The 57,671-nt window shown below is 66.1% G+C and carries 46 protein-coding genes and 1 tRNA gene (1 of these 47 running past the window's edge); 35 read left to right on the top strand and 12 right to left on the bottom strand.

Annotated elements, in window-relative coordinates; translation table 11 throughout:
* The first annotated feature begins 14 nt into the window (after positions 1–14).
* The 7 genes from IE243_RS02955 to IE243_RS02985 all read left to right on the top strand — a co-directional run bounded on the left by IE243_RS02955 (position 15) and on the right by IE243_RS02985 (position 8,580).
* Complete coding sequence (locus IE243_RS02955) at positions 15–1,250, top strand: ABC transporter substrate-binding protein (RefSeq protein ID WP_191317792.1); 1,236 nt, start codon at positions 15–17, stop codon at positions 1,248–1,250.
* Positions 1,251–1,609: 359 nt separating this feature from the next.
* Positions 1,610–2,824 (top strand): ABC transporter substrate-binding protein, encoded by a 1,215-nt coding sequence (locus IE243_RS02960; protein WP_191317793.1) that lies wholly within the window; start codon positions 1,610–1,612, stop codon positions 2,822–2,824.
* Positions 2,825–3,212: 388 nt separating this feature from the next.
* Positions 3,213–4,754: an acyl-CoA synthetase gene (locus IE243_RS02965; protein WP_191317794.1), complete on the top strand. Its 1,542-nt coding sequence runs from the start codon at positions 3,213–3,215 to the stop codon at positions 4,752–4,754.
* Positions 4,755–4,882: 128 nt separating this feature from the next.
* On the top strand, positions 4,883–5,671 hold the full coding sequence (locus tag IE243_RS02970; protein ID WP_191317795.1) for an enoyl-CoA hydratase-related protein: 789 nt from the start codon (positions 4,883–4,885) through the stop codon (positions 5,669–5,671).
* 2 nt (positions 5,672–5,673) lie between these two features.
* Complete coding sequence (locus IE243_RS02975; RefSeq protein ID WP_191317796.1) at positions 5,674–6,825, top strand: iron-containing alcohol dehydrogenase; 1,152 nt, start codon at positions 5,674–5,676, stop codon at positions 6,823–6,825.
* 36 nt (positions 6,826–6,861) lie between these two features.
* A complete protein-coding gene (locus tag IE243_RS02980) occupies positions 6,862–7,617 on the top strand; it encodes an SDR family NAD(P)-dependent oxidoreductase (protein ID WP_191317797.1) in 756 nt (251 codons plus the stop codon).
* A gap of 105 nt (positions 7,618–7,722) precedes the next feature.
* Complete coding sequence (locus tag IE243_RS02985; protein WP_191317798.1) at positions 7,723–8,580, top strand: MBL fold metallo-hydrolase; 858 nt, start codon at positions 7,723–7,725, stop codon at positions 8,578–8,580.
* Between the two features lie 145 nt (positions 8,581–8,725).
* On the opposite strand, the gene IE243_RS02990 is transcribed toward IE243_RS02985, so the two are convergent.
* On the bottom strand, positions 8,726–8,989 hold the full coding sequence (locus IE243_RS02990; RefSeq protein WP_191317799.1) for a hypothetical protein: 264 nt from the start codon (positions 8,987–8,989) through the stop codon (positions 8,726–8,728).
* 4 nt (positions 8,990–8,993) lie between these two features.
* Between IE243_RS02990 and IE243_RS02995 the strand changes: the two genes are divergently transcribed.
* Both IE243_RS02995 and IE243_RS03000 read left to right on the top strand, forming a co-directional pair.
* On the top strand, positions 8,994–9,698 hold the full coding sequence (locus IE243_RS02995; RefSeq protein ID WP_191317800.1) for a hypothetical protein: 705 nt from the start codon (positions 8,994–8,996) through the stop codon (positions 9,696–9,698).
* A gap of 305 nt (positions 9,699–10,003) precedes the next feature.
* On the top strand, positions 10,004–10,216 hold the full coding sequence (locus IE243_RS03000) for a hypothetical protein (RefSeq protein WP_191317801.1): 213 nt from the start codon (positions 10,004–10,006) through the stop codon (positions 10,214–10,216).
* Positions 10,217–10,542: 326 nt separating this feature from the next.
* Here the strand turns inward: IE243_RS03000 and IE243_RS03005 are convergent.
* A tRNA-Phe gene (locus tag IE243_RS03005) sits at positions 10,543–10,618 on the bottom strand.
* A gap of 670 nt (positions 10,619–11,288) precedes the next feature.
* Here IE243_RS03005 and IE243_RS03010 point away from each other — a divergent pair.
* The 4 genes from IE243_RS03010 (at position 11,289) to IE243_RS03025 (ending at position 16,419) form a co-directional block, all read left to right on the top strand.
* Entirely contained in the window at positions 11,289–12,482 is a 1,194-nt protein-coding gene (locus IE243_RS03010) for an ABC transporter substrate-binding protein (protein WP_191317802.1), read from the top strand.
* Between the two features lie 270 nt (positions 12,483–12,752).
* Positions 12,753–13,793: a branched-chain amino acid ABC transporter permease gene (locus tag IE243_RS03015; RefSeq protein ID WP_191317803.1), complete on the top strand. Its 1,041-nt coding sequence runs from the start codon at positions 12,753–12,755 to the stop codon at positions 13,791–13,793.
* Between the two features lie 92 nt (positions 13,794–13,885).
* Positions 13,886–15,646, top strand: coding sequence for a branched-chain amino acid ABC transporter ATP-binding protein/permease (locus IE243_RS03020; RefSeq protein ID WP_210319789.1), 1,761 nt, complete (start codon positions 13,886–13,888; stop codon positions 15,644–15,646).
* The gene (locus IE243_RS03025; protein WP_191317804.1) at positions 15,643–16,419 is read left to right on the top strand and encodes an ABC transporter ATP-binding protein; all 777 of its coding nucleotides are present in this window, start codon (positions 15,643–15,645) and stop codon (positions 16,417–16,419) included. Before IE243_RS03020 ends, IE243_RS03025 begins: the two co-directional genes overlap by 4 nt.
* A gap of 172 nt (positions 16,420–16,591) precedes the next feature.
* Here the strand turns inward: IE243_RS03025 and IE243_RS03030 are convergent, their stop codons facing one another.
* Entirely contained in the window at positions 16,592–17,221 is a 630-nt protein-coding gene (locus IE243_RS03030; RefSeq protein ID WP_191317805.1) for a TetR/AcrR family transcriptional regulator, read from the bottom strand.
* Between the two features lie 437 nt (positions 17,222–17,658).
* Between IE243_RS03030 and IE243_RS03035 the strand changes: the two genes are divergently transcribed.
* The 8 genes from IE243_RS03035 to IE243_RS03070 all read left to right on the top strand — a co-directional run bounded on the left by IE243_RS03035 (position 17,659) and on the right by IE243_RS03070 (position 31,011).
* Positions 17,659–19,272 carry an acyl-CoA carboxylase subunit beta gene (locus IE243_RS03035; protein ID WP_191317806.1) on the top strand — a complete coding sequence of 538 codons (1,614 nt, stop codon included), beginning with the start codon at positions 17,659–17,661 and terminating at the stop codon, positions 19,270–19,272.
* Positions 19,273–19,419: 147 nt separating this feature from the next.
* Positions 19,420–21,432, top strand: coding sequence for an ATP-binding protein (locus IE243_RS03040; RefSeq protein ID WP_191317807.1), 2,013 nt, complete (start codon positions 19,420–19,422; stop codon positions 21,430–21,432).
* A 90-nt stretch (positions 21,433–21,522) separates the two neighbouring features.
* Entirely contained in the window at positions 21,523–22,704 is a 1,182-nt protein-coding gene (locus IE243_RS03045) for an acyl-CoA dehydrogenase family protein (RefSeq protein ID WP_373301541.1), read from the top strand.
* 61 nt (positions 22,705–22,765) lie between these two features.
* Positions 22,766–23,587, top strand: a complete 822-nt coding sequence (locus tag IE243_RS03050) for an enoyl-CoA hydratase/isomerase family protein (protein ID WP_191317808.1) — start codon at positions 22,766–22,768, stop codon at positions 23,585–23,587.
* Between the two features lie 495 nt (positions 23,588–24,082).
* Positions 24,083–25,903 (top strand): acyclic terpene utilization AtuA family protein, encoded by a 1,821-nt coding sequence (locus IE243_RS03055; RefSeq protein ID WP_191317809.1) that lies wholly within the window; start codon positions 24,083–24,085, stop codon positions 25,901–25,903.
* 113 nt (positions 25,904–26,016) lie between these two features.
* Positions 26,017–26,715: a glutathione S-transferase family protein gene (locus IE243_RS03060; protein WP_191317810.1), complete on the top strand. Its 699-nt coding sequence runs from the start codon at positions 26,017–26,019 to the stop codon at positions 26,713–26,715.
* 476 nt (positions 26,716–27,191) lie between these two features.
* Positions 27,192–28,427 (top strand): acetyl-CoA C-acetyltransferase, encoded by a 1,236-nt coding sequence (locus tag IE243_RS03065; protein WP_191317811.1) that lies wholly within the window; start codon positions 27,192–27,194, stop codon positions 28,425–28,427.
* Between the two features lie 565 nt (positions 28,428–28,992).
* Positions 28,993–31,011 (top strand): BCCT family transporter, encoded by a 2,019-nt coding sequence (locus IE243_RS03070; RefSeq protein ID WP_244642677.1) that lies wholly within the window; start codon positions 28,993–28,995, stop codon positions 31,009–31,011.
* Between the two features lie 88 nt (positions 31,012–31,099).
* On the opposite strand, the gene IE243_RS03075 is transcribed toward IE243_RS03070, so the two are convergent.
* The 5 genes from IE243_RS03075 to IE243_RS03095 all read right to left on the bottom strand — a co-directional run bounded on the left by IE243_RS03075 (position 31,100) and on the right by IE243_RS03095 (position 38,655).
* Positions 31,100–32,593 (bottom strand): amidase, encoded by a 1,494-nt coding sequence (locus IE243_RS03075; protein WP_191317813.1) that lies wholly within the window; start codon positions 32,591–32,593, stop codon positions 31,100–31,102.
* Positions 32,594–32,695: 102 nt separating this feature from the next.
* Positions 32,696–33,922 carry an acyl-CoA dehydrogenase family protein gene (locus tag IE243_RS03080; RefSeq protein ID WP_191317814.1) on the bottom strand — a complete coding sequence of 409 codons (1,227 nt, stop codon included), beginning with the start codon at positions 33,920–33,922 and terminating at the stop codon, positions 32,696–32,698.
* Positions 33,923–34,024: 102 nt separating this feature from the next.
* Positions 34,025–35,653 carry a long-chain fatty acid--CoA ligase gene (locus tag IE243_RS03085; protein ID WP_191317815.1) on the bottom strand — a complete coding sequence of 543 codons (1,629 nt, stop codon included), beginning with the start codon at positions 35,651–35,653 and terminating at the stop codon, positions 34,025–34,027.
* Between the two features lie 313 nt (positions 35,654–35,966).
* Positions 35,967–37,130: an acyl-CoA dehydrogenase family protein gene (locus IE243_RS03090; protein ID WP_191317816.1), complete on the bottom strand. Its 1,164-nt coding sequence runs from the start codon at positions 37,128–37,130 to the stop codon at positions 35,967–35,969.
* A gap of 265 nt (positions 37,131–37,395) precedes the next feature.
* Positions 37,396–38,655 carry an extensin family protein gene (locus IE243_RS03095; RefSeq protein ID WP_191317817.1) on the bottom strand — a complete coding sequence of 420 codons (1,260 nt, stop codon included), beginning with the start codon at positions 38,653–38,655 and terminating at the stop codon, positions 37,396–37,398.
* A 138-nt stretch (positions 38,656–38,793) separates the two neighbouring features.
* On the opposite strand from IE243_RS03095, the gene IE243_RS03100 reads away from it, so the two are divergent.
* The 6 genes from IE243_RS03100 (at position 38,794) to IE243_RS03125 (ending at position 43,618) form a co-directional block, all read left to right on the top strand.
* A complete protein-coding gene (locus IE243_RS03100; RefSeq protein ID WP_191317818.1) occupies positions 38,794–39,405 on the top strand; it encodes a hypothetical protein in 612 nt (203 codons plus the stop codon).
* 172 nt (positions 39,406–39,577) lie between these two features.
* The gene (locus IE243_RS03105) at positions 39,578–40,204 is read left to right on the top strand and encodes a hypothetical protein (protein WP_191317819.1); all 627 of its coding nucleotides are present in this window, start codon (positions 39,578–39,580) and stop codon (positions 40,202–40,204) included.
* A 124-nt stretch (positions 40,205–40,328) separates the two neighbouring features.
* A complete protein-coding gene (locus IE243_RS03110; RefSeq protein WP_191317820.1) occupies positions 40,329–41,333 on the top strand; it encodes an aliphatic sulfonate ABC transporter substrate-binding protein in 1,005 nt (334 codons plus the stop codon).
* 116 nt (positions 41,334–41,449) lie between these two features.
* Positions 41,450–42,283, top strand: a complete 834-nt coding sequence (locus IE243_RS03115; RefSeq protein WP_191317941.1) for an ABC transporter permease — start codon at positions 41,450–41,452, stop codon at positions 42,281–42,283.
* Between the two features lie 4 nt (positions 42,284–42,287).
* Positions 42,288–43,073, top strand: a complete 786-nt coding sequence (locus tag IE243_RS03120) for an ABC transporter ATP-binding protein (protein ID WP_191317821.1) — start codon at positions 42,288–42,290, stop codon at positions 43,071–43,073.
* Between the two features lie 35 nt (positions 43,074–43,108).
* Positions 43,109–43,618 (top strand): OsmC family protein, encoded by a 510-nt coding sequence (locus IE243_RS03125; RefSeq protein WP_191317822.1) that lies wholly within the window; start codon positions 43,109–43,111, stop codon positions 43,616–43,618.
* Positions 43,619–43,715: 97 nt separating this feature from the next.
* On the opposite strand, the gene IE243_RS03130 is transcribed toward IE243_RS03125, so the two are convergent.
* On the bottom strand, positions 43,716–44,705 hold the full coding sequence (locus IE243_RS03130) for a LysR family transcriptional regulator (protein WP_191317823.1): 990 nt from the start codon (positions 44,703–44,705) through the stop codon (positions 43,716–43,718).
* Between the two features lie 172 nt (positions 44,706–44,877).
* On the opposite strand from IE243_RS03130, the gene IE243_RS03135 reads away from it, so the two are divergent.
* From IE243_RS03135 to IE243_RS03145, 3 genes are all read left to right on the top strand, one after another.
* Complete coding sequence (locus IE243_RS03135; RefSeq protein ID WP_191317824.1) at positions 44,878–46,173, top strand: acyl-CoA dehydrogenase family protein; 1,296 nt, start codon at positions 44,878–44,880, stop codon at positions 46,171–46,173.
* 181 nt (positions 46,174–46,354) lie between these two features.
* Entirely contained in the window at positions 46,355–47,581 is a 1,227-nt protein-coding gene (locus IE243_RS03140) for an ABC transporter substrate-binding protein (protein WP_244642682.1), read from the top strand.
* 371 nt (positions 47,582–47,952) lie between these two features.
* The gene (locus IE243_RS03145; protein WP_191317825.1) at positions 47,953–48,768 is read left to right on the top strand and encodes an SDR family NAD(P)-dependent oxidoreductase; all 816 of its coding nucleotides are present in this window, start codon (positions 47,953–47,955) and stop codon (positions 48,766–48,768) included.
* 704 nt (positions 48,769–49,472) lie between these two features.
* On the opposite strand, the gene IE243_RS03150 is transcribed toward IE243_RS03145, so the two are convergent.
* Positions 49,473–49,646, bottom strand: coding sequence for a hypothetical protein (locus tag IE243_RS03150; protein WP_191317826.1), 174 nt, complete (start codon positions 49,644–49,646; stop codon positions 49,473–49,475).
* A 463-nt stretch (positions 49,647–50,109) separates the two neighbouring features.
* On the opposite strand from IE243_RS03150, the gene IE243_RS03155 reads away from it, so the two are divergent.
* The gene (locus tag IE243_RS03155; RefSeq protein ID WP_191317827.1) at positions 50,110–51,657 is read left to right on the top strand and encodes a flavin-containing monooxygenase; all 1,548 of its coding nucleotides are present in this window, start codon (positions 50,110–50,112) and stop codon (positions 51,655–51,657) included.
* A gap of 8 nt (positions 51,658–51,665) precedes the next feature.
* Here the strand turns inward: IE243_RS03155 and IE243_RS03160 are convergent, their stop codons facing one another.
* Positions 51,666–52,349 (bottom strand): TetR/AcrR family transcriptional regulator, encoded by a 684-nt coding sequence (locus IE243_RS03160; RefSeq protein ID WP_191317828.1) that lies wholly within the window; start codon positions 52,347–52,349, stop codon positions 51,666–51,668.
* A gap of 563 nt (positions 52,350–52,912) precedes the next feature.
* Here IE243_RS03160 and IE243_RS03165 point away from each other — a divergent pair.
* The 3 genes from IE243_RS03165 to budC all read left to right on the top strand — a co-directional run bounded on the left by IE243_RS03165 (position 52,913) and on the right by budC (position 56,771).
* Positions 52,913–54,661 carry a thiamine pyrophosphate-binding protein gene (locus IE243_RS03165; RefSeq protein ID WP_191317829.1) on the top strand — a complete coding sequence of 583 codons (1,749 nt, stop codon included), beginning with the start codon at positions 52,913–52,915 and terminating at the stop codon, positions 54,659–54,661.
* A gap of 212 nt (positions 54,662–54,873) precedes the next feature.
* The gene (locus IE243_RS03170) at positions 54,874–55,953 is read left to right on the top strand and encodes a zinc-binding dehydrogenase (RefSeq protein WP_191317830.1); all 1,080 of its coding nucleotides are present in this window, start codon (positions 54,874–54,876) and stop codon (positions 55,951–55,953) included.
* A gap of 35 nt (positions 55,954–55,988) precedes the next feature.
* Positions 55,989–56,771 (top strand): meso-2,3-butanediol dehydrogenase, encoded by a 783-nt coding sequence (gene budC, locus IE243_RS03175; RefSeq protein WP_191317831.1) that lies wholly within the window; start codon positions 55,989–55,991, stop codon positions 56,769–56,771.
* Positions 56,772–56,787: 16 nt separating this feature from the next.
* On the opposite strand, the gene IE243_RS03180 is transcribed toward budC, so the two are convergent.
* Positions 56,788–56,925 carry a hypothetical protein gene (locus IE243_RS03180; RefSeq protein ID WP_191317832.1) on the bottom strand — a complete coding sequence of 46 codons (138 nt, stop codon included), beginning with the start codon at positions 56,923–56,925 and terminating at the stop codon, positions 56,788–56,790.
* Between IE243_RS03180 and IE243_RS03185 the strand changes: the two genes are divergently transcribed.
* Positions 56,915–57,671, top strand: partial view of an ABC transporter substrate-binding protein gene (locus IE243_RS03185; RefSeq protein WP_191317833.1) — the 5' portion only. It continues 461 nt past the right edge of the window; the window shows 757 of its 1,218 coding nt (coding positions 1–757); its start codon is at positions 56,915–56,917; its stop codon lies off the right edge, out of view. The two genes, IE243_RS03180 and IE243_RS03185, sit on opposite strands and share 11 nt — an antisense overlap.

Raw genomic sequence — 57,671 nt, forward strand, 5'->3', positions numbered from 1 at the left:
AGGGAAGGAACGGGATGAAGCGCATAGCCCTGCTCGCGGCGCTGGCCGCCGCAGCCATGACAGCGTCGCCGCTGCTCGCAGCTGAAAAGCACCCTCAAAAGCAATCGGAAAAACAATACGACCAGGGCGCCACCGACACCGAGATCAAGATCGGACAGACCCTGCCATGGAGTGGCCCGGCTTCCGCCTACAGCGTGGAAGGCATGGTCCAGCGCGCCTATTTCGACAGGGCGAACCGGCAGGGCGGCGTGAATGGCCGCAAGATCAACTTCATTTCGCTGGACGACGCCTACAGTCCGCCGAAAACCGTTGAACAAACGCGCAAGCTGGTGGAGCAGGAGGGGGTGCTCGCCATGTTCGCGGCGATCGGCACCGCCCCCAATATCGCGGTGCACAAGTATCTCAACAGCAAGAAGGTGCCGCAGATCCTGATTCTGACCGGCGCCTCGCGCTGGAATGATCCGAAGAACTTCCCGTGGACAATGGCTTTCTATCCGCTCTACGACATGGAGGGGATGATCTTCGCGCGTCATGCGCTGCAGGCGTGGCCGAACGGCAAGATCGCCATTCTGTCCCAGAACGACGACGCGGGGCGCGACTACGTGCGCGGCTTCAAGGAAGGGCTGGGCGACAAGCTCAAATCCATGGTGGTGGCGGAGGCGACCTATGAGGTCACCGATCCCACCGTCGACTCGCAGATCGTGAAGCTGAAAAACTCCGGAGCCGACGTCTTCTTCCTGATGGCGACGCCGAAATTTGGCGCTCAGGCGTTGAAAAAAGCCCATGAGGTGGCGTGGAAGCCGAAGACCCTGCTGGTTTCCGTCGCCTCGTCCATCGGCGGCGTGCTCAAGCCGGCCGGGCTTGAAGCCTCCCAGGGAGTCATCACCACGGCCACCTTCAAGACGGCGCTTGACCCGGCCTGGGACAATGCGCCGGACATGAAGGAATACATCGCCTTCATGAAGGCCTCCGGCCTGGAGAAATACATCACCGATCGCTCCGCCTCGCTGGGATATGTTTCGGCGGCCCTGATGGAGCGCATTCTGCAACGTTGCGGCGACAACCTGACCCGCGCCAACATCATGAAGCAGGTCAGCAATCTGCATGACAGCGACTTGCCGCTGCTGTTGCCCGGCGTCACGGTGAAAACCACCCCGGACAACCTCAGCCCCTTCGGCGCCATGCGCCTGCAACGTTTTGAGGGCGAAGGCTGGGTGCTGTTCGGCGACGCCATCTCGGCGCAGCACTGACGACAGTCTGTGCGGGGCATGATGCATCATGGATGAGCCATGCCCATGCCGCGCCCGGTTTTGGGGGATGCAGCAACATCGTCGCATCCCGGGCGCCGCTTTTTCCGGAAAGACGATGTGGGCGCGCAAAATATGCCCGGCGCGCAGACGCCAGGGCGCTTTCCGACCAGACGGAATCGTCTGGTCGATCAGAATTCGCTCAAAACAAGGGAAACTGGAGCAATTCCCGATCCATGTGGATCGGGAATTGCTCCAGTCGTTGGGAAGCCCACGACCAGAGCGCGCGCACAAACGCCATGCCGGACGGCGCTCACGCCGGGCAGGGCGGACAGCCAACAAATATGGGAGGATATCCGGGCATGTGGAAACGATCAGCGTTGTTGGCGGGGTTGCTGGCGGCTGGCGTCGCCAGTCAGGCTGGCGCGACCGGCGCCGCGGACAAGAAGTACGGGCCGGGGGCGTCAGACACGGAGGTCATTATCGGCCAGACCATGCCCTACAGCGGTCCTGCTTCCGCCTATGGCGTGCAGGGGATGGTGCAGCAGGCCTATTTCCGCAAGGTCAATGAACAGGGTGGGATCAACGGCCGCAAGATCAGGCTGATTTCCCTCGATGACCATTACAGCCCGCCGAAGACCGTTGAGCAGACGCGCAAGCTGGTGGAAAGCGAGCATGTGCTCTTCGTGTACGGAAATGTCGGAACGCCCAGCAATACCGCCGTTCACAAATATCTGAATAGTAAAAAGGTGCCGCAGATCCTGATCTCCACCGGCGCGCGCAAGTGGAATGACCTGAAGAATTTTCCATGGACCATGGCGTTCTACCCGTCATACGACATGGAGGCGCACATCTTCGCCCGTCATATCCTGCAGACGAAGCCAGACGCGAAGATCGCCATTCTCTACCAGAACGACGATTTCGGCCGCGACTATCTCGCGGGCTTCCGCGACGGGCTTGGCGACCGGCTGAAGGACATGGTCGTCGCCGAGGCCAGCTATGAGATCGCAGACGCCACCGTCGACTCGCAGATCGTCAAGCTGAAAGCCTCCGGGGCCGATACGCTGTTCACCATCACCACGCCGAAGTTCGGCGCGCAGACGATCCGCAAGGTGCATGAACTGGACTGGAAGCCGATGCACGTCATCGTCTCGGTCTCGGCGTCGATTGGCGGGGTGCTGCGCCATGCCGGGCTCGACAAGTCAAAGGGTCTGATCACGGCGATCTCCTACAAGACCCCGCATGATCCCTTGTGGGACAACGCCGCTGACATGAAGGAATTCGTGGCGTTCATGGAAGGCGCGGGCCTGCGCGAGCGCATTATCGAGGGCAGCGCCATCATCGGCTATATTTCCGCCGTGCAGTTGCATCGCCTGCTTGAGCGGGCAGGGAACGATCTCACGCGTGAGAACATCATGAAGATGGCGACCAGCATCGATGAACCATCGCTGCCGATGTTGCTGCCCGGCGTTTCGGTCAAGACGACCCCGGAGGACGTCAATGCCTTCCGCTCCCTGCGATTGCAGACGTTCAACGGCGAAAGCTGGGTGTTGCAGGACGATCTTGTCGGTCGCTGAGCTGGCCGCCAGAGCCGGTTGATCAACAGGCCGCCCGTTTTTACGGGCGGCTTTCCTGTCGCGTCAGTGACGGATTGCGCGTCGCGGCTGCACGGAACGCCCCGCTCCTGGGCCGGTCCCGGACAGAGGGCGCGGGGCGGGCGGTTCGCTTGCCCGCCATTGCCCCCGGCGCTGCATGCCGGGGAATGGACGCAGGCTTCCCGTGAGGGGCTATCCCCAGGCCCGCGCATGGCTGTGTCTGTTGCCAGTTGATCTGATCACCGCTTTGCTGTCCCTTGTCATGAACTAAAGACCAGGCCGCTCCGGGTTCCCCGATGGATGAACAGGCGCGCCGGCAGCAAGGTGACGACAGCGGCCAAGCCCCGCCGTGCGCCACGGGAGGAACAGGATGGGTCAGATCATCAGCGGCGATCGCCGCATCACGACCGAAGCGCTCATGGAGCGGGCGGCGCGGGCGGCGACCGGCTTCCGCGAACTGGGCGTCGGTCGCGGCGATACAGTCGCGGTCTATCTGCGCAATGACTTCGCTTTCTACGAGGCCAGCTTTGGCGCCGGCATGGTCGGGGCCTATTCGGTGCCGGTCAACTGGCACTACACGGAGAGTGAAGCCCGCTACCTGTTTGAGAACAGCGAGGCCCGGGCCATCGTCATTCACGCCGATCTGGTGGAAGGCGTCCGTGGGGCGTTTCCGCAGGGCGTGCCGGTGTTCGTGGTCGAGACGCCGCCGGAAATTCGCGCCGCCTACGGCGTTTCCGGGGAACAGGGCCGCATTCCCGACGGCATGACCGGCTGGTCGTCCTGGCTGGAAAGCCACGCGCCGCTGGCCGACCCGCCGCAGGACGCGCCGGGCTCGATGATCTATACCTCGGGCACCACCGGCAATCCCAAGGGCGTGCGCCGGGCCCAGCCGACGGCCGACCAGATGGCGACGACCCAGGTGATCCTGTCGCGCGCCTTTGGTTTCTATGGCGAAACCGACCTGAACAACCTCGTGACCGTGGTCACGGGACCGATGTACCACTCGGCCCCGAACGCTTACGGCTCGCTTCTCGCCCGTCTCGGCGCCAACGTCATCCTGCAGCCGCGCTATGACAGCGAGGAGTTGCTGGAACTGATCGAGAAGCACCGGATCACCCACATCCACATGGTGCCGATCATGTTCAACCGGCTGCTGCGCCTGCCGGATGAGGTGAAGCGCAAATACGACCTGTCGTCGCTGCGATTCATCGTGCACGCCGCCGCGCCGGTGTCGCCGCCGATCAAGCGGCAGATGATCGAATGGTGGGGCCCGGTGATCAACGAGTACTACGGCTCGACGGAAACCGGCAGCGTCACCTTCTGCACCAGCGAGGACTGGCTGCGTTACCCCGGCACGGTGGGGCGCGCCTTCCCGGAATCGACAGTGAAGATCCTCGACGCGGAGGGCAATGAACTGCCGCCCGGCGAGATCGGCGACGTCGGCGCCCGCTCCTTCGGCCTGGCTGATTTCACCTACCAGCTCGATGACGCCAAACGCGCCAGCTCCGAGCGCAGCGGCCTGATCCTGCCTGGCGACGTCGGCTACATGAACGACGAAGGCTTCCTGTTCCTGTGCGACCGCGCCAAGGACATGATCATCTCCGGCGGCGTCAACATCTATCCGGCCGAGATTGAGGCGGCGCTGCACCGCATGCCCGGCGTGGCCGATTGCGCGGTGTTCGGCGTTCCGGACGACGAATACGGCGAGGCGGTGATGGCGGTGGTGCAGCCGCAACCCGGCGCCGATGTGACGGCGCAGGAGGTCCGCACGTGGTTGCGCGGCGAGATCGCCGGCTACAAGGTGCCGAAACAGGTGGAGTTCCTCGCCGACCTGCCGCGCGAGGACAGCGGCAAGATCTTCAAGCGCAAGCTGCGCGAACCTTACTGGGCCGGCGCCGGCCGCCAGATCTGAGCGTCATCATCCACTTCAGGCGGGCGTTGTCCGCCTGAAACCCATGCACACAAACATGCGTATACAAAAATAACAGGGCGGCGGCCCCGGGGGGCGAGGCCGTTCTGCGACAACGGAGGAAGCAACTCGTGTCAGACACTGTCCAGCCAGCCGTCACGGTTGAAAAAGCCGGGGACCACATCGCCCTTGTCACCATCAACCGCCCCGAGGCGCGCAACGCCGTCAACGGGGCCGTCGCCCAGGGGCTGGAAAAGGCGGTGCGCGACACCGAGGCGGATGACGACATCTGGGTCGTGATCCTGACCGGCGCGGGCGAACAGGCTTTCTGCGCCGGCGCCGACCTCAAGGAGGTTTCCGCCGGGCGTCGCGGCGGCATCGCCACGGAAGCTGGCGGCTTCGGCGGTTTCGTCCACATGCCGCGCAGCAAGGTGTGGATCGCCGCCGTCAATGGCTTCGCCCTGGCCGGAGGTCTGGAAATCATGTTGCGCTGCGACATGTCAGTGGCCTCCGAGCGCGCCGCGTTCGGTCTGCCGGAAGTGATGCGCGGCCTCGTCGCCCTGGCCGGCGGCATCTATCGTCTGCCGCGCGCCATTCCCCGCAATATCGCCATGGAGCTGATCGCCACCGGCGGCCGGCTCGATGCGAAGCGCGCCGGCGAGTTCGGCCTGGTCAACCGCGTGGTGCCACACGAGAAACTGATTGAGGAAGCAAGGGCGCTGGCGACGACGATCTGCGCCAACGCGCCTGTCGCCGTGCGCGAGAGCCTCGCCGTGGCCCGGCAGGCCTACGACCTCAACGACGCCGAACTGCGCCAGCTCAGCGAAGAGGCCGGCGCGCGCAACGCCAGGACCCTCGACTACAAGGAAGGCCCGCTGGCCTTCGTCGAAAAGCGCGCCCCGCGCTGGCAGGGCCGCTGATCATGCGCGCGGGAGCCTACCGTTTTCCCGTCGCCGACGGCGTCGTCTTCGGAACTCCCTGGCGGGAGGCGCTTGCCGCCGAAGTGCGGCGCGGTGGGTTCTCGCGCGTTTTCGCCCTGGTTAGCGGCAGCCTGGCCCGGGCGCAGGATCTGGAGGCCGGGCTGCGCGCGGCGCTGGGCGAAGCCTTCGTCGCCATCCATTCCGGCATCGGCGCGCATTCACCGCGCGCTGATGTGGCCGAGGCTGCCCGCCGGGCGCATGAGGCCGGCGCAGACGTCATTGTGGCGATCGGCGGCGGCTCGGTGATCGACGCCGCCAAGGTGATGCAGCTTTGCCTGGCGGCCGGCGTGTTCGCGGCGGATGGCTTCGACGCCATCGTCGGCGGCGGCAAGCCGGTGCATGGCCAGGAGCTGGCGACGCGGGTCATCGCCCTGCCGAGCACGCTCTCGGGGGCGGAGTTCACCGCCTTCGCCGGGGTGACCGACACGGCGCGGCGGCGCAAGGAGAGGTACCAGCACTGGCAGATGACGCCGTTGACAGTCATTCTTGATCCGGCCCTGACCCGCGACACCCCAGCCGAACTGTGGCTCTCCACCGGGGTGCGGGCCATTGACCACGCGGTGGAGGATCTGTGCTCCATCAATAGCCAGCCGCTGGCGGACGCCGCCTCGGTGCGGGCGCTGGGGCTGCTGGGCCGCGCCCTGCCGGCGACGCGGCGGGCGCCGGATGATCTCGCCGCCCGGCTCGACGCCATGATTGGCGTCTGGCTGTCGATGGTCGGCAGTCAGGGCGGGGTGGAGAAGGGCGTCAGCCACGCCATCGGCCATGTGCTTGGCGGAACCTTCGGGGTTTCCCACGGGGTCACCTCCTGCATCACCCTGCCGCACGCCATGCGCTGGAATGCGCCTGTCATCGCCGAACGGCTGCCGGAGATCGCCGCGGCGCTGGGGAGCCCGGGGGCTGATGCGGCGGATGTTGTGGCGGAGCTGATCCAGGGGCTTGGTCTGCCCCATAGCCTGGGCGCCGTCGGCGTGACGCGCGACCAGGGTGCGCTGCTGGCCGAACTGACCATGCAGGACCGCTGGACCGGGACCAACCCGCGCAAGGTCAGCGGCCCGGAGGATATTCTCGACATTCTGAAAGACGCCTGGTGAGAGCGTCATGCCAGTAAAGCTACAGGGAGAGACATCGTGAAGCGTTTTGAAGGCAAGGTCGCGGTCATCACTGGCGCGGCGTCCGGCATTGGTCGCGCCACGGCGCATCTGTTCGCCAGCGAGGGCGCACAGGTGCTGGCGGTGGACCGGCCGGAATCAGAGATTGGTTCGGCCCATGTTGGCCAGGCCAATATCGTGACGCTGGCCAAGAGCGTTACCGATGAGGATGCGCCGGAGGCCATGCTGAAAAAAGTTCAGGAGACTTTCGGCGGCGTCGACATCCTGTTCAACAACGCCGGCGTCAGTGGCCGCGCCCTGGCGGAGGAGACCACTGACGACGAGTGGCATCGCCAGATGAACGTCAACGTCACGGCGCAGTTCCGTGCGTCGCGGACGTTCATTCCGGCCTTGCGCGAGCGGGCCCAGCAGAAGGGCCGGGCGCGCATTATCAATACGGCGTCGGTCATGGCGTTTGACACCGACATTGGCCTCACTGCCTACACCGCCTCCAAGCACGCGGTGGCTGGCCTGACCAAAACCCTGGCGCTGGAGTTGGGCAAGTTCCGCATCACCGCCAACTATCTGATGCCCGGCGCCATCCACACCGGCATGACCGGCGCCTCCTTCGCCAACCCGGAGATCGCCGCCATCTGGGCCAAAAAATCGGCGCTGCGCCGTCTCGGCCAGCCGGAAGACATGGCGCGGGCCGTGTTCCTGCTGGCTTCCGATGAGGCCGATTTCATCACCGGCCACGGCCTGGTCGCTGATGGCGGTCTGACCCTGCGCACCTGAGGCCAGCGCTCCGGCGGCCATGACCCGCCGGAGTTTGACCATGCGACGACGGCGTCCAGGCGTTACCGGACGCCGCCCGACCGGAAGTGGACAAGGATCGGTACAATGGCTGAATTCAGGGTTGGCGACATCACGGTGACGCGGGTGGTTGAGCTGGCGGCCACCGGCGGCAGCAAGTTCATTCTCCCCCAGGCGACGCCGGAGGACGTCAGCAAGATCGGCTGGCTGCAGCCGCATTTCGCCGACGAGCGTGGTCGCCTGAAAATCGCCGTGCAGACCTTCGTCATCCAAACGCCGGACGCGCGCATTCTCGTCGATACCGGGCTTGGCGCCCACAAGCAGGGCCGGAAAGTTCCGCACTGGAACAACCGCACCGATCCGTTTCTCGACATGCTCGCCGACGCCGGGGCGCCGGCCGACACGGTGGACCTGGTCATCAACACCCACCTGCACGTTGACCACGTCGGCTGGAACACGGTGCTCGAAGGCGACCAGTGGGTCCCGGCGTTCCGCAAGGCGCGCTACGTCATGGGCCGCGATGACTTCGATTACTGGCGCGACCAGCAGGAAGACGCCGAGCACCGGGCGGTGTTCGATGATTCCGTGGCGCCCATCGCCGCCGCCGGTCTGGCCGACCTGGTGGCCGATGGCGACGAAATCGCCCCTGGCGTTTCGGTGGTGGCGACGCCTGGCCACAGCATCGGCCACATGAGCATCCTGCTGCGCTCGAAGGGCGAAGAGCTGTTGCTGGGCGGCGACGTGATGCACCACCCCTGCCAGATCGCCCGGCCGGAATGGTCGTCCACTGCGGATTATGACCAGACCCAGTCAACGCAGACCCGACTGGCGCTGTTCAACCGGCTGGCCGACGCTGGCACGCCGCTGCTCGGCGGCCATTTCACGGGAGCTGGCCGTGGCCGCGTCCGCCGGGAGGGCGGCAGTTTTCGTCTGGATATTGTTTGAAGCGCACGGGCGCCGCCGTTCGGGCGAACGTCGTCGCGAGCGCGTTCTGGCGCCGCCTGGCCAGATCGTCTTCCGCGGGGTTACGGGTTCGCGCGACGTTTGATCCTGTTTGGCGCCTTGCCGGAGCATTTCCGGTGAAACCCGTTCACTTCAAATGCTCTATCGCTTTAATTGACGCATTTTCTTCACGAAAAGTGGGCTCCATTTTTCCTGAAAATGCTCTGGCCCTGGGCGGGCGTGAGCGACAGCCGTTTTTAATCAGACCTCCATGCGGGATGTCTTTTGCAGGAACCTGACGGATGATGGGTTCAGGGAGCGGGATCATGATCTGGGCGTCACAAATTGTCGTTGGCCAATCTGGCGCGCCCCGCTCCCGCAGCGTTGGGCTCAGGCGGGCGGTTTTTGCCATCGCGATGCTCACAGGCGGAGGGGCAAGCGCAACCGAGGCATGCCTTGACCTGCCGGATCTGGCGACCGCCGGGGCGCTGACGACAGCGCTGGTGCGTCAGGGCGTGGCCAAAACCCATTTCTACAAAGGAGCGCCTACGGACAAGGCGTCGGCATGTCCCGGATTCTCGGACAAATGCTGGGAAAAAGCATTTGTGGTTGCCGGCGATCGCGTGATTGTCTCTGGCTCGGTCGGGGACTTCGTCTGCGCTCATTTCGTTGCCCCGCGCAAACGCGGCAAGGAAACCTTCCAGGAGATCGTGCGCTCTGGCTGGCTGACCAGCGCCGATCTGGCGCCGGAGCCTCCAGCGAAGCCGCCGGTCTGGACCGGAGACTGGAGGCGGGTTGAGGCCAATATCGCCATCAAGGCCGGGGCCAGGCCTGGAATGCTGGCGATCAGGGGTGACGCGACCTTCGGCTCCATGGACCCGGATCGGGTGAAGCGCGGTGCGGTCAATGTGGGCGAGATCTCCGGTGAGGTGGCCCCGGTGGACGGCGGCCTGTCCTTCGCCATGGGCGACGAGGGCGCTGTTCCGGTGACGAAGGCGGCGGAGACAGATTGCAAGGTCTGGATGCGCCGCGTCGGCTCCTGGCTGCTCGTTGACGACAACCGCCAGTGCGGCGGCGCCAATGTTTCATTCAGCGGCCTCTATTCGCTGCAAGGCAAGTAAGCCTGATTCCGGAGAGGGGATGCCTGTCTGGCGGGCCGGGACGTCCGCCTTGCTCCGGAAAGGCGGCGGCCCCGGTGATGTCCCGTCGGCGTATTCCCGGCGAGGCGGTGACGTTGCATACCTGCAGGGGCCGGACACCGGCGGTCATCATTCGTGGACCATCGAGGAGGTTCGCGCCTTTGAGGCCCGACGCCCGGTCGGCGCCACGCCCCGATTGGCCCTGGCGCTTCTCCTTCATACAGGGCTGCGCCGCAGTGACGTCGTCCGCATGGGCCCCGGCGCTGCCGGGCGCTAAGGATGGCATCGTGGCTGGCAACAAGCGGTGGCAATGGGGTCTGACATGGGACCAGATTGACCGGAACCATGTCCTGCGCAAGCCCACAAGCAAGTCGAATGGCGAAGAATGGGCAGAGCACGATCTGCGCCAATACCCGGACGTCATCGTAGAGCTAAATCGCATTCCGAAGCACGAAAGGGTAGACCCGGTTGTGGTCGATGAATCCTCGCGCCTTCCCTAGCGCAAGGCGACCTTCTCGCGCAGGTTCCGGGAAATAGCGACCGCAGGCGGTTGGCCGAGCGATCTCTGGATATGGACAGTCGGGCCGGAGCGGTGTCGGAGGCTTTTGAAGCTGGCGCCGCGGCAGAGGATGTCATGCGCGTGGCCACCCACTCCCAGATGTCGACCACGATGATTTACAATTGCGGCGGCGTAGAGCAGTCGTCCCGGGTTGCAGAGCTACGTCTGGCGAGGCGAAACGCCTCAAGAACGAAGCCCGGTAACACGGACGGTAACAACGCTTAATTTTTTGGGAGAGGATTTGACCGCAACCACTTGAAAAGTAAGTGGTGCCCAGGGACGGAATCGAACCGCCGACACTGCGATTTTCAGTCGCATGCTCTACCAACTGAGCTACCTGGGCAACCGGTCCGCGGAGTGTTCGTCCGCGTTGGTGAGGCGCTTATAGGCGGGGGCGGGGCGGGTGTCCAGTGGGGCCAGGGGCGGAAACCACCACGCTATCCACAGAATGTCGCGCGCCTGCGACAGAGATGAGACATCGGAAACAAAGCAGACACCGTCTTTTGTCGGATGGACAGACTCTAAGCCATTCAGTTTCTTGACTTGTCGGCGCCCCGCCGGTAGCCGTCCCGCAGATGCGCGGCTGTCGCGTGCAAGTGTGGATCACATTGCCGGGCATGGCTGCTCGCGGCGCGGCGCATGTGGGAGCAGGGTGTTCCCTGTTGGACGCTCCGGCTGGTTTTCGTGAGGAAGCAGGCCAGAGGGTCAGGATCACGCGCGTTCATCCGGGGGGCGTCCATCCTGATGTGTATTCATGGACCAGTCCGAACTGGACGCGCTACAGGGATGTCGCGACCGGGCTGCCCGGATCGATGGGCGGTCCGGGCACAAAAAATGGCTGGCGCGGGCGACCGGACCAGTTGCTGGATTCCGGCCCGGGCCGGAGATGGGGGCATTCTCCATGCGACTGTCGCGTCGCGGGGAGCAATGCGGTGAAGCAAGGGGTCAGGAGCGGCCCGGCGCACATGGGCCGGGGTTTTCTGACGGGGCAAGGCTGAGGCCAGGGGAAAAGCATGAAGAAGGCATTCCGGATTGCGGCGTTCACCGCCGCTGTGACCATCAGCGTCAGCGCGCTTGGGCTCATTGCGTCGGGCAGCGTCGCCCGCGCCGCCGATCCGGTGCGCATTGGCGTCACCGTGTCGAGCACGGGCCCTGCGGCTTCCCTCGGCATTCCGGAGGCCAACGCTGTGGCGTTGCTGGCGAAGGAAGTGGCGGGCCATCCAGTGCAGTACATCGTGCTGGACGATGGCACCGACACCACCAAGGGCGTCGCCAACATGCGCAAATTCATCTCCGAGGAGAAGGTGGACGCTGTCGTCGGCTCCTCGGTGACGCCGGTCACGCTGGCCATGGTCGAGGTCGGGGCCGAGAACAAGGTGCCGGTGGTGTCGCTGGCCGCCAACGCCAAGATCGTCGAGCCAGTCGACGACAAGCGCAAGTGGGCCTTCAAGACCCCGCAGAACGATCGTCTGATGGCCAAGGGCATCGCCGATCATATGGCCGCCAATGGCGTGAAGTCTGTGGGCTTTATCGGCTTCACCGACGCCTACGGCGAGGGCTGGCTGGAAGAAATCAAGCCGGCGCTGGAAAGCAAGGGCATCAAGCTGGTGGCCGTGGAGCGCTATAACCGCCCCGACACCTCGGTGACCGGCCAGGCGCTGAAGCTGATGGCGGCGAAGCCTGACGCGATCATGGTCGCCGGCGCCGGCACCCCGGCGGCCCTGCCGGCTCGCACCCTGAAGGAGCGTGGCTTCAAGGGGCCGATCTACCAGACCCACGGCGCCGCCAATAACGACTTCCTCCGCGTCGGCGGCAAGGACGTGGAAGGCTCCGTGCTGCCGGCCGGCCCGGTTCTGGTGGCGGACCAGTTGCCCGACAACCACCCCTCGAAGAAAGTCGCCCAGAAGTTCATCGCCGATTATGAAGCCAAATACGGCAAGGGCTCGGTCTCGACCTTCGGCGCCCACATGTATGACGCGGGCCTGCTGCTGCAGGCTGCGATCCCGGCGGCGCTAAAGGTGGCGAAGCCTGGCACGCCGGAGTTCCGCGCCGCTCTCCGCGACGCCATCGAGAATGCAAAGGACGTGGTCTACACCCAGGGCGTCGTCAACATGACGCCCACCGATCACGTCGGTCAGGACGATCGCGCCCGCGTCATGGTGCAGATCAAGGACGGCGCCTGGAAACTGCTGCCGGCAGGCAAGTAAAGCGCTGGCGCGACGCCTCTGGCGACATGGTCGCCGGAGGTTTGAACGGGCAGGCTCCGGCGCGTCGCCGGAGCCTGATCCCGAAGCGCCGCCGCCCGGTGAGGCCGGCGCTTTCCCCTCGGGCCCATTTCCGCCTGAGGGGAAAGCGCTTCTGCCTGGCGTCATTCAACGCGATAAAGCGCAAAATCAGGCCCGGCTCCGGGCGGCCTTTGCGTGTCCCGCCCGAAGGCCCCTTTCTTCCGCCCTTCTGGCTCCCACAAGGAACGCGACGTGGACCTGTCGATCTTCCTGATTCTGCTTCAGGACGGCGTCATCAATGGCGCCATTTACGCCCTGCTGGGGCTCTCGCTCGTGCTGGTGTTCACGGTCACCCGCGTCATCTTCATTCCCCAGGGCGAGTTTGTCAGTTTCGGCGCCCTGACCCTGGCGCTGCTGGAGCGCGGCCAGACGCCGGCGACCATCTGGCTGCTGCTGGCCCTCGGCGTCGTCTCGGCCGTGGCGCAGGTGTGGCAGGGCAGGCGCACGCTGTCGGCGCGCCGCGTGCTGGCCATCGCCGGCACGGATCTGGCGCTGCCCGCCGCTGTCGCCGCGGTCACCATGCTGCTGGCGCCCATGAAGCCGCCGGTCGCCGTGCAGATCGCCCTGACGCTGGCCATCATTACCCCGATGGGCCCTTACATCTACCGCATGGCCTTCCAGCCGCTGGCTGAAGCCTCCACCCTGGTGCTGCTCATCGCCGCCATCGGCGTGCACCTGGCGCTCACCGGCCTCGGCCTGGTGTTTTTTGGCGCAGAAGGCTCGCGCACCGAGCCGTTCTCCAGCGCCATGTTCGAAATCGGCTCGCTGCTGGTCTCGGGACAGTCCCTCTGGATCATGGGCGTGACGGCGGCGCTGGTCGCCGCGCTGGGCGCCTTCTTCGAGTTGACGCTGACCGGCAAGGCCCTGCGCGCCACGGCGGTCAACCGGCTGGGCGCGCGTCTGGTCGGCATCGCTCCGTCCATGTCGTCGGCCATCGCCTTCACCCTGGCCGGCTTCATTGGCGCCCTGTCCGGCGTGCTCGTATCGCCTCTGACCACCATCTACTACGACACCGGCTTCCTGATCGGCCTCAAGGGCTTCGTCGCCGCCATCATCGCCGGCCTCGCCAGCTATCCCATCGCGGGGGCGGCGGCGATTCTCGTCGGCGTCGTCGAGGCGCTGGCCTCGTTCTGGGCGTCATCGTTCAAGGAAGTCATAGTCTTCCTGATCATCATCCCGGTCCTGTTGTGGCGCACCTGGGGCGCCCCGGTCGTCGAGGAGGATGACCATTGAGCACGCCAGCCCCCATCAACAACGCCGCCGCTGACGCCATTTCCAGCGACGGCCGGGCCCCGGGCGGGCGCGGCCTCCGCCTTGTCGCGCCGCTGGCCGCCCTGGCGGTCTGCGCGCTCATCCCGCTGGTTCCTGGCCTGCCGCAGTTCTGGATCACCCTGCTGAACTACATCGGCCTTTACGCCCTCGTGGCCATCGGCCTCGTGGTGCTGACCGGCGTTGGCGGCATGACCTCGTTCGGCCAGGCCATGTTCGTCGGCGCCGGCGCCTACACGACCGCCATCCTCACCACCCGTTATGGCGTCAATCCGTGGCTGGCCCTGCCGGCGGCGCTGGCGGTCACCGGCGTCTTCGCCTGGGGGGTGGGGGCGGTGACCCTGCGCCTTTCCGGCCATTATCTGCCGCTGGCGACCATCGCCTGGAACATCAGCTTCTTCTACATCGTCGGCAATCTGGACATTTTCGCCAAGTTCGACGGCATTTCCGGCATTCCGCCCATTGCTGTCGGCGGCTTCGCCCTGAGCGACGGCCCCTCGCTGTATTACCTGATCTGGGGGGCGGTGGCGCTGGCGGTGATCGCCACGCTGAACCTGCTGGATTCGCGCGTCGGCCGCGCCATCCGGGCGTTGCGGGGCGGCGTGGTCGCGGCCGAATCCTTTGGCGTCGACACCGGCCGGGCGCGCATTCTCGCCTTCGTCTACGCGGCGCTGCTCGCCGGCCTGTCAGGCTGGCTCTACGCCCATTTGCAGCGGGCGGTGAACCCGTCGCCATTCGGCCTCAACGCCAGCATTGAATATCTGCTGATGGCGGTGGTCGGCGGCGCCGGCTCCGTCTGGGGCGCGATTCTTGGCGCCGGTCTCGTCACCATCATCCGCGACCAGTTGCAGGACTGGCTGCCATGGCTGATTGGCGCGCGCGGCAATTTCGAAGCCATCGCTTTCGGCGTCATTCTCGTGCTGTTGCTGCAAACCGCCCGCGACGGTTTGTGGCCGCACGTGCTGCGCCTGTGCAACGTTCGCCCGGCGACGCGCGGCCATCACGCTGAAGCCGGCCAGCTGGCGCCGCGCGCGCGGTCGGCGGGCGAGCAGCGGGCCGACGGTCCGGTGTTGGCCGTCGCCGACCTGCGCAAGCAATTCGGCGGCCTCGTCGCGGTCAATGACCTGTCATTCGTCGTTGGGCGGGGTGAGATTGTCGGCCTCATCGGCCCCAACGGCGCCGGCAAATCCACGACCTTCGATCTGGTCACCGGCGTCACGCCGCCGACCTCCGGCGACATCCGCTATTTCGGCGAGAACGCCACCGGCGAGCGCGCCCGGGTCATCGCCCGGCGCGGCGTGGCGCGCACCTTCCAGCATGTGCGTCTGGCCGCCGGCATGAGCGTCATTGAAAACGTCGCCCTTGGCGCGCATTTGCGCGGCCATGCCGGGCCCGTGGGGGCGATCCTGCGCCTGGACCGCGCCGAGGAGGCCCGCATCTTCGCCGAGGCGCACCGGCAACTGGGCCGCGTCGGGCTCGCCGATCTGGCCGATCGTCCCGCCGTCAGCCTCGCCCTTGGCCAGCAGCGCATTGTCGAGATCGCCCGCGCCCTGTGCCTCGATCCGTCGATGCTGCTGCTTGACGAGCCGGCGGCTGGCCTGCGTCACCGTGAGAAGAAGCAGCTGGCTGCGCTGTTGCGCCAGTTGCGCGGCGAGGGCCTGTCGATCCTGCTGGTTGAGCACGACATGGACTTCGTCATGGGGCTGACCGACCGGCTGGTGGTGATGGAGTTTGGTTCGCGACTGGCTGAAGGAACGCCGGAAGAAATCCGCAACAACCCCGCCGTGCTTGAGGCATATCTGGGAGGCGTGGCGTGAGCGCGTTGTTTCAGCTCGAAAAGCTCTTCGTGGCCTATCACGGCGTCGACGCCGTGCGCGGCGTGTCCCTGTCGGCGCCGCGCGGCGCCATCGTCTCGGTGATCGGCGCCAATGGCGCGGGCAAGTCCACCATGCTGAACGCCGCCATGGGCATCTTGCCGGCGCGCGGCCAGATCATCTTTGACGGCGCGCCGATCCACGGGCTTTCGGTGGAGGAGCGTTTCTTCAAAGGCATCGCGCTGGTAGCGGAGAAGCGCGAGCTGTTCGCCAGCCTGCCGGTGGAGGACAATCTGGCCCTCGGGCGCTTCCGCTTCCGCCGTGAGGGGCGGGCGGCGGCCCATGCGGCGCTCGACGAGGTCTACGATCTGTTTCCGCGCCTGCGCGAGCGGCGGCGTCAGCTGGCCGGCACGCTTTCCGGCGGCGAGCGGCAGATGCTGGCCATGGGGCGCGCCCTCATGGGCAAGCCGCGCCTGCTGATGCTCGATGAGCCAAGCCTCGGCCTCGCGCCGCTGATCGTGCGCGAGATTTTCCGCATCGTCGTGTCGTTGCGTGAGCGCGGCGTTTCCATTCTGTTGGTGGAGCAGAACGCCCGCGCCGCGTTGCAGATTTCCGACTACGGCTATGTGCTGGAAAACGGCCGCGTCTCGCTGGAAGGCCCCAGCGCCGCCCTGCAGGAAGACGCCCGCGTCGCCGCGACCTATCTCGGTTTCGGCGCGCATCGCGGCGATGATGGCGATGACGATGCGGACGGCGATGACGACGCGGCGACGTGAGTTCGCAAGGTTCCCGCATCTTGGTGCGCCGCGCCGCTTCTGTTGCGGAATCCGCCGGGAGGCGCCGCCCCGGATATTGTTGAACCAGTAAATGAAATGGGGCCGGAAAGGCCCCATTTCTATATGGTTAATGCCGATATTTAATGTGCCATCCCAAATGGCGGCCAGGTTGTCAGGCGGCGCTTTCGGCTATCGGGCGGTCCGGCGCGCCGACCATCCGCAGGGCGGAGCGGGCCATGGAATCGGCGATCTGTTCCGGCGTCAGCCGGCCATTGCCGCGATACCAGGCGTGAATCCAGATGATCATCCCGGCAATGCCCAGGCAGACGATGGCCGGGTCCTCGACGTCAAATACGCCCTCGCGCAAGCCATCCTTGATGATGTCGCGGACGATGCGGTCAAAGTCGCCCTGCATGTCGCGGATGCGCTGGTCCACGTCGGCGGGCAGGTGAGCGACTTCCCGGCTGGAAATGGCGATCCACTCATGCCGTTCGATGACCACCAGGGTGAAATCGTGCAGCAGGCGGAACAGCCGCTCGTCGGCCCGGCCCGGCAGGGCGGCGGCGTCGATCGCCACCTGCACCGATTCGCTGATGCCGCGCTCGCAGATGGTCGCCAGCATGTCCTGCTTGCTGCGGAAGTGCTGGTAGATGAGGGTCTTTGAAACGGAGAGGCGCTCGGTCAGCGCATCCGTCGTGGTCGCGGTGTAACCATTGCGGAAGAACAGTTCGCCGGCGGCGCGCAGGATCAGCTCCCGCTTGTAGAGCGCTACGTCGTCCTTCATCGCCGATGGCGTCGCCATGCTGTCCCCTCCGGTCCCTGGTTTCACCGCCCGCGCGCCGGTGACGTGTTCCAGGCGGGCCTATCACGTTTTTTTTCCGAGTTCCCAATGGCTGCGTTTTGAGTCGCCGCAGACGATATCTATTACGCCCCGCCGGCGGGGAATAGCCGGCCGCCCCGGCCGCCCTGTCCCCCGCGCCATGAGCGCGTCGCCCCACGCTCATTTCTCTCCGAAAACGGTTGACCATCGTCCGTACTGAGTAGTACCACTAACAGAACGATCCGTCCCGTATTTTGTTCACCAGAACGAAAGCAGGGAGAGCCTCCCATCCAGGGGTTGGCGGACAGATTTCCAAAAACAGCGAGCAGGGCGGTTTCCGGCCAGTCTGGCCGGGGGCTCGTCCGAGCAAACAACGTCCGGACCTGAATCGGGCGGCGATTGAACCGGGAGGACGGCGAATGCCGGCATTCGAGTCGCGTGTGGTGGCGGCAGGACCTGCCTACGAGGAAAACCGGGCGTTCATGCTCGACGCCATCGCGGACATGCATGGGCTGCAAAAGCGCGCGCGCGATGCGTCCGCCGCCTCTGGTCCCCGCTTCGCCAAACGCGGCCAGTTGCTGCCGCGCGAGCGCCTCGCCCTGGCGCTGGATGAGGGCGCGCCCTGGCTGGAGCTGTGCTCGCTGGCCGGCTATCTGCGCGACACCAGCAACCCGGCCAAAACGGTGCCCGGCTGCTCCAGCATCGCTGGCATCGGCTATGTCTCCGGCGTGCGCTGCATGGTCGTGGTCGACGACGCCGGCATCGCTGCTGGCTCCGCCCAGCCCATGGGCGGCGACAAGATGCTGCGGCTCGAGGCCATCGCCATCAAGAACCGGCTGCCGTTCATACACCTGGTCGAATCCGCTGGCGCCAATCTTCTCGGCTACAAGGTCGAGGACTTCGTCATCGGCGGCGGCCTGTTCGCCAATCTGGCCCGCCTGTCCGCGGCCGGAATCCCGGTCATCGCCCTGACGCACGGCTCATCCACCGCAGGCGGCGCTTATATGACCGGCCTTGCCGATTACGTCATCATGGTGCGCGATCGCGCCAAGGCGTTCCTTGCCGGCCCGCCGCTGCTGAAGGCGGCCACGGGCGAGGTGGCCACCGACGAGGAGCTGGGCGGCGCGGTGATGCACGCCACCGTCTCCGGCCTCGCCGAATATCTGGCTGAGGACGATGTCGACGGCGTGCGCATCCTGCGCGAACTGGTCGGCAATCTGGGCTGGACCCAGGGCAACGAGTTGCCGGAAGGGCCGGCCCCGGCGCTGGATACGGAAGAACTGCTCGGCCTGTTCCCCAAGGATCACAAGAAGCCGGTCGACATGCGCGAGGTGATCGCCCGCCTCGTCGATGGCTCCGAGATGATGGAATACAAGCCGCTCTACGGACCGCAGACCGTCTGCGTCCAGGCGAAGCTGTTTGGCATGCAGATCGGGATCATCACCAACAATGGCCCGCTTGATCCGGCCGGCGCCAACAAGGCGACCCAGTTCATCCACGCCTGCTGCCAGAACGGCTCGCCGCTGATCTACCTGCACAACACCACCGGCTACATTGTCGGCACGGAGTCGGAGCGGGCCGGCATGATCAAGATCGGCGCCAAAATGATCCAGGCGGTGGCCAACGCCACGGTTCCGCAGCTCACCGTGATGTGCGGCGCCTCATACGGGGCCGGCAATTACGGCATGTGCGGCCGCGGCTTTACCCCCGATTTCGCGTTCTCGTGGCCGACGGCGCGCACCGCCGTCATGGGCGCAGAGCAGGCGGCGCTGACCATGGCCATCGTCATGGAGGACGGCGCCAGGGCCCGCGGCCTGCCGGTGGACGTGGAAGGCATCGAGACGATGAAGCAGAAGATCATCCAGACCTTCGAGAGCCAGATGTCGGCCTTCTATACCTCGGGCGCGGTGCTCGACGACGGGGTGATCGATCCGCGCGACACCCGCAACGTGCTGGGCATGGCGCTCTCCGTCTGCCTGTCGGGCCGCGCGCGTCAGGTGCGTCCGCTGACCTTCGGCGTGGGCCGCATGTAAGCCGCGTTCGTGTAATCCGCCTGTCCGCTGCGCCGCGCGCATGCGCGCGGCGATCACAGGGCGAGCGCCGCGCGGCCAGATGGGCCCCGGCGTCTTGCCTGACCCTGGCGCTGGCGCGCCCCGAATTCGAGCCTGCAGAGGCCTCTGATGACGTCGATCACCACCCTTCTCATCGCCAACCGCGGCGAGATCGCCATCCGCGTCGCCCGCACGGCGCGCCAGATGGGCGTCGCCACGGTCGCCGTTTTTTCCGACGCGGATCGCGACAGCCCGCATGTCAGGGCCTGCGACATGGCCATCGGCATCGGCGGCCTGACGCCGGCCGACAGCTACCTGGTCGCCGACAAGATCATCGAGGCCGCCCGCCGCGCCGGCGCCCAGGCCATCCATCCTGGCTACGGCTTCCTTTCCGAGAACGCCGGGTTCGCCGCCCGCGTCGCGGCGGAAGGGCTGGTGTTCGTCGGCCCGCCGGCGTCCGCCATCGAGGCCATGGGCGACAAGGCGCGCGCCCGCCGTCGCATGGCCGCCGCCGGCATTCCGGTGGTGCCTGGTTATGACGGCGAGGACCAGTCGCACGATCTGCTGCTCAGCGAAGCGGAGCGCATCGGCTTTCCGATCATGATCAAGGCGTCCGCCGGTGGCGGCGGGCGCGGCATGCGCCGCATCGACAGCGCCGCCGCCATGCCCGACGCCCTGAAGGGCGCCGCGTCGGAAGCGCAAAAAGCCTTCGGCGACGGCCGGCTGATCCTTGAGCGCGCCGTGATCGAGCCGCGCCACGTCGAAATCCAGGTGTTCGCCGACCGTCACGGCAATGTCGTCCACCTCGGCGAGCGCGACTGCTCGGTGCAGCGTCGCCACCAGAAGGTGGTCGAGGAGGCGCCGTCGCCGGCGTTGAACCCGGAGCTGCGCGCCCGCATGGGCGAGGCCGCCGTCGCCGTGGCGCGGGAGATCGGCTATGTCGGCGCGGGCACCGTTGAGTTCCTGCTCGACCGCTCCGGCGCGTTCTATTTCATGGAGATGAACACCCGCCTGCAGGTGGAGCACCCTGTCACTGAACTGGTCACCGGCTTCGACCTGGTTGAGTGGCAGCTTGACGTCGCCAATGGCGAACCGCTGCCGGTGGTTCAGGACGACATCCGTCTGAAGGGGCACGCCATCGAGGTGCGCCTGTGCGCCGAGGACCCGGCCGACGATTTCCTGCCGCGCACCGGCGAGGTCGCCCTGTGGGACCCGTCCCGCACCGTTCGCGCCGACGCCGCCCTCGCCAACGGCCTGACCATCAGCCCGTATTACGACTCCATGCTTGGCAAGCTGATCGTCCACGGCACCACGCGCGAGGAGGCGATCGAAAAGCTGGCCCATGGCCTGGAAGCAACGGCGCTGCTCGGCGTCGCCAGCAACCGCGACTTCCTCATCCGCGCGCTGCGTCACCCAGCCTTCATCGCCGGCGACAAGGTCTCCACCGGTTTTATCGCCGAGCATTTCCCGGATAACCGCGCGCGCGCCGCTATCCCGGACTGCCGTGCCTGGGCGTTGGCCGCCTGGCTGGCCACCGCCGCCACGTCCGGCGCCGCCAGCTGGAGCGCATCAGGCGATAATTCCTGGCGCGGCTGGAGCAACGTGCTGCCTCTCGACCAGCCATGGCGGCTGACCTGGGGCGGCCCCGCCGGTCTCGTTGACGACGCGACCCCGGGGGAGCGTCGCGGCCATATCGCAGTCGGCCGCGACGGCGCGACGGTGACCCTCGACGGCGTCGCCCTCGTCATCGCCGGCCGCCCGCCCGTGGCTGGCGAAGAGGCGACGGTGCGCGTGGACGGCGCGCCAGTGTCCCTGCGCTTCGCATGGGCTGGCGACGATCTCTGGCTGAAGCTCGGCGGCCACGATTTCTCCTTCACGCCGAAGAGCCGCATCAGCGCTGTGAAGGCGGCGGCGGAATCCGGCGCCGACGGCATGTTGCGCGCGCCGATGAACGGTCGCGTCGTCTCCATCGCCGTGGCCGCGGGCGCAACGGTGGAGCGCGGCCAGATGCTGATGGCGCTGGAGGCCATGAAAATGGAGCACGCCATTGTCGCGCCGCGCGACGGGGTGCTGACCTCGGTGTCTGTCGCCGTCGGCGATCAGGTGTCGCCTGGCCAGATCATGGCCGAGATCGGCGACTGATCGCCGCTTCCGTGAAGAACCCCGGGCTTTGGTGAAAAGTCCGGGCCGTCAGACAGGAACATGCCGGGAAACTCCGGCGGGAGAACGACCATGGCGGACAGTTTGCAGACGGGCGAGCGCATCGTCGTCGAGCCGATCCCCAATCCCCATCTGACCCCGGAGCATCTCGCATTTCGCGATGTGATGCGCCGTTTCGTCCAGACGGAGATCGAGCCTTACGCCAGCCAGTGGGACGAGGCAGGTGAGTTCCCCCGCGACCTGTACAAAAAGGCGTCGTCCATCGGCCTGCTGCAACTGGGGTTCCCGGAGGAATACGGCGGCGTCGAGCTTGACCAGTTCTACGGCAATATCGCCAGCGCCGAGATGGCGCGCGCCGGAGTGGGCGGCGTCGGCGCCTCGCTGATGAGCCATACCATCGGCCTGCCGCCGGTGGCGATCGCCGGATCGCCGGAGCTGAAGGCGAAGCTGATCCCGCCAACCCTTGCCGGTGAAACGATTTTCGCGCTCGCCATCACCGAGCCTTCCGGCGGCTCCGACGTCGCCAATCTGCGCACCACGGCGCGTCGCGACGGCGACCATTATGTGCTGAACGGTGAGAAGACCTTCATCACCTCCGGCATGCGCGCCGATTACATCACCGTGGCGGTGCGCACCGGCGAGGGCGGGCGCGGCGGCGTCTCGCTGATCGTCGTTGACACAACGACGCCGGGTTTCTCGCGCACGCCGTTGCGCAAGATGGGCTGGTGGGCGTCCGACACCGCGACGCTGTATTTCGACAATTGCCGTGTGCCAGCCGGCAATCTGCTGGGCGAGGAGCATCAGGGCTTCCGCATCATCATGCGCAATTTCAACAGCGAGCGCCTCGGTATGGCCGCCGGTTGCATCGGCCAGGCCCGCACCTGCCTGGAAGAGACGGTGAACTACGCCCGTGAGCGCCACACCTTCGGCAAGCCGCTGATCCAGCATCAGGTGATCCGCCACAAGCTGGCGGACATGACCATGCGCATCAACGCGTCGCAGGCTTACCTCGATCACCTTACATACCGGGTGATGAACGGCGAAAGCCCGGTGGCGGACATCTGCCTGCTGAAAAACCAGGCGACCCAGACCATGGAGTTCTGCGCCCGCGAGGCCGTGCAGACCTTCGGCGGCGCCGGCTTCATGCGCGGCTGCAAGGTCGAGCGCATCTACCGCGAGGTCCGCGTCAACGCCATTGGCGGCGGCGCCGAGGAGATCATGCGCGACCTGGCCGCGCGCCAGCTTGGCTACTGATGCACGGCCGGGCGCTGTATTCGCGCCCGGACCGGCGCCCGCGAACGATTGAGGAAACGGCATGACGGCAACCCTTCCCGCCACGACAGTCATCCAGGTCGAACGCAAGGGCTCGCGCCTCTATGCGACGATCAATGATCCGTCGACCCGCAACGCCATGACCCAGGCGCTGACCACGGATCTCAACGCCATCCTTGCTCTCGCGGAGCAGGACCGCACCCTGCGCACGCTGATCCTGCAGGGCGCCAATGGCGCCTTCTGCGCCGGCGCTGATCTCAAGGGAACCAACAAGCAGCAGGGCGCGGCGGTCGGCGCCGGCGACGAAGATCCGCTGGAAGCCTCCAACCGGGCCGGCGGCGAGCTGTTCGCCCGTCTCAACGAATGCCCGCTCACGGTCATTGCTGTGGTCGACGGCCCGGCGTTTGGCGGCGGCTTCGGCATGGCTTGCTGCGCCGATATCGTCATCACCACGCCGCGCGCCCGCTTCGCCCTGTCCGAGACAGGGCTTGGCATCGCGCCGGCGCAGATCGCCCCGTTCGTGGTCAACCGCATCGGCCCGCGCCATGCCCGCCGGCTCGGCCTCGCCGGCACGCGCCTGAACGGCGAGCAGGCGGCGGAGATCGGCCTCTCCGACTTCTATTGCGCGGATGAGGCGGCGCTGAATGAAACGCTGACGTCGCTGCTGAACGATATCGGCCGCTGCGCCCCGGGAGCCAATGCCGAAACCAAGCGGCTGTTCCGCCTGTGCCACGCCATGCCGCTGGAGGAATATCGCAAGGTGGCGGCGAAATCCTTCGCCACCTGCGCTCGCGGCGCTGAAGGTCAGGAGGGCGTGCGCGCCTTTGCCGAGAAGCGCCCGGCCGCCTGGGTCGAGAAGCTCTGACGCCCGCCGCCTGGCGGGGCAGCCCATTGGATTCCGGTAAGGTCCGGGCGGCGCAAGGCATGACCTCACAGGGCCTGCTTACGCTCGCATGAGTTTTGCGGATCGCGGGTGCGTCAGCATCTTCGCGATCTGGTCCGGGGACTTCCGCCGGCGGCCGCGCGGGCGCCGCGGAAGCATGTGGATGGCCGGATCGCCCGGCTGCGGCGTGCGTTGGACGGTGGGGCGTCCGTTGCTCGCCAGTGGTGAGCGCGGGCGGGGCAGTCCACCTCCGCCGCGCCCGGGGCGTCCCCGGGCGTCCACGTTTTCCGGTTCTGGTTGCTGGCCCAACCGCCAACCCTTTTTCGCGGCCCGGGGCCGGGAGCCGGATCCGTTATTACATTGGCTCTGGCGTCGGCAGGGCGGATTAACTCTGGACAGTCGGCGTGATCTGGCCTGAGCTTCAGCGGAAGACAGGTCAGGCCGACAGTCTGATGGAAGGTCAAGGGAGCAGGGACGATGTCCGGTAAAACGATCAGGATTGGCGGCGCCTCCGGTTTCTGGGGCGACACCAGCATCTCCACGCCGCAATTGCTGCGCGGCGGCGACCTGGACTATCTGGTGTTCGACTATCTGGCCGAGATCACCATGTCGATCATGGCCCGCGCCCGGGCCAAGGACCCGAACATGGGCTACGCCCACGACTTTGTCGGCGCCATCGCCCGTGAACTGCCGACGCTGTCGCAGAAGAAGATCAAGGTAATCGCCAACGCCGGCGGCGTGAACCCGATCGCCTGCGCCCGGGCGCTGGAGGCGAAGATCGCCGAGGCCGGCCATGACCTGAAGGTCGGCGTCGTCACCGGGGATGACCTGCTGGACCGCGCCGCCGAATTCTCGGATACCCGCGAGATGTTCTCTGGCGAGCCGATGCCGCCGAAGCTGTGGAGCATGAACGCCTATCTCGGCGCCTTCCCGGTCGCCGCGGCCCTGGCCGCCGGCGCCGACATCGTCATCACCGGGCGCGGCGTCGACAGCGCGGTGACGCTTGGCGCCTGCATCCACGCCTTTGGCTGGACCCAGCAGGATCTCGACAAGCTTTCCGGCGGATCGCTGGCCGGCCATATCGTCGAATGCGGCGCCCAGGCCACCGGTGGTCTGCACACCGACTGGGAAGACACCGGCGACTGGTCCAATATCGGTTACCCGATCGTTGAGGTGGTTGAAGACGGCTCCTTTGTCGTCTCCAAGCCGGAAGGCACCGGCGGCCTGGTTTCGGAAGCCACCGTCACCGAGCAGATGTTGTATGAGATCGGCGACCCGCGCGCCTATCTGCTCCCTGACGTCACCTGTGATTTCACCCAGGTGAAAATCGACCAGATTGGCGGGGACCAGGTGCGCGTCTCCAACGCCAAAGGCCTGCCGCCGACCAATTATTACAAGGTGTCCGCCACCTGGCAGGATGGTTTCCGCGTCGGCATGTATTTGACCATCGGCGGCCTCGACGCCGCCCGCAAGGCCGAAAAAGTGGCCGATTCCGTGGTGCGGCGCGCCGAGGGCATGTTCCGGGCGATGAACCTGCCGCCGTTCACGGAAACCAGCGTTGAAGTGATCGGGGCCGAGGCGGCTTACGGCCCGCACTCGCGCGCCCGCGCCGCCCGCGAGGTCATCCTCAAGCTCGCCGCCAAACACGAAAGCCCGAAGGCTCTGGAAATTCTGGTGCGCGAGCTGACCTCGTCCGGCACCTCGATGTCCCCGGGGATCACCGGCATGGGCGGCAACCGGCCCAAGGTGATGCCGGTGGTGCGCCTGTTCTCCTGCATGATCGACAAGGCGTCGGTGACCACCGGCGTGGAGGTGGCGGGCCAGGCGGTTCCGGCGCCTGAGGCGCTGCGCGGCGGTTTCGATCCGGCGTCGCTGGGGCTGGACCCGTCCGGACCGGAGGCGGCGTCCGCCGCTGGCGCGCCGGTGGTCCCGCTGATCGCCCTGGCCTGGGGGCGCAGCGGCGACAAGGGCAACAAGGCCAATATCGGTGTTATCGCCCGCAAGCCGGAATACCTGCCCTATATCCGCGCCGCGCTGACGGCGGATCGGGTCGGCGCCTTCTTCGGCCACTTCCTGAAGGGTTCGGTGGAGCGCTTCGAACTGCCCGGAACCCATTCGCTCAACTTCCTGCTGCATGACGTGCTGGGCGGCGGCGGCATTGCCTCACTGCGCAACGATCCGCAGGCCAAGGCCTACGCCCAGATGATCCTTGACTATCCGGTGCCGGTGACGCCGGAGATTGCCGCCAGCGTGCGGGCGGTGACGGAAAAGTTCCCGCCGGCGGAGATCGCCGCCTGAGGTCGCGCAAACGCGCTTGCAGGAATGGATCGCGCCGGCAAAATGGCCAGCGAGCAGACGCCCCGGAGCTTTCCGGGGCGGTCTCACAAAATACAATGACCGGGAGAACGCCCATGGCGACGCCACAGAACACCCTGACGCTCTGGCACTGCATGAGCGCGCGCTCGTTCAGGCCCCTGTGGACCCTCGAGGAAATGGGTCTGTCCTATGAGCTGAAAATGCTGCCGTTTCCGCCGCGCGTCTTCCAGAAGGACTACCTGGGGATCAACCCGCTCGGCACCATTCCGTTCTTCCAGGACGGCGAGACGAAAATGACCGAATCCTCGGCCATCTCCCAGTATCTGGTCACGAAATACGGCCCGACGCCGCTGAACGTCGGCGTGGATGAGCCAGCCTATGGCGCCTTCCTCAATGCGCTGCATTTTTCCGAAGCGACCCTGACGTTCCCGCAGACCGTCTTTCTGCGCTACACCTTGCAGGAGCCAAACGCTGGCCTCGGCAAGGCGGCGGAAGATTACGCCAAATGGTTTGGCGGCCGTCTGCGCGGCGTCACCGCCGTTGTGTCGGAGAACGAATTCTGGTGCGCCGGCCGCTTCACCGCCGCCGACGTCTGCGTCGGCTACGCGCTGATGCTGGCCGAGCGGCTGCAACTCGACCACCTGTTCACCGATCCGGTGCGCGACTACTGGAAGCGCCTGCAGGGCCGCGACGGTTTCCGCCGCGCCCTTGCGTCGCAGGAGAAGGCGGCCCAGGAGCAGAACGTCTTCAATCCGCCCAGCATGGAAGTGCCGGCGAAACAGGCGAAGGCCTGAAAACGGCGCCATGGCCGGGTGAGCGCTCCGCAGGCGCACGGGTGGGAGAACAGGCCGCCCGAACGTCTCGAGGGCGCGCGGGCAGGGTGAATGCACCACCGTCTGACGCCAGGCGGGACGCGAAGATGATGACGCATCCGCGACCCGCAAGGCTCAAATCAGCATGGCGCCTGTTCTGCAGGAAATGCCTTGCGCCGCCCGGGCTTCAGCAAAACCCCATGAGTCAGACGCATTGGGGTTTCGTCTGACCCCTGTCATGAAGTCCGTTCTGTTATGCACATGAACGGTTGATAACGGCTGTCGTTCTTGCAATAGATGCCGCCAACGGCAACCTATCAATCGACCGTTAGACGCCGGATCCGGCGGAGCGCGCCCCAGGCGCGCCTCGCGGACCAGACCGGCGCCTCGTCAAAGCGTTGGCGAAACGTTGATGTCCTTCTGGATGCGCGTTTCTTCATATAGCGGAAGGGATCGACATGTCTGAAGCATGGATTATTGACGCGGCCCGCACGCCGCGCGGCGTCGGCAAGTTTGGCAAGGGCGCGCTTTCGGACGTGCACCCGCAGCGCATTCTCTCGACGGTGCTGAAGGCGCTGGCCGAGCGCAACAGCCTGAACACCGCCGAACTCGACGACGTCATCGCCGGCTGCGGCACCCAGTTCGGCAAGCAGGGCTCGTGCATCGCCCGCATGGCCGCCCTCGACGCCGGTTTCGACAACGCCGCCACCGGCTTCTCGCTGGACCGTTTCTGCGGCTCGGGCATGACCGCCGTGAACCTGGCCGCCATGGGCATCATGTCCGGCGCCCAGGACCTCGTCCTGGCCGGCGGCGTTGAGTCGATGTCCTATGGCTCGACCCTGAAGCGCCCCACCGACGGCATCATCGATTCCGGCAACATGCACCTGCGTTCGATCCACCCGCAGCCCCACCAGGGCATTTGCGGCGACCTGATCGCCACGCTGGAAGGCTTCAGCCGCGAAGACGTCGACAATCTGGCCCTTGAGAGCCAGAAGCGCGCCGACTACGCCATCCGCAACGGCCACTTCAGCAAGAGCGTCATCCCGGTCTACAAGGACGACGGTTCGCTGGCGCTCGACCGTGAGGAGTTCCCGCGTCCGCAGACCACCATGGAAGGCCTGAGCCAGCTCAAGCCCGCTTTCGAGGTGATGTATGACGCGCCGCTGAACGAAGACGGCCTGACCTTCCGTCAGCTCGTTGAGCGCAACTATCCGGGCGTCAAGATCAACCACGTCCACCACGCCGGCAACTCGTCGGGCGTCGTCGACGGCGCTGGCGCCGTGCTGCTGGCTTCGCCGGAATACGCCCGCGCTCACGGCCTGAAGCCGCGTGCGAAGATCCGCGCTGTCGCCACCGCTGGCGACTCGCCGGAGCTGATGCTGAACGCTCCCGCCCCGGCTGCCCGCAAGGCGCTGGCCAAGGCTGGCATGAACATCAACGACATCGACCTCATCGAGATCAATGAAGCCTTCGCGGTCGTGCCGCTGAAGTTCATGCGCGAGATGGGCATCGACAACTCGAAGGTGAACGTCAACGGCGGCGCCATCGCTCTCGGCCACCCGATCGGCGCCACCGGCGCGATCATCGTCGGCGCCCTGCTCGACGAAATGGAGCGTCGCGACCTGAACACCGGCCTGGCCACCCTGTGCGCCGCCGGCGGCATGGCTCCGGCCATCATCATCGAGCGCATGTAATCATCGCGCGGCGATGTGTTGAACCGGGGGAAGCTCCCCCGGGGATCAGACTGATCGACGCCCGGGCGACATCGCCCGGGCGTTTTTCTTTGTGCGCGTCCCGCTCCCGGAAGGCTGGGAGCAGGAGGGCGCGGCGAGCGAACGGACGTGGCCGGCGATGCCCGGGCAACCGGAGCCAGAGAGGCTTCCAGCCAGAAAGTTGCGGCGTCGCGTAAAGAAATCGCGTTAAATCAATATAATATAGATAGAATTTTCTGACAGTTGGCTCATGGTTGCGCTGGCGGGCTCCCGGTTCCTGATTGCGCCGCGCCGCCGGAATTTTGCCATGATTGACCAGGTCCGCTAAAATGGCCGCTCATGGATATCTATCGCATCGGTCAATAGTGGCGATTGAAGCGCGGGGCCGCCTGACGCTGCCCCGCCGGGAAGGGTGAGCAACCAGGTTGCGACGTCTCCACCCGTGGTTATGGCAATGCCCGGCGCGCGCTCACGCGTCGCCCGCCGATGCCCCAACGCATGCCGCCCCTTTGCAGTCAGGGCGGCGTTTTGCAGAACTGGAGGCGTTTTGTCAGGTTTTGTTGTGAGGCCGCCCGTGTTTTTCGGCGCGGTGGCGATCATCGTTGTCTTCCTGCTTATTGGGGCGCTGCTGCCCGGCCAGGCGGAAACGGCGTTCAGCGCGATGCAGGCGTGGGTCCTGTCGCGGTTCGGCTGGTTCTATCTGTTATCCGTCGCCATATTCGTCGGGGCCGCCATCATTCTTGCGACCGGCCGCACTGGCGACCTCAAACTGGGTCCCGACGACGCGGAGCCGGATTTTCCTTATCTTTCCTGGCTGGCGATGCTGTTCGCCGCCGGCATGGGCATCGGCCTGATGTATTTCGCCGTTGGCGAGCCGCTGATGCACGCCGCCGCGCCGCCCGATGTCGCCCCGGGTGGGCCAGCCGCGCGCCGCGCCGCCATGAGCATCACCTTCTTTCACTGGGGCATTCACGCCTGGGCCATTTATGCCATCGTTGGGCTGTCGCTGGCCTATTTTGGCTTTCGCTACAACCTGCCATTGACCATCCGCTCCGGGCTTTATCCGCTGCTGAAGAACCGCATCAATGGCGGCCTCGGCCATGCGGTCGACATCTTCGCCATCTGCGGCACGGTGTTCGGCATCGCCGCGTCCCTCGGCTTCGGCGTGATGCAGATGAGCGCCGGCCTGCATTATCTCACCGGCATTGAAGCCTCGACCCGCCTCAACCTGATCCTCGTCGTCGCCGTCACCGCTGTCGCCACCCTGTCCGTCGTCAGCGGCGTCGAGAAGGGCGTGCGGCGTCTCAGTGAACTGAACCTGCTGGTCGCCATCCTGGTGATGCTGTTCGTGCTGGCCGTCGGGCCGACGGAACTGCTGCTGCGTGATTTCGTCCAGAACATCGGCGCCTGGCTGGATACGGTGTTGCTGCGCACCTTCAATATCTACGCCTATGATCCCAAGCCCTGGATCGACAAATGGACCCTGTTCTACTGGGCGTGGTGGATTTCCTGGTCGCCGTTCGTCGGCATGTTCATCGCCCGCATCTCGCGTGGCCGCACGGTGCGCGAATTCGTCGTCGGCGTGCTGCTGGCTCCCACCGCCTTCACCTTCTTCTGGATGACCGTATTCGGCAACACGGCGATGTTTGTTGACCAGACGGCGGCGCACGGCGCGCTGTCCACCGCCGTGCAGTCGGATCTGTCGGTCGCCCTGTTCCAGTTTTTCACCTATTTGCCGTGGCCGGCGGTCACCTCGACCGTGGCGGTGATCCTCGTGGCGATCTTCTTCGTCACCTCGGCTGATTCCGGCTCGCTGGTGGTCGATACGCTGGCCTCAGGCGGCGAAACCCGCACGCCGTGGCTGCAGCGGGTGTTCTGGTGCGCGCTTGAGGGCGGCGTGGCGGCGGTGTTGCTGCTCACTGGCGGGCTCGCCGCCCTGCAGGCCGCCACCGTGGCGACGGCGCTGCCATTCTGCGTCATCATGCTGGTGCTGGTCTGGGGCCTGTTTCGCGGCATGCGCGCCGATCTCGTTCAGGCCAACGCCCGCGGCGCCCTGGCGCCCACGCCGGCCGCCACCGTCCCCTGGCAGCGGCGCCTGTCGCTGATCGTCAACACGCCAGACGCCGGCGACATTATCGCTTTCATCGACAGCCAGGCGACGCCAGCCCTGGAGAGCGTCGCCGCGGCGCTGAGCGGGCGCGGCCGGCCGGCGCGCGTGGAGCGCGGCGAGGGGGGCGGCGTATCCCTTGTGGCCGCGGCCGAAGGCGTGCGCGACTTCATCTATGGCGTGCATGTGGCCGAGCATCGCCTGCCGGGCGTCACCATGCTCGACACCCGTGACGCCGACGTGCGCCACGAGGCGCGGACCTTCTTCAGCGACGGTTCGCGCGGCTACGACATCATGGGGCTGACGCGGGAGCAGATCATTTTCGATGTGCTCAGCCGGTATGAGGACTGGCAGACGGTCACGCAGATGCCGGAAGCCGCCCTGGTGGTCAGGGCGCCCGAGCACGCGCCGCCGGAGCCTGCCTCCGCCGGCGAGCATCCGGCCGCGGCGAAGGAGTGACCGGACAGCAGGCAGGGCAGGCTGCGATCAGCCAGGGCTGGAGTTCGACAATGGACATCAGCCGTCCGTCATCGGCGGCAATGGACAATCAGCCGCCCGTCATGGGCGGGCGGCGTCCGGCGACGCGATTGACCGCCGCCTCATGCGCGGCGGCGAACTCCAGCAGCAGTTTCTCGCCATGGTCCGGGCCGATCAGTTGCAGGCCGGTCGGCCGTCCAGCCGGGTCGAAGCCGGCGGGAACCGACATGCAGGGCAGGCCAGACATGGTCCAGATGCTCGTTGACTCCATCCAGCGGTGGTAGGTGTCCATGGCGCGCCCGCCGACCTCGCGCGGCCATGTCAGGTTCTTGTCGAACGGGAACACCTGCACCGCCGGCGCGGCGATGACGTCGTAGCTGGCGAACAGGCCCTGCAAATACGCGTGCCATTGTGAGCGCACGACGCTGGCGGCGTGGATGTCGTAGCCGGTGACGGCGAGGCCCTGTTCGATTTCCCACTGCAATTCCGGCTTCAGCAGATCCCGCCGCGCCGGATCGCGCCAGATCTCCAGATGCCGCGCTCCGGCCCAGACATGGCGCAGGTGCAGCCAGGCCCGCCACAGCCGCGCCAGGTCGAAGCCGATGTCGATCGGGATCACCGCGCAGCCGAGCGCGGCGAACTCCTGCAGGGTCGCCTCGCACAGCGCCAGCACCCCCGGCTCCATGGCCAGATAGCCGCCGAAATCACCGACCCAGGCGATGCGCTTGCCGGCCAGGCTGGCGTTGCGCTCCGGCAGCACCGTGTCGCCGGGGGCGCGAATGGCCAGCGGCGCGCCCGGATGCGGCCCGGCCTGCACCGACAGCAGCAGCGCCAGATCGCGCACGCTGCGCGCCATTGGCCCCTCAACCGCCAGTTGGGCGAAGAACACGTCCTCCGCCGGCGCCAGCGGCACCCGGCCGAAGGACGGGCGCAGCCCATAGATATTGTTGAACGCCGCCGGATTGCGCAGCGATCCCATCATGTCGCTGCCATCCGCCGCCGGGATCATGCCCAGCGCCACCGCCACGGCCGCGCCGCCGCTGGAGCCGCCGCAGGTCAACGCCGGATCATAGGCGTTGCCGGTGACGCCATGTACCGGATTGTAAGTCTGCGAGCCGAGACCGAATTCCGGCACATTGGTCTTGCCGATGAAGATCGCGCCTGCGGCGCGCAGACGGGCGACGGCGAGGCCGTCTTCCTCCGGCGTGAAATCCGCGAACAGCGGCGAGCCGAAGCTGGTGACGATGCCGGCCGTCAGCGCCAGATCCTTCACCGCCCATGGCAGCCCGTGCAGCGGTCCGCGCAGATGACCGACCGCCAGCTCCGCGTCGGCGGCGCGCGCCTCATCAAGCAGCGTCTCGTGCGGTCGCGAAGAGACGATGGCGTTGACCAGCGGATTGAACCGGTCGATGCGGTCGAGGCAGGCCTCCATGACCGCGACGCAGGAGACGGCGCGGCTGCGGATCGCCGCCGCCGTCGACCAGGCGTCCCACCCGGTGATCTCATCCCTGGCAATGGCGCCGGCGAACTGTTCGCCCGCCCGTTGCGCGGCCGTTCCGGTCATGGCGTATCCTCCGGGAGCACCCGGTGAAAGCTGTCGCCGCTTTCATTCGCCGTCGCTCTGGCTGGCGAGCCTGATCGCGAATACGTCCGGCGCCAAGCGTTTTCACGGACCTGTGTTGCGGCTTTTTTTAGCGCCGTAGCGTTTCAGCAGGCCACGGCCAAGCTGGGCCAGATGCACCTGGTCCGGGCCGTCGCCGATGCGCATGAAGCGGGCGTAGGCGTAAGCGTCGGCCAGGAAGGTGTCCTGCGAGACGCCGGCGCCGCCGTGCACCTGAATGGCCCGGTCGATCACCGCCGCGGCCATGCGCGGCGTGGCCACCTTGGCGGCGGCGATCAGGTCGCGGGCCGCCTTGTTGCCTTCCGTATCCATCTTGTGCGCCGCCCGCAGCGTCAGCAGCCGCGCCTGCTCGATCTCCACCCAGGAGTTGGCGATGTCCTCGCGCACCGAGCCCTGTTCGCCGAGCGGCTTGCCGAACGCCACCCGCCGTTCGGCGCGCTGGCACATCAGTTCAAGCGCCCGCTGGGCGCAGCCGACCAGCCGCATGCAATGGTGGATGCGGCCTGGTCCCAGCCGTCCCTGGGCGATCTCGAAACCGCGACCTTCGCCCAGCAGCATGTTCGCCGCCGGCACGCGCACGTTTTCGTAGACGATCTCCGGGTGGCCCACCGGCGCGTGGTCATAGCCGAACACCTTCATGTCGCGGACGATGCGGACGCCAGGCGTATCGCGCGGCACGAGGATCATCGACTGCTGGACATGCTTGTTGGGGTTGTCAGGGTCAGTCTTGCCCATGACGATCAGCAACTTGCAGTCTTCGCTCATGGCCCCGGACGTGAACCATTTGCGGCCGTTGATAACGTATTCGTCACCGTCGCGGACAATGCTGCAGCGGATATTGGTGGCGTCGGAGGAGGCGACCTCCGGCTCGGTCATCGAGAAGGCGGAGCGGATCTCGCCAGCGAGCAGCGGCTCCAGCCACTGCTTCTGCTGTTCCGGCGAGCCGTACAGCGCCAACACCTCCATGTTGCCGGTGTCGGGGGCGGAACAATTGAACACCTCCGACGCCCACGAGATCCGGCCCATGATTTCCGCCAGCGGCGCATAGTCGAGATTGCTGAGGCCGGCGCCGTGATCGCCAGGCAGGAACAGGTTCCACAGCCCTTCCGCTTTCGCCAGCGCCTTCAGTTCGGCGACGATGGGCGGCCGCCGGTTATGGAAGCCATTCTCCACCTGCTCGTCGTAGAGATGTTCAGCCGGATAGACGTGGCGATCCATGAAGGCGCTGAGCCGGGCGATGAGATCGCGCGCCTTTTCACTGTGCTCGAACATTGGCTAACCCCGGAATGTGGCCAGGCGCAACGTGAGCCCTGGACAGACATGAATTGAGAGGAGTGCCGGCGGCTGGCCTCGCCGCGCCGCCGGCAAAAGCCTTCAGGTCGAGGCCTTGTAGTCCTTGAACTGCTGGCGCAGGGTCAGCTTGTGCACCTTGCCGGTGCCGGTCATCGGGAAGCTCTCCAGGAATTCCACGGCGTCCGGCATCCACCATTTGGCGATCTTCGGCGCGATGTGATCGAGGATGTCCTGGCCCGAAACCTCCATGCCCTGGCGCGGCGTGATCAGCAGCAGCGGCCGTTCCTGCCATTTGGGATGCGGAATGGCGATCACCGCCGCCTGCAGCACCGCCGGATGGCTCAGGGCGGCGTCCTCGATCTGGATCGAGCTGATCCATTCGCCGCCGGATTTGATGACGTCCTTGGAGCGGTCGGTGAGGGTGATGTAACCGTCCGGATCAATCATCGCCATGTCGCCGGTCATCAGATAACCGTCGGCGTCCTGCGCCTCGATGCCCTTGTGATAGGCGCTGGCTATCCATGGCGCGCGCACGCCCAGATGCCCGACCGCCTTGCCGTCGCGCGGCAGTTCCGCGCCTTCGTCGTCAACGATGCGGGCCTTGACCCCGCAGACCACCCGGCCGGATTTCATCCGGTCGTCGATGATCTCCTCGAAGGTCGCGTCGCGGTCGCGGAATTTTTGCATGGGCATCGAGGCCATCAGCGCTTCGGTCATGCCCCAGGCCTGCACGTAGGCGACGCCGTAATCACGCTCCAGCAACTCCACCATGGCGCGGGCCGGCGCCGTGCCGCTGGAGAGCGTGCGCTTCAGGGTGGAGAACTTCTTGCCGTTGCGGCCCAGCCAGTCGAGCAGGATCAGCCAGAAGCTCGGCACGCCGGCCGACAGGGTGACGCCTTCGCCCTCGAACAGCTCATACAGCTTGTCCGGCTCGTAGTTGCGACCAGGCAGCACCAGCTTCGAGCCGGTGAAGGGGGCCATGAACGGCATGTTCCAGGCGTTGCCGTGGAACATCGGCGCCATCGGCATGATCACCTGGCGTCGGCCGGGGTGAAAATCCGGCATGTAAAGGAAATTCGCCCCCATCAGGGTCTGCAGCGCGAGCGCCCGGTGCGAGTAGACCACGCCCTTGGGGTTGCCGGTGGTGCCGGAGGTGTAGCAGATCGTCGCCGCATTGGTTTCCGGGAACTCCGGCCAGGCGAATCCGGCGTCGTCCTCCGCCGCCAGCAGCGTCTCGTAACAATGGACGTTTGGCAGGCTGGTCTGCGGCATCCGCTCTTCGGTCGCCATGATGACGAAGCCCTTGACCGTGGTCAGGCGCGGCGCGATCTCCTCGATGATCGGCAGCGTCAGGGCGTCGATGAACAGATACTCGTCCTCGGCGTGATTGATGATGTAGATAATCTGCTCGGCGAACAGGCGCGGATTGACCGTGTGCAGCACCGCGCCAATGCCGGGCGCGGCGTAAAACATCTCGAAATGCCGGTGGGTGTTCCAGGCGAGCGTGCCGATCACCGAGCCTTCCCTCGCGCCCAGCCGGCGCAGCGCCAGGCCCATGCGCCGGATGCGCCGCCGCGCCTCGGCATAGTTGTAGCGGAACAGGTCTCCCTCGATCTCACGGGCGACCACCTCCGCCTCGCCATGTTGCAGGCCGGCGTATTCGATGAAATTGGACAGCTGCAATGGCATGTCCATCATGAGCCCACGCATGCATTTTCCCCTTGAGAGCATTTCCAGCGAAGTGGATGGCCTGCAGCGTCTGCCGCGCTGCTGATGTCGACCTGTCCAGGTCCTTGTTTCGAGGTCCTTGTTTCGAGGTCCTTGTATCGAGGCCCTTGTGTCCAGATCCTGGTTTTCAGGTCTCTGGCGCGCGCCAGACGCACAGGAAAAGCGGACGGTCCGCGCCAGATTTCAGGCTAATGTGGAGCATCCTTGGGAGGCAACTGCTCCATTGGTCGGGTATGTAAAAATATGCGCGATAAAAACGCCCGGAACGACTGGCGCTCCGGGCGTGTAAACATCTTTACTTTTCTTTCTTCGATCCCGGCAGGATGTTCATATATTTGGAGATGATCTGCAGCATCACCTCATCGGCCCCGCCGCCGATCGAGGTGAGGCGGCTGTCGCGATACATGCGGGTGATGTCGCTCTCATTCATGAAGCCCATGCCGCCCCAATATTGCAGGCAGCCGTCGGAGACCTCGCGCACGAGGCGGCCGCCGATCAGCTTGGCCATGGAGGCCAGCATGGTGACGTCCTCGCCCTCGATGTAATTCTGCGCCGCCCGGTAGCAGAGCGAGCGCAGCGCCTCGACCTTGGCCTGCAGTTCGGCCATCTTGAAGTGGATGATCTGGTTGTCGAGCAGCGGCTTGCCGAACACCATGCGGCTGCGGGTGTAGTCGATGGTGTCGTTGATGGCGGTTTCCATGGCGACGAGGCCGCCGGCGGCGCCCCAGAGCCGCTCGATCTGGAACTGCTCCATCTGGTAGATGAAGCCCTTGCCTTCCTCGCCGATGCGATAGCGCTGCGGCACCCGCACCTCGTCGAAAAAGATCTGCGCCGTGTCGGAGGCGCGCATGCCCATCTTGTCGAGCTTGCGGGCGACTTCGACGCCTTTGGTCTTCATCGGCACGCAGATCAGTGACTTGTTGCGGTGAACCTGCCCCTCCGACGTGTTGGCCAGCAGGCACATCCAGTCGGCCTGCGTGCCGTTGGTGGTCCACATCTTGCCGCCGTTGATGACGTAATCGTCGCCATCCTTGCGGGCGGTGGTTTTCAGCGAGGCCACGTCAGAGCCGGCGCCCACCTCGGAAACGCCGAGGCAGGCCACATAATCGCCAGCGATCGACGGGGCGAGAAATTCCGCCCGCAATTCGTCAGAGCCATGCTTGGCGAGGGCGGGGGTGGCCATGTCGGTCTGCACGCCGATGGCCATGCCGATGGAGCCGCCGCGAATCGAACCGATGGCTTCGCAGAACGCCAGCTCATAGGTGTAGTCGAGGCCAAGGCCGCCGAACTCGACCGGCTTGTTGATGCCGAGCAAGCCCTGCTGGCCCATTTTCCTGAACAGCTCGTGCGCTGGAAACGCGCCGGCCGCTTCCCATTCCTCGATGTGCGGATTGATCTCGGTCTGGCAGAATTTCGTGACGGAGCGCATCAGCTCCTTGTGCTGCTCGGTATAGATCATGCTTCCTCCGGGCCGCCTTGCGGGCGCTGCCTGCCTGCCGTCCAACATGCCTGGGGTCAGCGCGCGCGGGGCGCGGCGCCGGAAAACTGGCGCGCCTCTGGTGTGCGGTGTGGCGGTACTGCTTTGATTGTGTTTGGTACGCTTCGGTACTTGGCGCGCATTATAATCGCCTTCAGCGCGCTGGGAAGCCCCCGCGCGTGACGTCAGCGCCCGCCTGCGACGGGCGCCGGCGGCGTCATCCGATCGATGGCGATTGTCCGGAGGCTTACCGGCAGACCTGCCGGCCGGAGCCGCGATTGCGCAGGTCCAGATGCAGGTGGTCGTTGTGGAAGCGGTCGCCGCCAGGGCCGATCACCGTATCGAAAATCCGGCAGGCATTCTTGCGGATGAAGGCCTGGAACAAGTTTTCGCCGGAGGTCGTATGGCTGGGGCTGACCATGAAGTCCTTGCGCTGGTCGAAGGCGAAGCCGGCGATGTCGATAGCGTTGGCGTAAGCATGTTCGCTCAGCTTGGCCCCGCGCTGGTGGTTCATGGTGCGGCAGGCATAGGTGGGGCCGATGAGGACGGCGGTGATGTTGGCCTGCAGCCGCTGGCGCGCCGCTGGCTGGGCGACGCCGCGCAGCCAGTCCGCCGTGGCCTCCGCCATGGCGCAGGTCATGGTGCCGGGTTTCGATAGCGGAATGCCTCCGGGCAGGGCGGTCAGGCGCACGCCGTTGCGCACGCCGCAACTGCCATTGGCGATCGGTGCGATGCGCTCCACCACCGCGCCAGCCTTGCGCAGGCGATCGACGCAGGCGTTGACCTCCGCGTCGGTGACAGTGCGGCGCATGACGCGCCGGCCATCAGGCGCCTCTTCCAGCGGAGATTCGACCTCATCCTTCTTGCGCCCGAACGGCCACCACGAGGGGGCGCTGGGCTGCTGTGGCGGCGCGACCTGCTGTTGCGGTGGCTGCTGTTGTGGTTCCGGGCCGGCGTCGAGAGGAAATTGCGGCCGCACCGGCGGCAATGGAGCGACGGCGGGCAGGCCGTCAGTCGCGGCGTCTGGCGTCAATGGCGCGCCCGGCGGTGGGATCAGGGGCGTTTCGCGCGGCGGCTGTTCCGCCCCGGGTCGCGGCTGGGCAGGCTGGGCGTCGCCAAAATCGGGGCGCTCAGGCGGCAATGGAGCGACGCGCAGCAAATCGCGGGAGGGGGGGCCTGCCGGCGGCGCGGCGGCCGGTTTGGCCGTTTCCGGCGCAGGGGCGGAGGCGGGGGCCTGGACAGGGGCAGGCGCCTGGGCAGGAGCAGGAGCCTGGGCAGGCGCAGGCGGAACGGTGGGGGCGGGCGGTGGCGCAGCGGCTGGCCTGTCGCGCGATTGCAGGGCTTCCGGCCATGGCGAACCGGTCATGCCGGATATGCCCGGCGACTGGGCGCGGGCATCGCCAGGCGCCGCCAGACCCAGCCCCAAACCCAGGGCGGTTGCTGCAACGGTGAACGCCAGCGACGATCTGCGTCTGGCGGCGGACCTCTCGGGGGCGTATTCCGTCATCACGCGCCCATTAACCTAAATGGGGCGTGCGGTCACCTGTTAATGACCTTGGGTCATGTTGGCGGCCGCCGCTCTGGACAGGGACGGGTGCTTCCGGTTGAAAGGCGCTGGAACCGCCGCCGCCTTGGCGCGCCTCATATGGTGGTTGCGCCTCGCGGCGTGGGAAGCAGTGAAGACAGGGCAAACGTGACCCGGGCGACGATCCACACACAGACCGTTGATGAGGATGGAATGCGGCTGCGCGCCCGTCGCTGCGAGGCGCTGCTCGATGCCTTGCGCGCCGCGTCCAGCGCCACGGCCGCGCTTTCGGCCTGGGCGCGGTCCCGGGGGTGGGACGAGCGTATTCTGGCCCGCAAACTGGAAACGGCGACCCGGCCGGCGCCAGATGACGTCGCCGGTTTGCTTGGGGTGACGCCGGGCGCGCCCACGGGCTTTCGTCTGGTTGAATTGACCAGCGGCGCCCGGGTGCTGTCGCGCGCCGACAACTGGTTCGCGTCGGCCCGGCTGCCAGAGCTGGTGAACGCCGGTCTTCGCGATGGCCTGACGCCGTTTGGCGCGCTGATCGCCCCGCTGGAGCCGCGCCGCGAGTTGCTGGGCGTCACCCGTCTGTGGCTGCCCGTGGAAAAATCATCCCAGGACATGCCGCAGGAGCTGTTCCGGCTGTCGGCGGTGGTCACTGGCCTGTACGCTGGCGCGCGGGCACCGCTGGCCGTGGTGCACGAGACCTATCTGGCGACGCTGGCGCTCTGATCTGGACAGGCCCGGGCGTTTTCCGGCGTGGCTGACCTCGCTCGTTCGCGAACGGAAGCGGACGTCGCGTGGAAAACGCGCCGGATCAAGGAGACAGGGCCGAACGCCAATCCGGTGTGAATGGATTTCGCACTGGCGAATCCAGGGCCCGGGCAACCTCACGCGAGGCGTCATGACAGTCACGACCGGTATGCTCACCCGCCGCGCTTTTGGCCGTCTGCTGGCGGGCGGCCTGGCGATTGGCGGCGCTTGGCCGTTTCCGACCCCGGCTTTTGCCCGCGAGCCGCAGACGACGGAGAGTTGGGCGCGCTATGAAGCGCTGGTCGCGGCGCTGCTTGAGACTGGCAGCGCAACCGAAACCCTGGCGGCCTGGTCGCGTCGACGCGGCTGGGACGACCGGATCGTCGCCCACAAGCTGGAAGCGGACATGCGCCCGGCTCCGGCGCAGATCGCTGCGCTGCTCGATATCCGGGAAGGCGAGACCGTGGGCTATCGCAAGGTGGCGTTGGCCTCCGGCGAGCGCGTGTTGTCGCGCGCCGATAACTGGTTCACGCCCGGCCGGCTGTCGTCCGGCGTCAACGCCGGCCTTGACGCCAGCCAGACGCCATTTGGCCGGCTGGTGAGCAGATTGTCGCCGACGCGCAGGGTTGTGAACGCCGACCGGCTCTGGGCGAACCCGCAACAGGGGGCGCCTGCAGAGGTGTTCCGGCTGTTTGCCGTGGTCAGCGGTGAGACGGACGCTGGTCGCAAGCCGCTGGCGGTGGTGAATGAGACCTACCAGGCGGTGATGGTGCTGTGAGACGGATATAATTCACATAAATATATGTTAATTATATAATTTCGTCGTTCATAGCCGTGAAATCAATTGACGTTCCCGTGACGCCATGTAGTTTCCACGGAAACCATTGCCGCAGGGGGGCGCCATGTCCAGCATCCGTTCATTCAACCGATTTGCCATCAACCGTCGCGCGCTTGGCGGGCTCTTCGCCGGCGCCGCGTTTCTGGCGCTGTCCGGCGCCGCCGCCGTCGCCAGCGACCTGAAGGAAGTGGCCATCGACTTCGCCACCTACAATCCGGTGAGCCTGGTGCTGAAGAAGCAGGGGCTGCTGGAGAAGGCGCTGGAGAAGGACGGGATCAAGGTGCGCTGGGTCCAGTCCGCCGGCTCCAACAAGGCGCTGGAGTTCCTCAACGCCGGCTCCATCGACTTTGGCTCCACCGCCGGCTCGGCCGCGCTGGTCGCCCGCATCAACGGCAATCCCATCAAGTCGATCTACGTCTATTCGCGCCCCGAATGGACCGCCCTGGTCGCCGGTAAGGACAGCCCCATCAGCAAGGTCGCTGACCTGAAGGGCAAGCGCGTCGCCGTCACCCGCGGCACCGATCCGCACATCTTCCTGGTGCGCGCCCTGGCCGAAGCCGGCCTCACCGACAAGGACGTCAAATTCGTGCTGCTGCAGCACGCCGACGGCCGCCTCGCGCTGTCGCGCGGCGACGTTGACGCCTGGGCCGGCCTTGATCCGATGATGGCCGCCGCCGAGGTGGAGGAGGGCGCGAAGCTGTTCTATCGCAAGCCCGAAGCCAATACCTGGGGCATCCTCAACGTCCGCGAGGACTTCGCCAAAAAGCATCCCGACGTGGTGAAGAAAGTGCTCGCCGCCTATGAGGAGGCGCGCAAATGGGCGTTGGCCAATCCCGATGGCCTGAAGGAAGAGTTCATCGCCGTCACCAAATTGCCGAAGGCCGTGGTTGACCGGCAGATCGACCAGCGCACCGAGCTGACCCACAGCGTCATTGGCGAGCCGCAGCGCCAGTCGATCCAGGCCGCCGGCGACGCCCTTTTGGCCGCGGGCGTGTTGCCGGCCGGCGCGAAGGTGAAGGAAACGCTCGACGTGCTGATCGATCCCCAGTATCTCCCTGCTGCCCGGTAACAAATACCGACGGCCTGGCCCCGCTGCGGCAGGGAACGGGCCGGGCGACAATATCAGGGGAAGGGAACGGACAGGTCATGACGCTCCAGGCGCCTGCAGCCCACGCGGCCGCGGATATGGATGGCGACGCGCCGCAGCAGGACGCGGCCGGCCGGGCGCGCACGGCCCGTTCGGCCGCTGGCCGCATCGGCGGCGTCTGGCTGGTGGGCGTCATCCTGCCCGTGGCGCTGGCCGCAGGCTGGGAGCTGGCGGTGGCCGGCGGCTTTGCCAATGGCCGCCTGATGCCTCCGCCCAGCCAGATCTGGAGTGAACTGGCCCGTCTTGCCGCCAGCGGCGAGTTGTGGACGCATCTGCTCACCACCCTGTGGCGCGTGCTCGCCGGCTTCGCCATCGGCGCCATTGCCGGCACGCTTGCCGGTCTGCTCACCGGCGCCTCGGGCCTCGCCCGCCAGGCGCTGGACCCGACCATCCAGGCGTTGCGCGCCATTCCCTCCATCGCATGGGTGCCGCTGTTCATTCTCTGGCTCGGCATTTTCGAGGCGTCGAAGGTGGCGCTGATCGCCGTCGGCGTGTTCTTCCCGGTCTACCTCGGCGTGATGGGCGCCATCGGCTCGATCGACCGCAAGCTGGTCGAGGTCGGCCGGGTTTTCCGGCTGGGCCGGGTGCAGATGGCGACGCGGGTGCTGTTGCCGGCCGTGCTGCCGGAGTGGGTGATCTCCCTGCGCTCCGGCCTTGGCCTCGGCTTCATGTTCGTGGTCGCCGCCGAGTTCATGGGCGCCTCGGAGGGCCTCGGCTACCTGCTGGTCGATGGCCAGCAGCTGGGCAAGCCGGCGCAGATTCTCGCCGCCATCATCACCTTCGCCATCCTCGGCAAACTGTGCGACCAGGCCCTCGTTGTCGCCACCCGCCCGCTGCTGGCGTGGCGCGACACCGTGCGCGCGAGGCTGTGACCACATGCTGACCTTCGCCAACCTCACCAAGACTTACGCCGGCGGCGGCGTGGCGGCGCTGTCGCAGGTCGATCTGGCCGTGCAGGCCGGCGAGATCGCCGCCATCGTCGGCGGCTCGGGCTGCGGCAAGACCACGCTGCTGCGGCTCACCGCCGGGCTCGACCAGGCGTCGTCCGGATTCATCGAAATCGACGGCGACCGGGTGACGACGCCGCATCCGGCGATCGGCATCGTGTTTCAGGAGCCGCGCCTGCTGCCGTGGCTCACGGTGCGTGACAACGTTGCCTTCGGCCTCGGCGACCAGCCGCGCGCCGCCCGCCGCCAGCGCGCTGACGAGGCGCTGGAGCGCGTCGGCCTCGCCGGCTATGGCGACCGCTGGCCGCGCGAACTCTCCGGCGGCCAGCAGCAGCGGGTCGCCATTGCCCGCGCCTTGGCGCCCCGGCCCAAGGCGCTGCTGCTCGACGAGCCGTTTTCCGCCCTCGACGCCTTCACCCGCGCCAGCTTGCACGACCATCTGCTGGCCCTGTGGGAGGAAAGCCGCCCGACGGTGGTGATCGTCACCCACGACGTGGAGGAGGCGGTGACGCTGGGCGACCGCATCATCGTCATGCAGCCGCGCCCCGGCCGCATCTATGAGGAAATCCCCGTCGATCTGCCGCGCCCGCGCGACCGCATGTCGCCGAATTTCGACGCGGCCAAGCGGCGCGTGCTGAAGGCGCTGGACAATTCGCTTAACCCGCAGCATCCGCCGGGACAGGCCGCGCCCGCCGGCGGCGCGTTGTGGTGGTGATCCCGAACATTGCTTTATCCAGAGGAAACGACGTCATGGACTCCCAGGAACTGCGGGCGATGCAGGCCCCGATCAAGGCGCGCTACAAGGATGCCCCCGACGCCGCCGTCATTACCCTGAAGGCGCAGGGCGCCATCGACGACCAGTCGATCTCCTGCAAGGTTGAGACCGGCCGCGCCATCGCCGCCGCTGGCCTGCATCCGCTCTCCGGTGGTTCCGGGCTGGAGCTGTGCTCTGGCGACATGCTGCTGGAATCGCTGGTGGCCTGCGCCGGCGTTACCCTGAAGGCCGTCTCCACCGCGCTGGAAATTCCGCTGCGCGCCGGCGTGGTCCGGGCTGAGGGCGAACTGGATTTTCGCGGCACCCTCGGCGTCGACAAGGAGGCTCCGGTGGGCTTCAGCGCCATTCGCCTGAGCTTCGATCTCGACACCGACGCGCCGCAGGAGAAGATCGACCAGCTCATCAAACTGACCGAGCGCTATTGCGTGGTGTTCCAGACGCTCAACAACAAACCGCAGCTGTCGGTGACCACCAACCGCAGCTGAGGCTTCAGAACAGCGCTCCGTTCATGCTGACCGGAGCGCTGTGGCGTCTGTCCGGCCTTCTCTTGCGCCATGCGGCGGCCCTGACGCAGCAATCCCGTCAGGCGTCTTCCTGTGAAAACCGCTGCCGGCGCCGCGAGAAATCCAGCGTCGCCGGCGCGCCGGCAATCAGTTGGCGCGCCGATTTCCAGACCATGGCGGCCGCTGGCCGCTGCTCGCCGTGGAAACGCACCAGCGTCAGGCTGGTGCGCAGGTCGAGCCCGTCGATGGGCCGCACAATGACATCCTCGCCATCATCGTCGTGGTGAATGTCGAACCAGCCCAGCGAAATGGCGATATTGCGCGACAGCCGGCCATAGCGCTCCACGGCGATGGGATGCCCTTCCGGCGGGCGGATGGTCAGCGCCCCGGCTTCGCGGACCGCCCGGCCAATGGCCACGGACAGCGGCGCGCCCAATGAGCGGTTGGGCATGACGATGCGCAACCCGTCAAGCGCCGTCGCCGGAATCGCATCCTGCTCCGCCAGCGGGTGCTCGCGGGGGATCTGCAGGCACAACCGCCGTTCCGCCAGCGATTGCCGCTCCATGCCGCCCGGCCAGTCCGCTTCCGTCACCGCGTTGTCCGCCGCCGCCGTCACGTCGGCGGGCTCCACCAGCAACGCCAGATCCAGCTCCCGCCGCGACAGGTCGAGATAATGCCGCTCGTGCGTCTTGTCGAAGATGCGCAGGCGGATGTCGGCGTGGCTGGAGACCAGGGTGTCCATCATCCGTCGCCGTTCGGGAATGTGCAGCGTGTAGAACGGCGCGCCGATGCGCAGTTCGTTGTCGCGGATCTCCCGCGCCGCCTGATTGGCCCACGACGCTTCCGCCACCATGCGCCGGGCGTTGCCGAGAAACAGCCGCCCCTCCGCCGTGAGTTCGACCCGCCGGCTGGTGCGCTGGAACAGGGCGAAGCCCAGCCGCCGCTCGAATTCGCGGATTTGCGCCGACAGCGCCGGCTGCGAGACATGCAGCAATTGCGCCGCGCGCGTGAACGAACGCTCCTCGGCGACCGTCAGGAAATAGCGGAAGGGCGTGGCGTCGAGGTCCATGGCGAAGTGTCCGTGGCGTTCAGGCGGATAACGCGGGTCGTGAGTCTGTCACGCGGCGGCGATCTATAACAGGTCTGGATCGTCGGCGCGATAAATCAAAATTGGACGTAAGGTTCGCGCTATCCAATCATAGGAATGAAGCATTGATTGCAGACAGCGAGGAAACGCCCGCATGGCATGGGATTTTGAAACCGATCCGGAATTTCAGCTTGAGCTGGACTGGATTGACCGGTTCATGACCGAGGAGGTCGAGCCGCTCGATTATCTCGATCTCGAGGCTTATGACGTGCGCTGCCCGAAGCGCAATGCGCTGGTGAAGCCGCTGCAGAAGATCGTCAAGGAGCGCGGTCTGTGGGCCTGTCACCTCGGGCCGGAGCTGGGCGGTCCTGGTTACGGCCAAGTCAAGCTGGCGCTGATGAACGAGATCCTCGGTCGCTCCAAGTTCGGTCCGATCGTTTTTGGCTGTCAGGCGCCTGATTCCGGCAACTCCGAGATTCTCGCCCACTACGGCACGCCGGCCCAGAAGGAGCGGTATCTCAAGCCGCTTCTGAACAACGACATCGTCTCCTGCTTCTCCATGACGGAAGTGCAGGGCGGCGCGGACCCCAAGGTGTTCACCACCAGCGCCGTGCTGGAGGGCGACGAATGGGTCATCAATGGCGAAAAGTGGTTCTCGTCCCACGCTCACGTCGCCAGTTTCTACCTGCTGATGGCCGTGACAGACCCGGACGCCGGTGAATACCGCCGCCTGTCGACCTTCATTATTCCGGCCGATACCCCCGGCATCGAGATGGTTCGCAACATGCCGGTCGGCCACCACGGCCAGCCTGGCCACGCCTGGCTGCGCCTGACCAATGTGCGCGTGCCGAAGGATCACCTGCTTGGCGAGCGCGGCGGCGGTTTTGTCGTGGCCCAGACGCGCCTCGGCGGCGGGCGCATCCACCACGCCATGCGAACCATCGGCCAGGTGCGCCGCGCCTTCGACATGATGTGCGAGCGCGTTCTCAGCCGCACCACCCAGGGCACGCTGCTGGCTGAAAAGCAGATGGTGCAGGAGAAGATCGCTGACAGCTGGGCCGAGATCGAGCAGTTCCGCCTGCTGGTCCTGCGCACCGCTTGGAAGATCGACAAGTACAAGGACTATCTGGCTGTTCGCAAGGATATCGGCGCGATCAAGGCGCTGATGCCCAAGGTGTTCCACGACGTGGCCTCCCGCGCCCTGCACATTCACGGTTCGCTGGGCGTGACCCCGGACATGCCGTTTGCCGAGCAGGTGATCGAGAGCTTCCACATGGGTCTGGCCGACGGCCCGGCCGAGGTGCACAAGGTCACTGTCGCCCGCCAGGTGCTGCGCGACTACGAGGCGACCAGCGGCAAGTTCCCCACGCGCTACATCCCGCATCTGCGCGAGGCGGCGCTGGCCAAATACGGCAGTCTGCTCGCCGAAATCGAAGCCAGGGCTGCCTGAGCGGACTTTGGGACCAGGGTAGGGCGCGGCGTCCGTTTGCGACGCCGCGCGGTTTGCCAGATGATTGGCGGATGGTCACAATCATCCACATCAGCATCATTCACATCGCCAGCCGGCGTTTGCGTCTGGCGATGCGCCGGGAAAACCTGGCCGACCTGGCCGCCGCAACGTGAGGAACGCCATGAACGCCGCTCCGCGCAACGCCCCGATCATGAGCCGTCGCCGCGCCCTGCTGGTCGCGGGCGTCGCGGCGTGGATCGCCGCCGGCCTGGGCGGCGCCGCCGCCGCCGAAACGGGCGACATTCGGATCGGCCAGACCATGCCGTTCAGCGGCGTCGCTTCGGCCTATGGCATTATTGGCCAGGTCGAGGGAGCCTGGCTGCGCAAGATCAATGCGGAGCAGGGCGGCGTAAACGGCCGCAAGGTCAATCTCATCAGCCTCGACGACGCCTATTCGCCGCCAAAGACCGTGGAGCAGACCCGCAAGCTGGTGGAGCAGGAGAATGTGCTCGCCATCTTCGGCAGCGTCGGCACGCCGACCAATCTGGCGGTGCACAAATATCTCAACAACCGCAAGGTTCCGCACCTTTTCGTCTCCAGCGGCGCGAGTTTCTGGAACCAGCCTGAGAAATACCCCTGGACCATCGGCTGGCAGATTGACTACGAGAGCGAAGGCAAGGTCTACGGCAAATATGTGCTGAAGGAAAAGCCGGACGCGAAGGTCGCCATTCTTTACCAGCATGATGATTCCGGCCGCGACTACATTCGCGGTTTCAAGGAAGGGCTGGGCGCGAACGCCAAAAAGATGATCGTCGCCGAGGCGAGCTACCAGATCACCGATCCCACGGTGGATTCCCAGATCATCGCCCTGCGCAATTCCGGCGCCGACGTGCTGTTCACCCACGCCACGCCCAAATTCGGCGCCCAGGCCATCCGCAAGATCTACGAGATCGGCTGGAAGCCGCTGCACGTTCTCTCCAGCACCACCAACACCATCGCCGGCACCCTGAAGCCGGCCGGATTCGAGAAGTCACAGGGCGTTGTATCCGGCTTCCTTATCAAGGACCCGGGCGACCCGACGTGGAAGGATGATCCGGAAGTCCGCGACTATCTGGCGTTCATGAAGAGTTATGCGCCCAATCTCGACGCCTATGACACCTGGGCGGTCTGGGGTTACACCATGGCCCAGGGGCTGGTGCAGACGCTGCGCCAGGCGGGCCAGGACGTGACGCCCGAAAACATCATGAAGCAGGCGCGCAACCTCAACTTCAAGCCGGCCATGACGCTCCCCGGCATCGTCGCCAAAACCGGGCCGAACCGGAATGTGCCGATCCAGGCCATGCAGTTGGCCCGTTTCGAGGGCGATCGCTGGAAACTGTCCGGCGACGTGATCGCCGTCGCGGAATAGGCGACATGGCCTTTTCTGAGGGGTGGACGTCGTGCTGTCTCAGGAGCAGCGCGCGATCAACGCGTGGCGCCTTAACCCGGCAAGTCAGGCCCGTTGGTCTGCGGTGAGGGCAAAGTGACTGCATCCGGCTGCGCGCCGCACGCCCCCGCGTGCACATGCGGCAGACGGATTTGAGCATTGCAGGTTGTGAATACGTCAGCATCCTCGCGGTCTGCTGCAGGGTGCGTGAAGCAACGGATATGGCGTGTCCAGGTGTTGACGGGTTTTTATCCGGTATTTTCATGAACCGGATGTATGGTTGTTTGAGATTTGTGTAGTCCCGGGCGCAACAACGACGCCTGGTCTGATGGAAACGGTTTGGGAGGAAATTCATGAAGGATCTGGCCGGCAAGGTTGCGGTGATTACTGGCGGGGCCAGCGGCATTGGTTATGCGACGGCGGAATCGCTCGCCCGGGAGGGCGTCAGGCTTGTGCTGGCCGACATCGAGCAGGGGGCGCTCGACCGCGCCGTCGCCCAGCTTGCGGCCTCTGGCGCGGAGGTGATTGGCGTGCGCACGGATGTGGCCGATCGCGCCGCTGTGGAGGCGCTGGCCGACGCCGCATGGGAGCGGTTCGGCGCGGTGCACATCGTCTTCAACAACGCCGGCGTCGGCGTGTTTGGTCCCGTGCACGAAATGAGCCACGCGGACTGGCAATGGACGGTGAACGTCAATCTGTGGGGGCCGGTGCACGGAGTGGAAGTATTCATGCCGCGGATGATCGGGCAGAATCAGGGTGGCCATTTCCTGTTCACCGCGTCATTCGCCGGTCTCATCAGCAACCGCAATCTGGCGCCCTATTCGGTGACGAAGGCGGCGGTAGTGTCCCTGGCTGAGTGCGTCGCCAAGGACGGCAAGCCATTCAATATTGGCGCGTCCGTGCTGTGCCCCATGCGGGTCGCCACCGCCATTGATGAAAGCCACCGTAACCGCCCGGCCGAGTTTGGCGGGCCCGAAGCCGTGAAGCCATATACCGACAGGGATTCCGGGGCGCTTGAAGGTCGTACGCTTGACGTGAAAGCCGTAGGCGACATGGTGGTCGGAGCCATGCGACGCGGCGATCTTTACATCATCACCCACAAGGAAACCGAAATCTTCCTGAGCCGGCGTTCCGGGCGCCTTCAGGAGGCCATTGCCCACGCCGTTTGAGCCAATCCGGCGCGAACACCTCTCGCGCCTGGCATGGCGGGGGATCTCGCGGGATCGGGCGGCGCATGGCGATGCGCCGCCGGCTGCCTGAATGGGGAAGCTGCGAGGGGGTAAACCGGCAAGCGGGCAGGGTGGGTCAGTCAGCTTTGCAGGAAGGCCGGCGCTGCGCCGGTGTTGCCGGTCAGAACCCGTTCGGCTGCGGCGGGATGCGGATGCCCACGCGAACTGGCGCCCACTGCGCAGACGCGGCTCATGGCAAAACCGGTGAGCCAGACGACCGGATTTTGGTGGGGGCATTGGTGGCGCATGGCGTTTCCTGCAAGGGGATGCGCCACACAGATGCGCGCTTTGCAGGTCGCGGGGGCGCCTCATCGTCATCTGGCGCGATGCGTCCCTGGTTTCAGGCCTGAAGTAGATCGTTTTGGTCGGAAATAATGTGAATGGCTAATATTCCCATCCACAGACTCCCGCTGGAGCGAAGCCGTTTATGACTTGGTCATGAGCCAGGCCCCAGACGTAATCAGGGCCAGGATGATGCTCAACCCAGGTGACGGGTGGAACGGGAGAGCTGGAAAAAACGCCTGCTCCCCCCAAGGGCCCATGCGTTCCCGGTATCGAACCGCAAGTCATGCCGGCGCTGCGGGAATGATAATGCGCCGACCATCTGCAAATTGTAATTGCAGTTAGGTGACTGAGGGCAGCCGTTACTGCCCTTCAGTCTCGTTGATGAGCTGTTCAACTGCGCCAATGGCAAGTTCCAGCTCGCCGATGCGCTGGATCGCCGAGCGCGCTGGCGTTGCCTTGGACTGGGCCGCGCGCTCGATAATGTCGCGCTGCTCTGCTTTGAGGCGTTCGAGGAGTTCTTCAAGTTCAGCCATGTGTTGCGTTTAATACGATACCATTTGTAATTCAAGGCGTTCTTTCGCATCGGCGACGGACTTTTGCGGAATTTGTTCACAGCGAAGCGCGCCTGTTTTTTCAGCAGACAGGCCGGGGACAGCGCGAGCCGCCTGGTGACGTCGGCGCTCTTCAAGGAGATTGATCAACGGATACAGGGTCGTTTTATGCTGTTGCCCAGAAGATATGGCGATTGACGCGCCGGCGTATCGCGCAAGTGTATATTTATAATAATTCTATATTTCATATTTGGGTAATGACTGGTGCTTCCGTTGAGTTTTATGCGTCAATGCGGGGTATTTCTGGCTGGATTTGCATTGCCCGGCGGGCGCCGGAGCCACGCGCCCCAGGATTCATGGCGGGTGGACATGGGCGGGCGGCTGGTTCATGTTGCCATATAACATATAACAACAGGCATCTTGCGAGCAGGGAAGGCTTACGCCGATGACGCTTGAGGTGGCGCAGGACCGGGATGACGCGCAGGGCTCTCCTGTTGATGAGGGGCAACGGCGCGGCGCGCGCGCCGGCGCAGTTGATCATGTCGACGTGCTGGTTGTCGGCGCCGGGATCTCGGGCATCGGCGCCGCCTGGCATCTGCGGCGTCAATGTCCGGATCTGCGCTTCATGGTGGTGGAGCGCGCGCAAAGTTTCGGCGGCACCTGGCTCACGCACAAATACCCCGGCGTGCGCTCCGACAGTGATCTTTACACCTTCGGCTATCGCTTCAAGCCCTGGACCGGAGCGCCGATCGCCACCTCGGAAGAGATCCTGCGCTACATGAAAGAGGTCATCGCCGAAAACGATCTCGACCGGCATATCCAGTATCGCACGGCGGTCGAAAGCGCCTCCTGGGACAGCGCCCACAATCGCTGGACCGTGGAGATGCGCGATCTGACCTCCGGGGAGGTGCGGACGGTGCGCGCCCGTTTCCTCTGGATGTGTCAGGGCTATTACCGGCATGAGAAGGGTTACACGCCCGAATGGCCGGGCATGGCCGATTTCCGGGGGCGAATCGTTCACCCCCAGGAGTGGCCGGACGATCTCGATGTCGCGGGCAAGAAGGTGGTGGTGATTGGGTCGGGCGCGACGGCGGCGACGCTGGTGCCGGCGCTGGCGGGAAAATGCGCCGGCGTCACCATGCTGCAGCGCTCGCCGACCTATTTCATGACGGGTCGCAACGCCAATGAGCTGGCTGATACGTTGCGTCAGCTTGAGGTCAAGGAAGAGTGGATTCACGAGATCGTCCGCCGCAAGATCCTCCTCGACCAGAAGGCGTTCGCCGATCGCGCGGCGGCGCAGCCAGACGCGGTGCGGGCCGATCTGCTCGCCAATGTGCGCCTGCATCTGGGTGACGCCGCGCCAGTGGAGCCGCACTTTGCGCCGACCTACCGGCCGTGGCGGCAGCGCATCGCCTTCGTGCCGGACGGCGATCTGTTCACCGCTATCCGCGATGGCAAGGCCAGCGTCGTCACCGACCGCATCCGCAGCTTCACGCCGGATGGCATTGCGCTTGAATCCGGCGACGTGCTGGAGGCCGACGTGATCGTCACCGCCACCGGCTTCAACCTCAACGTACTGGGCGACGTGGCTTTCACCATTGATGGCAAACCGCTGGATTTTGCTGACACGGTGACCTGGCGTGGGCTGATGTTCACCGGCATGCCCAACATGGTCTGGGTGTTTGGCTACTTCCGCGCCAGCTGGACCTTGCGCGTCGACATCATCGCCGATTTCGTCTGCCGCCTGCTGCGTCACATGCAGGAGATGGGGGTGGAGCGGGTCACGCCGCAGTTGCGCCCCGAGGACCAGGACATGCGTTTGTCGCCCTGGGTGGATGCGGACGATTTCAATCCTGGCTATCTCCTGCGCGGCCTGCACCTGTTGCCGAAACAGGGCGACCGGCCGGAGTGGCGCCACACTCAGGACTACTGGCTGGACAAGGACATTCTGCCCGCCGTCGATCTGGACGAAACCACCCTGCGCTACGCCTGAGGCGGGCTTCAGCCGTGCGGAAACGGCGCGCTCATGCGGGCGCGCACCGTGGCGCGCCCGGCGTCCGTCACCATGGACAGCAGCACAAGCCCGAAGCCGTAGCTGAACTGGTGGTGTAGCTGGGCGAGCGAGGCCCGGCCCTCCACCCAGAAATACAGGGCGCCGCGGGCGATGGCGGCCAGGGCGCCAGCCGCCGCCTCGTGGTCGAGGTCAGGCGTCAGCGCGCCAGCGGCCTGGGCCTGGCGCACCAGCCGAATCCAGAAGGCGTGGCGGGGGCGGCTGAAGCTGACGTAGAGCTGGCCGTCGCGCTCGCTCAGCCGCATCAACGCCTTGTAATAGTCGGGTTGACGCGCGTAGAGGCCGGTCGCGACATCAATGGCCTCAAAGAATATTCCCACCGGTCCGGCCCCGGCCCGGGCCGCCACGAGCGCATCATACCGGGCCATGTCGACATCGAAGATGTGGTCGAAGATCGCCGCCCGGTTGCCAAACAGATTGTAGACCGTCGCCGGGCTGACGCTGGCGCGGCGGGCGATCGCCTCGACGGTCACGCCGTCAATTCCTGCTTCCCGGATAATGTCGGACGCCGCCGTGACAATCCGGTTGCGGCGCTCCTGCTTGCCGGCTTCGTGGCCGGAAAGGACGCTGGACGCGACGGCGTTGGCGGCGGTGTCGATGCAGGGCGGGGCCATCAGCTCAATCATGTCAGGATGGGTCAGGGGGCAATGGAAGCTGCAACAGCTTCCGGAAGCGGGCCCAGCATAAAGCCATTTTATGGGCATTGACAATTTTAGAGTGTTCTCTAAATTTTTCTCCAACAGGTCGCCGCCCAACAGGCGCCGGGAAACGCACCGCAGGAGCAGGCCGCAGATCGCGCGACAGGCGCCGCACCGTGAAAATGACGGCGCGGCGGTTTTCAGGACAGGATCGCCGCAAGGCGCCGGGCAGGGCGCGGCGGCATGGGGCGCGGCGCGCCCGGTCCTGTCCCTCGCGCCTCCACGCCTTTCCCTGACAGTCCGCGCCCGCTGCGCCAGGCGCGACCTGATGCGCCCATTCACGCCTTGCGTGCGGCGGGCCACAGACGCCGCTTTCCGAAGGGAAGGGGCGTCCAGCCAGGAAGCCAGGACAAAATCCGGTTCAGGATGAACGGGTTTTCTCCTGAACGCGGACAGATCAGATCGGCAGGGCGATGTTCCGTTTCGGTTTGAAATGGATTTGGCCCTGGCCCGCGCGGCGGGCAGGAAAGGGAGAAGACATGGCGGAGATCAATGGCGGCGTCGCCCTTGCGCGTTCCTTGGGGGCGCTGGGCGTTTCGGAGGTGTTCACGCTGCACGGCGGGCATCTCGATTCATTCCTGGTCGCCTGTCAGGACAGCGACATCCGCCTCACCGACACCCGCCATGAAGCTTCCGCCGGCCATGCCGCCGAGGCTTACGCCCGCGCCACCGGCCAGATTGGCGTCTGCGTTATCACCGCCGGCCCGGGCTTCGCCAACGCGTTGACCTCCTTCGTCAACGCCTGGCTCGACGCCACGCCGGTGCTGTTCATCGCTGGCGCGCCGCCGCTGCGCGAGGTCGCCACCAATCCGCTGCAGGGCGGCTTTGACCAGGTGGCCATGGCGGCTCCGGTGACGAAATGGGCGCACCGCATCACCAATGTGGAGCGCATTCCGGACCTGGTGGAAAAGGCCGTGCGCCTGGCGACTTCCGGTCGTCCTGGTCCGGTGTTCCTTGAAATGCCGATCGACATCATGTTCGGCCTGGCTGACGAAGCTGATCTGGCCATGCCGCGCCTGCCGGCGATGGCCGCGCGGCCGGCCCCGACCCTGGCCGCCGTCGACCGTCTGATCGGGCTGTTGCAACAGGCCGAGCGCCCCGCAATCATCGCCGGCGGCGGCGCCGCCAACGCCCGGGCGGCGGAGCTGCTGCGCCAGTTCGCCGAAATGTCCTCGGTTCCGGTGCTCGAGAGCAACAAGGCCGCCGGCATCCTGCCGTCCGATCACCCCCAGGCCGGCGGGGGCTCGGGCAATCTAGCCATGGCGGCCATGGCGCACAAGGCGCCGGCTGATCTGGTGGTGCTGTTGGGCGCGCGCACCGGCCTGTTCCTTGGCGGACGTTCCGGCGCCGTCATTCCCCATGCGGCGAAGCTGGTGCAGATCGATATCGACGAGGCCGAAATCGGCCGCCTGCGCGCGCCGGAGCTGGCGATCACCGCCGATGTGGCCGAAACGCTCAGCGCCCTGCTGGCGCGTGGCGCCGGGGCGACATGGCGGGACCGCGCCGACTGGTGCAAGCTGCTGCAGGGATGCCCGCAGCTGTTTCGCTCTGCCTTCGACAAGACCCCGGTGGAGAACGCCGCTGGCGTCATTCATCCGTATCACGCCGCCCGCGCCGTCGCCGAGGCCCTGAGCCCCGACACCGCCATCGCCTGGGACGGCGGCGAGGCCCCAGCCTGGTTCCGGCCGTTCGCCCGCACGCCCGCCATCGGCCTCAACGCCGGCACCGGCTACCTGGGGTGCCTCGGCATTGGCCAGGGCTTCTCCATTGGCCTCGCCCGCGCCCGGCCGCGCGCGCCGGTCGCCCTGTTCCTTGGCGACGGCGCCGCCGGTTTTCACATCGCCGAGTTCGACACCATGGTCCGCCACCGTCTGCCGGTGACCACCATCGTCTTCAACAACGCCTGCTGGGGCATGTCGCAGCATGGGCAGGAGCTGGTGTTTGGCCGCCAGCATCTCGCCGTCGTCAAGCTGGCGGAGACCGACTACCAGGACGTCGCCCGCGCCTTCGGCGGCCATGGCGAGAAGGTGACGCGATTCGCCGATATCGGCCCGGCCATTCGCCGCGCCCAGGCCCAGGAGCTGCCGTCCTGCATCAACATCATCGTTGATCCGGACGTGATGCACCCGGTCACGGCCGCCATGGTCGGCGACCTGGAGGCCGAGGGCCAGATTCCGGTGCCCTATTACGAAAACATCCCGATCCCGGGCTATCGCAAGAAGGATTGATCCAGAAGGCCATTGCGCCTGACCCGGCGGATGTGACGCAGCCGGAGCGGCGCATGGCGTTTCCTGCAAGGAAATGGCTCACAATGACATCGCGCGTGGGGCGCGGACGCCGCTGCGTCTCCACGCCCCGGCGCGATGTCTTCCAGCACGGCTTCGCATGACAGCGCGGGGCCATCTTGCAGCCAAAGAACAAATCACAAGGGAGCAGACGCATGCGCGCGATTGTGCGACGGGCGGGAAAACTGGAACTGAATGAGAACTGGCCGGAACCTGCGCCGGGGCCGGGCCAGACGCTGGTGAAAACCCTGGCCTGCGGCGTGTGCGGCTCGGATCTCCACGCCCTGGATCATCTGGAGCGGATGTCAGAGTTCAGCCGCCGCTGCGGTTCGGCTTCTGGCCTCGACGCCAGCCAGGGCGTGGTCTTCGGTCACGAATTCTGCGGCGAGATCATCGCCCACGGCCCTGGCTCGACCAGCACGCTGGCGCCGGGAACCCGCGTGGTGGCCATGCCCTTCGCGGCTGGTCCCTCCGGCATGGAGTTGGTTGGCTTCTCCAATCGTTTCAGCGGCGGTTTCGCTGAACGCATGGTGCTGACCGAGGCGCTGCTGCTGCCGGTGCCGGATGACCTGCCGTCGTCCATCGCCGCCATGACCGAGCCGTTCGCTGTCGGCGAGCATGCCGTGGCCATGGCGAAGGCGCCGCAGGACGCGGTGACGCTGGTGCTTGGCTGCGGCCCCATCGGCCTTGCCGTCATCGCTTCGGCGAAGGCGCGTGGCCTGCATCCGGTTATCGCCAGCGATTTTTCGCCGATGCGCCGCGCCGCCGCGGCGAAGATGGGCGCTGACATCGTCATCGATCCGGCCGTTGAAAACCCCTATGGCCGCTGGTCGGAGTTCGACGTTCCCGCCAATCTCGCCGAGCGCGGCGCCGCAATGGCGACGGGGCGCGCCACGCGTCCGGCGATGATTTTTGAATGCGTCGGCGCGCCGGGCATGTTGCAGGCCGTCATCGAAGGCGCGCCGCCGTCCGCGCGCATCGTCGTGGTGGGCGCCTGCATGGAGGCCGACCGGATCGAGCCGCTGATGGCCATCAACAAGCAGCTCAGCATGGAATTCGTCTTCGCCTATACGGCCGATGAGTTCGCCCTGACCCTGAAACGCCTCGCCAGCGGCGAGATCAACGGCGCGGCGGCCCTGACCATGGAAGCCGCGCTCGCCGATACGCCCCAGGCTTTCGAACTGGCCAGGCAGGCTGACCAGCACGTCAAGATTGTCATCGATCCGCAACGCTAAACCGGTCGCCGGATTCCGTGATGGAGGATAACAGCATGAGATTTTCCGGTCAGGTCGCCGTGGTGACGGGCGGGGCGTCGGGCATCGGCGCGGCCGCGGTCCGACGCTTTCATGGCGAAGGCGCCGCGGTGGTGATCGCCGACCTCAACGCCGGACAGGGCGAGGCGCTCGCCGCCGAGCTGGGGGCGGAACGGGCCCGTTTCGTCGCGACTGACGTGGCGGATGAAACGGCGGTGAAGGCGATGATCGACGCTGCGGTCGCCACCTTCGGTCGCCTCGATATCCTGTTCAATAACGCCGGCATTGGCAGCCGCGTCCATACGCCAGACCTCGCGACGGAGGATTGGCGGCGCGTGATCGCCATCAATCTGGACGCCGTGTTTTTTGCCTGCCGCGTCGCCATTCCCCTGATGAAGGCGCAAGGCGGCGGCGCCATCATCAACACCGCGTCGATTTCAGGCATGGCCGGCGATTACGGCTTTGACGCTTACAACGCCGCCAAGGGCGCGGTGATCAACTACACGCGCTCGCTTGGCATCAGCCACGCCCGCGATGGCGTTCGCGTCAACGCCGTTTGTCCCGGCCCGGTGGATACGCCGATCATCGCCGGCATCAAGGAGGTTCCAGGCCTGTGGGAGCGCTGGTCCGACGCCGTGCCCATGGGCCGTTTCTCCCAGCCGGAGGAAATCGCCGCGGCGGTGGCCTTTCTCGCCTCCCGCGATGCTTCCTACATCACCGGCGTCGCCCTGGCGGTCGACGGCGGCCTGATGGCCGCCACCGGCCAGCCCAATCTCGACCTTTACCTTCCGAAGAACTGAGACCGGCTGAACCCCATCACGCGGCGCAGCCTTGCGCCGCGTGACGGAGCAGGCTGGCTCCTGCGCCTTCCTGGAGGTTTTCCAGGAAGGCCTCGAAGAAGACCTCCAAGAAGATCTCCAGAAAACCTTCCAGGAACATACCGATGAATTCCATCACCCGGCGCACCCTGCTGGCGGGCGCGACGACGGCTGCTTTCGCCATGACCTCCCATGGCGTCCGCGCCGCCGACACGCCCGGCGTCACCGCCACCGAAATCCGCATCGGCAACACCGCCTCGCTCAGCGGCCCGGTGTCGGCGCTCGGCACGCAAACCCGCACTCAGGAGGCGTTTTTCAAAATGATCAACGACCGGGGCGGGATCGCCGGTCGCAAGATCAACTTCATTTTCTATGATGATGGGTTCAGCCCGCCGCGCACGGTCGAGCAGACGCGCCGTCTGCTGGAGAGCGACCAGGTCGCCTTCCTGTTCAGCAACATCGGCACGGCTCCGAATTCGGCCATCGTCAAATACGTCAACGCCCGCAAGGTTCCGCACCTGTTCATTACGGTGAACGGCGACAAATGGGGTGATCACAAGGCTCATCCCTGGACCATGGGCTTCCCGCCCAGCGGCCGGGCCGAGGCGCGGATTTTCACCCGCGACGCCCTGAAACGCCACCCGGACGGCAAGATCGCCGTGCTCTACCAGAACGACGACTACGGCAAGGATTATCTGGCCGGCGTCCGCGATGTGCTCGGCGATGATTTCGACAAAAAGACCGTGATCGCGCCTTATGAGGTCGCTGACGCCACGGTGGATTCGCAGATCCTCAATCTGCGCCAGTCCGGCGCGACCAGCCTGATCTCCGGCGCCACAGCCAAATTTGCCGCCCAGGCGATCCGCAAGCTGCACGACATCA

Source organism: Camelimonas fluminis (genome assembly GCF_014656355.1).
GTDB classification, from domain to species: domain Bacteria; phylum Pseudomonadota; class Alphaproteobacteria; order Rhizobiales; family Beijerinckiaceae; genus Camelimonas; species Camelimonas fluminis.

Bases quoted from the DNA above. Each gene is read 5' to 3' on its own strand.
- IE243_RS03130 (WP_191317823.1), bottom strand. From the start codon at position 44,705: ATGGACCTCGACGCCACGCCCTTCCGCTATTTCCTGACGGTCGCCGAG.
- IE243_RS03050 (WP_191317808.1), top strand. From the start codon at position 22,766: ATGACGGCAACCCTTCCCGCCACGACAGTCATCCAGGTCGAACGCAAG.
- IE243_RS03165 (WP_191317829.1), top strand. From the start codon at position 52,913: ATGGCGGAGATCAATGGCGGCGTCGCCCTTGCGCGTTCCTTGGGGGCG.
- IE243_RS02975 (WP_191317796.1), top strand. From the start codon at position 5,674: ATGCGCGCGGGAGCCTACCGTTTTCCCGTCGCCGACGGCGTCGTCTTC.
- IE243_RS03040 (WP_191317807.1), top strand. From the start codon at position 19,420: ATGACGTCGATCACCACCCTTCTCATCGCCAACCGCGGCGAGATCGCC.
- IE243_RS03125 (WP_191317822.1), top strand. From the start codon at position 43,109: ATGGACTCCCAGGAACTGCGGGCGATGCAGGCCCCGATCAAGGCGCGC.
- IE243_RS03170 (WP_191317830.1), top strand. From the start codon at position 54,874: ATGCGCGCGATTGTGCGACGGGCGGGAAAACTGGAACTGAATGAGAAC.
- IE243_RS03135 (WP_191317824.1), top strand. From the start codon at position 44,878: ATGGCATGGGATTTTGAAACCGATCCGGAATTTCAGCTTGAGCTGGAC.
- IE243_RS03115 (WP_191317941.1), top strand. From the start codon at position 41,450: ATGGATGGCGACGCGCCGCAGCAGGACGCGGCCGGCCGGGCGCGCACG.
- IE243_RS03100 (WP_191317818.1), top strand. From the start codon at position 38,794: ATGGTGGTTGCGCCTCGCGGCGTGGGAAGCAGTGAAGACAGGGCAAAC.
- IE243_RS03140 (WP_244642682.1), top strand. From the start codon at position 46,355: ATGAACGCCGCTCCGCGCAACGCCCCGATCATGAGCCGTCGCCGCGCC.
- IE243_RS03105 (WP_191317819.1), top strand. From the start codon at position 39,578: ATGACAGTCACGACCGGTATGCTCACCCGCCGCGCTTTTGGCCGTCTG.
- IE243_RS03155 (WP_191317827.1), top strand. From the start codon at position 50,110: ATGACGCTTGAGGTGGCGCAGGACCGGGATGACGCGCAGGGCTCTCCT.
- IE243_RS02985 (WP_191317798.1), top strand. From the start codon at position 7,723: ATGGCTGAATTCAGGGTTGGCGACATCACGGTGACGCGGGTGGTTGAG.
- IE243_RS03160 (WP_191317828.1), bottom strand. From the start codon at position 52,349: ATGGCCCCGCCCTGCATCGACACCGCCGCCAACGCCGTCGCGTCCAGC.
- IE243_RS03110 (WP_191317820.1), top strand. From the start codon at position 40,329: ATGTCCAGCATCCGTTCATTCAACCGATTTGCCATCAACCGTCGCGCG.
- IE243_RS03150 (WP_191317826.1), bottom strand. From the start codon at position 49,646: ATGGCTGAACTTGAAGAACTCCTCGAACGCCTCAAAGCAGAGCAGCGC.
- IE243_RS02995 (WP_191317800.1), top strand. From the start codon at position 8,994: ATGCTCACAGGCGGAGGGGCAAGCGCAACCGAGGCATGCCTTGACCTG.
- IE243_RS03095 (WP_191317817.1), bottom strand. From the start codon at position 38,655: ATGACGGAATACGCCCCCGAGAGGTCCGCCGCCAGACGCAGATCGTCG.
- IE243_RS02965 (WP_191317794.1), top strand. From the start codon at position 3,213: ATGGGTCAGATCATCAGCGGCGATCGCCGCATCACGACCGAAGCGCTC.
- IE243_RS03060 (WP_191317810.1), top strand. From the start codon at position 26,017: ATGGCGACGCCACAGAACACCCTGACGCTCTGGCACTGCATGAGCGCG.
- IE243_RS03080 (WP_191317814.1), bottom strand. From the start codon at position 33,922: ATGTTCGAGCACAGTGAAAAGGCGCGCGATCTCATCGCCCGGCTCAGC.
- IE243_RS02960 (WP_191317793.1), top strand. From the start codon at position 1,610: ATGTGGAAACGATCAGCGTTGTTGGCGGGGTTGCTGGCGGCTGGCGTC.
- IE243_RS03045 (WP_373301541.1), top strand. From the start codon at position 21,523: ATGGCGGACAGTTTGCAGACGGGCGAGCGCATCGTCGTCGAGCCGATC.
- IE243_RS03090 (WP_191317816.1), bottom strand. From the start codon at position 37,130: ATGATCTATACCGAGCAGCACAAGGAGCTGATGCGCTCCGTCACGAAA.
- IE243_RS03120 (WP_191317821.1), top strand. From the start codon at position 42,288: ATGCTGACCTTCGCCAACCTCACCAAGACTTACGCCGGCGGCGGCGTG.
- IE243_RS03145 (WP_191317825.1), top strand. From the start codon at position 47,953: ATGAAGGATCTGGCCGGCAAGGTTGCGGTGATTACTGGCGGGGCCAGC.
- IE243_RS02955 (WP_191317792.1), top strand. From the start codon at position 15: ATGAAGCGCATAGCCCTGCTCGCGGCGCTGGCCGCCGCAGCCATGACA.
- IE243_RS03065 (WP_191317811.1), top strand. From the start codon at position 27,192: ATGTCTGAAGCATGGATTATTGACGCGGCCCGCACGCCGCGCGGCGTC.
- IE243_RS03035 (WP_191317806.1), top strand. From the start codon at position 17,659: ATGCCGGCATTCGAGTCGCGTGTGGTGGCGGCAGGACCTGCCTACGAG.
- IE243_RS02990 (WP_191317799.1), bottom strand. From the start codon at position 8,989: ATGGCAAAAACCGCCCGCCTGAGCCCAACGCTGCGGGAGCGGGGCGCG.
- IE243_RS03075 (WP_191317813.1), bottom strand. From the start codon at position 32,593: ATGACCGGAACGGCCGCGCAACGGGCGGGCGAACAGTTCGCCGGCGCC.
- IE243_RS03180 (WP_191317832.1), bottom strand. From the start codon at position 56,925: ATGGAATTCATCGGTATGTTCCTGGAAGGTTTTCTGGAGATCTTCTTG.
- budC (WP_191317831.1), top strand. From the start codon at position 55,989: ATGAGATTTTCCGGTCAGGTCGCCGTGGTGACGGGCGGGGCGTCGGGC.
- IE243_RS03010 (WP_191317802.1), top strand. From the start codon at position 11,289: ATGAAGAAGGCATTCCGGATTGCGGCGTTCACCGCCGCTGTGACCATC.
- IE243_RS03030 (WP_191317805.1), bottom strand. From the start codon at position 17,221: ATGGCGACGCCATCGGCGATGAAGGACGACGTAGCGCTCTACAAGCGG.
- IE243_RS03055 (WP_191317809.1), top strand. From the start codon at position 24,083: ATGTCCGGTAAAACGATCAGGATTGGCGGCGCCTCCGGTTTCTGGGGC.
- IE243_RS03085 (WP_191317815.1), bottom strand. From the start codon at position 35,653: ATGCGTGGGCTCATGATGGACATGCCATTGCAGCTGTCCAATTTCATC.